The following is a 57671-nucleotide window of genomic DNA, read 5'->3' on the forward strand; positions in this document are numbered from 1 at the left end:
ATCGTGAAGAAGGCGCTGGAGGAGCCGCTGAAGCAGATCGCGGTCAACGCCGGTCTCGAAGGCGGCGTCGTGGTCGAGCGCGTGCGCAACCTCACCCCCGGTGAGGGCCTCAACGCGGCGACCGGCGAGTACGTCAACATGTTCGACGCGGGCATCCTCGACCCGGCCAAGGTCACCCGCTCGGCGCTGCAGAACGCCGCCTCCATCGCGGCGCTGTTCCTGACCACCGAGGCCGTCATCGCCGAGAAGCCGGAGAAGAACCCGGCCACTCCGAGCGGCGGGGAGATGGATTTCTGATGCGCGCCTACGGAATCACCTACGACACCGGCTTCACCTCCGCCGGATCCACCACCCACGAACCCTTCGACCCCGGCATCGTCCGCCGGGAGATGCGGATCATCCACGATGATCTGGGCTGCGACGCCGTACGCATCACCGGAGGCGTCCAGGACCGCCTGGAAACCGCCGCCCAGCTCGCTGCGGAAGCGGGCCTGGAGATCTGGTACTCGCCGTTCACCAACGGCCTGACCCAGGACGAACTGCTGGCGTTCCTCCTGGACGCGGCCGAGCGAGCCGAACGCCTGCGCCGGGCAGGATCGCGCGTCGTCCTGCTCACCGGTTCCGAGATCAGCCTGTTCACCAGCGGTTTCCTGCCCGGCGACACTCTGGAGGAGCGCCTGGGCCTGTTCACCGACCCCGAGCGCATGCGCGCCGCCCTGCCCGCCCTGCACAGCGCCGTCAACGCCTTCTTCAAGGAGGCCGTGGCCGGCGTGCGTGAACGTTTCGGCGGCCAGGTCGGCTACGCCTCGCTCCCCTTCGAAGGGGTCGACTGGGCACCGTTCGACGTCATCGCCACCGATGCCGGATACCGCGACGCGACCACGCCGCCCGGCTGGCTGGAGGGCCTGCGGGCGCAGGTCGCGCAGGGCAAGCCGTTCGCCGTCACCGAGTTCGGCTGCGCCACCCACCGGGGAGCGGCCGCGCTGGGCGGCCGCGGCGACTCCATCGTCGAGTACGACGCGCACGCCCGCCCCCGCCTGCGCACCCAGGTCACCAGAGACGAGGACGAGCAGACGCGGTACGTGCTGGAACTCCTCACCATTTACGAGGAAGCGGGGGTGGACGCGGCGTTCGTCAACACATTCGCCAACCGGCACCTGCCCCACTCCGACGACCCGGAGCGCGACTTCGACGCCGCCTCCTTCGGTGTCGTCAAGATCCTGGAGTCCGGCCATACGGGCACCGTCTACCCAGGACTCCCCTGGGACCCCAAATCCGCCTTCCGCGCCCTGGCCGACTACGGACGCGTACGACATAGACCTTGAGACGCGAGTGAGGGCCCGCCCCTCACAGGCGGACCCTCACGGGGGTGTTGTTAGTGCTCGACCGGGTTGTCCGACCGGGCGGGCAGGATCAGGGCGGCGATGACCACGGCCAAGGACAGCACCGCGCCGATGATGAAGGCCAGTCGCATGCCGTCGAGGAGGGCGACGTTCTCCGCGATCCCTCCGGCCTTCAGCGAATCGGCCCGCGCGCTCATCACGGTGATCACGAGCGCGGTACCGATGGCCGCGGAGACCTGCTGCAGCGTGCTCAGGATCGAGCTGCCGTGGGAGTACAGATGCGAGGGAACCGCGCCGAGCCCGAGGGTGAACACCGGAGTGAACAGAGCCGCGAGGCTCACCATGAGCAGAGCGTGCAGCCCAAGAATCTGCCAGAACGGCATGGTCATGGTGACCTGAGTGAACCCGGCCAACGCCAGCGTGATCCCGATGGAGCCGGGAATGACCAGCACCCGCCCACCGAACTTGTCGAACAGCCGCCCGACCGTCGGACCGAGCAACCCCATGGCGAGACCACCGGGCATCACCAGGAGGCCGGTCTCCAGGGGGCTGAGCCCGCGGATGGTCTGCAAGTACAGCGGCAGCAGGATCATCGAGCCGAGCATCGACATGAAGGCGACCGACATCAGAATCAGCGCGACGGTGTACGTGCGGTGGCGCAGCGTACGCAGGTCCATCAGCGGCGTCCCGCGCTTCTGCAGCGAGATCTGACGAAGAACGAAGGCCCCGATCAGGAGCAGCCCGACGCCCACGATCGCGGCGGCCATCCCCGGGGAGCCGCCCTCGAACCGGCTGAGCCCGTAGACGAACCCGCCGAAACCGGCGGCGGCGGTCACCACACTCAGCCAGTCGATCGTGCTGAACTTCGGCTCCCCGACGTTCTTGAGCTGCTTCAGGCCGCCCCACGTGATCAGCGCCGCGATGGGAAGCACGACGATGAACAGCATCCGCCAGTTCCCGAACTGAAGAATCAGACCCGACACCGCCGGCCCCATGGCAGGCGCGACCGAGATGGCGAGGGAAAGATTCCCCATCACCCGGCCCCGGTCAGAAGCGGGCACGACCTGCATCAGCGTGGTCATGAGCAGCGGCATCATCACCGCGGTGCCGGACGCCTGGATGATCCGGGCACCCAGCAGCACCTCGAACGTCGGCGAGGCGGCGGCCAACGCGGTGCCGAGGAGGAACAAACCCATCGCCGTGGTGTACGCGCTGCGCGTGGACACGCGCTGCAGGAACCAACCGGTGATCGGGATAACCGCGGCCATGGTCAACATAAAGGCGGTCGAGAGCCATTGGGCGGTCTGCTCAGTGATGTGCAGAGCTTCCATGAGCTGCGGGATCGCATTGATCATGATCGTCTCATTGAGGATGACCACGAACGTGGCGAGCACCAGCAGCCGGATCACGGCCGGGGTACGACCTGCGACGACGCCGGTCGTGGGCTTGGCGGGTGAGTCGAGCTGTGGACTGGACACGGAACCTCGATCTGGATTGTCGGTTATGACGTGGTCACGGCTGGCATCCCAGCCTTGGGTCTCACAAGAAGTTGTGGTCATGCAAAGACTGACCGGCACCACCGACAAAACTCATCGCCCCCGCTCAACATTCCGGGAAGAGACATGAAATGTCACCCGGTTTTCACCCGAAAGACGATCATCAAATCACGCAGGTGAGCCCCCAATAGCCTTCTGACCAGCACGAACACGCGCCCAAGGCCCTCGTGATGCCACGCGGGCCTGTTTCCCGACGCCTGCGACCCCTTCGGCGCCGAGCCCGCGATGTCGTGTCAGCGGCCGCGTCAGGACGGCGACCACTCGGTATCAGGGCACTTGGCGATGCTTTGAAGCACCGCAAGAACGCACAGATCCGAAGGAGCACACCATCATGACTGTCACCCTCACCGACCAGGACAAGGCCACCCTGCGCACCGCCGCCTACGGAGCCGTCTCGCTGATCTCCGCCGCCGACGTCGCCGGCTCGCCCCACAAGGCCGCCACCCAGGGCTCCATCGCCCTGGCCTCCGCGACCGGCCTGATCGGGCACGTCCTCGCCGCGAAGAGCAAGGACATCAACATGACCGGCAAGACGGTCGCCGAACTGGCCGACCGGGTCCTGCCCGCCTTGACGGCAGCCGTCGCCCTGCTCAAGCAGCAGGATCCGGCCGAGGCGGCCAACTACCGCCACACCGTGATCGTCGCCGTCGAGGCGGCCGCCCGTACCCACGAGGGACAGCCCAGCCCCACCGTCGCCGACATGACCCGCAAGATCACCGAAGCCCTCGACGCCGCCTGACCTGACGCAACAGATTCCGAAGGAGCACCACCATGACCACCACCCACGAGACCCGCCCCGAACTGCAGAAGGCCATCCAGGAGTTCGTCGACGCAGGCCTGGCCGCCGGAGTGCAGCTGCGAGTGAACGACGAACAGGGAGAATGGGTCGGCAGCGCCGGCGTGAGCGAGCTCGGCCAGACCGCCAAGCCGGCGACGGACGGACTGTTCCGGATCGGCAGCACCACCAAGACCTTCACCGCGACCCTGGTCCTGCAACTGGTGGCCGAAGGCCGGACCACCCTGGACACCCCGGTGAACGACCACCTGCCCGAATACGGCCTGGACCCGCGGATCACCGTCCGGATGCTGCTGCAGCACACCAGCGGCGTGTTCAACTTTACCGGCGAGTACTACGAGGACGGGACCTTCGGGCCGGGCATCCCCGGACTGGGCAAGGAATGGGTGGAAGACAACCAGTTCCACACCTACAAGCCGGAAGAGCTGGTACGGCTGGCGCTGTCCAAGCCGGCCCGGTTCGAGCCGGGAACCGCCTGGAGCTACTCCAACACCAACTACGTGCTGGCCAGACTCCTGGTCGAGAAGATCACCGGCGGCACGTTCGCGGACGAGATGGAGGCCCGCATCCTGCGCCCGCTCGCCCTGTCAGGAACAGTCGTGCCGGAGTCCTCCCCGGACATCCCCGAGCCGCACGCCCACGGCTACTACCGCTACCAGGACGGCGAGGAGTGGAAGACCGCCGACACCACCAGCTTCAACCCCTCCTGGATCTCCGCCGCCGGTGACATGATCTCGACCACGAAGGACCTCCACACGTTCATCTCCGCCCTGAACTCCGGCCGCCTCCTCCCCGCCGCGCTCCTGACCGAGATGCGCAAGCCCGACCCCACCATCGGCTACGGCCTGGGGATCTTCGTGGAGAACACCGAGGAAGCCGGCACCCTCCTCCACCACAACGGCGGATTCTGGGGCTGGGCCGCGATCATGTACAGCACCCCCGACGGCAGCAAGACCATGACCGCCTCGGTGACCACCGGCGAAGCCGAGCTCGACATGGTCGCCCTGTCCGGGGCCTTCGAGAAGGTGAAGCAGCAGCTCGTCAAGGCGGTATTCGGTGACAAGCAGACCGAGCCCACCAAGTAACAGGACCGTCCACCGAACGCCGGCACCAGCGCCGTCGGCCAGAGCAGCCCTCTGCTCTGGCCGCACTGCTGTTGAGGAACATCTGGAGCTACGAGAAGCCCCCCGGGGACGTTCGTCGACCGGGGTGTCGGTGCGTGTACACGATGAGCCGGGGCAAGTGGACGGGTAGCGCCGGGGTACGCAAGCCGGGCCAGAGCGCGAAGCCGCTGGCCGAGACGCGCCAGCCGTACAGGCAGCTCACCCAAGGCCTCAGCCCGGACTACGGCAGCACAGCGGCGTTCCCCGCACAGCTCACCCGACAGCGGGACACCCCTGACCACCTCGGTGAACCACATGGACGACACGGCGGCGAAGTTCCACGAGTGCTTGGCAGGCCGGCTCAACCCAGTAGGTGGTCGGGTCTGATCCGAGGTCACAATCCCGCGGGCCGAACGTTCTCCGCAAGCGTCCCGCCAGGAAAGCACAAAGCCCTGGCCGCAAGATCGCACGACCAGGACTTCAAAGCCAACAGTGTGTGTCCGAGGGGCGAAGGGCACCGGTACCCAGTCTGCTGACCTGCAAGGACTTCTGGCGCACATGTCTTGCCAGGACTCCGCGCGCATATCGCTTGGCTGAAGCGCATGGCCGACGCACGCACAGACGTTCTCGCTGCGATGCTCGCTGGGCCGGGGCTGAGGCACGAAGTCCCGGACCTTCGATCGCCCCCGGCCACTACCACCGCTCCACCCACATCGGGCGATCGTGGGGGCGGTATCCGTGCGAAGTCGCTTCGAAGCACTGATCTCCTGCTTGCAAATCGGGCTGGCCTTCGAGATCTCCGGGGTGGCAGGCAACTCGCTACATGTAGCCGTGTTGCCTTTGACCACCGACGTATGTACCGAAGCCATCACCAAGAGGAGCGATTGCGCTACGCAATGTTGATCTCGCCTACAGTAGACGGACGAGCGAAAATCGGACTATTTGTGTAAATCTACTTATAAATGGACAAACTATTCATTCCTTCGCATTTGCATGTCGATCGCTGCAGCGTGATTGTCCACGTGTGACAGGTAGAGTGCAGGCATTTATGCAAACCCTACAGTCTAACTCCTGGCGAACGGTATCAGATTCAGTTACACTCCTGGTTACAGGTCTCAAAGTGGGCCATCCATCGCCAAGAACAGGAAGAGTTGGAGATCGTGACCACAAGAGAGGTCTACCCAAGCGCGCCCCTACGGCTTGTAGCACTTGAGCTAACGTTTCCGCTGACAACGCGCCTGCTCAGCCGCACACTGTGGGATCAACTTGAGGCGGCGGTGGCCGACGACCTCCCTGATGTTTCGGTGTTCACGAACGAACCGGAAATCGCGATACCGTCCGGACACCACGACCCAATCTTGCGGCGAATATCCGAAGATCGCAAGAGGGCTGTCACGCTCTATGCCGGAGCAGTCACTATCGAACTGGCGGACTATAAATCGTACGGTGACTTGGAAGAGTTGACCGAACGAACTCTTCGCGCGTTGCGCGAATCGCTCCCAAGCTCGTTATCTTACACGCGAGTCGGCCTTAGATATATAAACGAGATTCGAGCGAGTGCTGTCGGCATCTCCGACGATCAGTGGCATCTTCCCAAGGCTTGGATGCCGTATCTTAATGAGCAGCTTCTAAGTCAGGTCGATACACCTCCTGAGGGTTTGTGTGTGTTCGGGAACAGAAAGAGTGCATTCTTTCACTCGAAAACTGGCTCCGAATATATATCGATGCAGTACGGCATCACCTCCGAAGGCGTAGTGGACCCGAGTGACGTCCTGGTCCTTGATGGAACTTCCGGTCCGTGCTTTGTGCTAGATTTCGACGCGTCTCAATTTGGTTCGGCCAAAGAGCCCGTTGCCACTGAAGGAGAGACGGTTATGGAGACTATTGCGAGACTGCATAACCTCGTCGAAAGCACTTTCGAATGGTCTGTTACGGATCAATCGAGAGAGGTTTTCCGTGCCTGATCCTAAAGTACCCACACTCGTGGATCATCATCTGGTCCCGCCAGTACCGAGCGTCGGCTTTCGCGGTGCTGACACCAGGACTCGGATTAGCAATGCGGAGCGAACCGAACGCGATGCCGGCATGGGCAGACTTAGGGCCCTTGAGCATCACAACGATCGGGCCGCATGGCACGAGACAACGCTGCGCAGCCTTCTGCACCAGAACACCGACCAGAAGGCTCGAATGGGGCTCTCCGAACTCCTCGGAGAGCTGACGGCGGACTGGGGCCTGGGATGGAGCGGGATCGCCCACCTGGTAAACGTTAGCGTTCCGGCCATCCGTAAATGGAGGCTCGGGGGTGATGTTTCTCCGGCCCGCTTGAAGGCGCTTGCTCAGCTCGTGGCTTTTCTCCAGATGCTTCGAGATGAACACATCAGTGATCCTGCCTCATGGTTGAGCCTCTCCATGGAGGATTCTGTCTCCCTTGAAGAGATTCGCAAAACGGACATTTATGCCAGTGGTGGTGCGATAGCCCTTCTCTTGTACGCAAAGGGGTACATATCGCAAGCCGAACTACTCTCCTGCTCTTCCGCGGCGCGGTACAGTAAGTCCCAACACACCCGAGTTGTCCGAGCGCCTGATGGGCAACTTTCGATCATCTCCACCGGTGTGGAAGATTCTTCTGGTCGCCAAGAAGAGTAGGACGTCAGATGGCGGACCCGCTGGAGGCTCCGAGAAGCGCCGACGATCTTTATCTTAGTCGTTCCGCAGATCGCGATGGAGTGCCGGTTCACCGACCTATAGTTACGGGGGATGTGTTCGCCGACGTAGAAATACCTGGCGTTGAACGTGTGCCTGGCGATGACCAGCAGTTGGCCATGATTGTGTCTCACCCATGCTCTATGAGGCAAGGGGCGCGTCTCAACGACCACGTGCAGGTTATTCGAGTGGTGAGGCGGGAGCCCATCAGACTTGAGGAGTGGCCTAAGAGATACTACGACTTAATGCCTCTCCCCGATCTCACCGTGATCGTTGATCCGGATGACATCATGTCGGTTGATCCAGAGGCCGAGCTTGCTGTTCGAAGTGCCGAAGGAGCGCACGCAGGTTTCTTCGAGCTCCGTGGCCGTGTGGAGTCGCCCCAGCTCAAGGTACAGTCACGCATTGCCTGCTTGAGCGAGCACGGCGTTGGCCTTCTTCATCAGCGAATGACGCACCATGACACGAGACACTCTCCTAGGGTTGAGCAACTCGTGCAAACTTGTGCCGCAGTTTTTGCAGAAATCGAACTGTGGGAGCTGTGGAATGAGAGACTTATTCCTGGCGACGTTCTTGGGTGCTCGGACAAGTTGGCTGACGAGCTTGATCGAGTAGCGGTCATGTTCGATGAAGCGCTTTCGGCTAAACGGCCTATTGTGAATAAGAAGAATGGCTTCTACACCCTTCGTGGCGACTTAGGAATCAAGAAGGAAGAAGCCAAGGCGCGACGCGCCATCCATCGTATTCTCGAAGAGATCTCGAAAGGCTCAAAAAAAGAGGTTACGGAGGCCGGCTGACCTTTGGGCCTACAGCGCTGGGCGGCGTAGCCCGGAGAGGTGGCAGTGGCCAGAAGATTTGCCTGTACGCCGTCTAGCGATAGGTGTAGGCAGCGGTCGAGCATGTCTGGTCGTCGATTCGCCAGGACCCCACGACGGCAGCGCTATCGAGCGCTGGTCGAGGTCGCTAGCATGGTTGCTCAGGTCAGGGCATATAGCCGCCGCTACCAACCGTCCAAGTGCGATTGGCCCCAGGTCAACGAAGGCGTTTCCGATGGCGACTACATGCCCGCCGGGCAGGACGGAAGCCGCTATCTCAACCCGGTGACCAGCGAATAGCTGAAGATGTCATCGCCTTCCACGGTGAGGCGGTGTCGAATGCCGGTGTCGAGTAGAAGCGGCCCGAGCGCGGGCGTGCGCGAGAACGGCCCCCAGGCCGCACGCGCAGCGTGCGGCCGCGTACAGGGCCGCGTGGCGGCGCAGAGCGCCGCCCTTGATTCCTATGAGGTCAATTCGGCAAGTTCGCGGAGTGTTCGCTTCCACGGGTAGGTGTCGAAGCGGTCGCCGCCGGAGCCGGGAGGGTGGGGCTCGAACTGGCCGGGGCCGAAGAGGACGCGGATGCCTTCGGTTCGCAGGGTCTCGACGGCTTGCTGGAAGGCGATTCGCCCGGCTAGCGCGCTGTTGACGAACGGCAGGATGACGACGGGGATGCCGAGTCCGGGGGCTTCGGAGAGGACGCCTAGGGCGTAGGTGTCGGCGATGCCTTGGGCGAACTTGTTGATGGTGTTGTACGTGGCCGGCGCGACGATGATGGCGTCGGCTCTGGGGGACTTGGGTTCGTGGGGTTTGCGGTATTCGCTGCGGACGGGGCGGCCGGTCTGCTTTTCCAGGGCGGCGGTGTCGATGAAGGCGAGAGCCTGCGGGGTGGCGATGAGCTGGACGGTCCAGTCGTCGTCCTGGGCGAGGGTGACGAGGCGGCCGACGTGGGCGGCTGGTCCGGCGGCGCAGACGATGATGTAGAGGACCTTGCCGGGCTGGCTCACGCGTGGACTCCCAGGGATGCGGCGTACTCACGAGCTTCGCGCCGGACGCTGATCGGCGCCGTTGCCAGGATGTCACGGATGAGGCGGTGGGCTGCGGCTCGCCCGGTTACCTCTTCGGGGGCGATCTGCTCGGCTGCGCGCAGGACGTGGAGGGCTTGCTCGTGTTTGCCGCACTGGAGGAACGCGGTGGAGGTGTCCAGCAAGAGAGTCGCCTTGCGTTCGTTGATCGGCAACTGGTCGATCTGGACCTGGCGGGCGTAGTCGATGGCGGTGCCGGCGTCGCCGAGCCGGAGGGCGATGTTCACGCGGTGGCATAGCACGTTGTTGGGGCCGAACGCGGTCCACATGTGGTTGCCGTCGTGTCCGAGCCGGTCGCCGGCGTCCGCGGCTTCGTCCAGGAGTTCGGCGATGTTGTGGCGTTCGCCGCTGTGCGCGGCGGCGATGGAGCCGCGCAGGAGCAGTGACCCGTAGATGGACAGCTCGTCGTCGGTGGGGTCGTGCATGTCGGCTTGCATGCGTACGGCTGCCGCCCTGGTCGCGTCGGTGGCTGCTCGGTGGTGCCCGCCGTCCATGAGGGCGTGGGTGATGATCCGCGAGCTTGATCCGATCATGAGGGGGCTGTGGCTGGCGTAGGCGGCTTGGACGCTGCGGTCGGCAGCGAGCCACGCGAGGCCCTTGTCCTCCTGTTTCAGCAGGATAGAGGCGGCGACGTGGTGGGCCTCGGCCGACAGGACGTAGGCGCGCAGTTGGTCATCGCCGGTGAGCCGGGTGCAGGCGGCGCGTGCCGTACGCAGGAGTCCGGGTAGGGCGGCCGTGACCTGTGCGTAGCGGCATGCCTGGTAGTTCTGCTTCGCGGCGACCACGGCGGCTGACAACGCGCCGAGGTCGATCGGGCCATCGGCAGGTGCGGCGTAGTCCACGAGCGCGCTGGCGAGGGGTTCGAGGTCGGTGCCGACCTTGGGCGGGTCCTCGACCGTGCCCACAACGGCGCTGAAGAGCGCGGCCCCGGTCAAGCCCACGAATTCACGTCGTCGCACGTCGCCCTCCTCCACGTGGGTGATCTTCGGCCCGCGCCGGTTGGGGACGAACCCGAGGTCTTCGGGGCTCTTGCCGGTGACGTCGGTGATGGCCAGTCGGTACGGCTCGCGCGGCCACCTGACCTCCCCGATCTCCCAGCGCCTGACCCGTTCCTCGTCGCAGGTCAGGTGGTGTCGGAGGCCGTTCTTGCTGAGGTTGATGCTCTGCGCGAAGTCGGCTCGGGAGAGTTTCTCCGCTTCACGCCATCTCCGGAGGAGGACATTGGGCGTCGCCTCAGCCATTCAGAGGACCTGCTTTCCGACGGGGATCGAAAAGGGGGCTAAGAGGGGGGTCTCTTAGGTGGTCTCGGATCGCGGAATTGCCGGTGGACTGGCCATCAAGCAACAACGTTACGTCAAGCGGCCTCCCGCCACAGGGTGCGCCGGACAAACAAGGAGTTGGCGACGGTGATCCGGCCAGACGAGACGAGCGAGACATCCCCCTGTCCCTCATGTCGGGGGCTCGGGGTCAAGCTGCGCACCTCGCGTCGTGCGCTGTTCGTGGCGCACGACGGTTCGGATCAACGGATGGACAGGGAGCGGGAGTGTCTCGACTGCCTCGGAGAAGGCCGGGTCGAAGGGAGCGGAAGATGAACATGAACGCGGCCGGCCTGGCGGCCGACGTCCTGAACTGGGATGTGGAGCAGAAGCTCTTGCGTCTGGGCTTGCAGCTCGACGCGATCGGCATCGATTCGAACTTGCGGGACAACAACTCCCTGCTGCTCGTGTGGCGGAGTGGGCCGGGGTTGCCGGTGGCGGTGACCGTGGCGGGGCAGGGCGCGTACTACTCGTGGCAGGAGTCGGTGATGCGGCATCCGGCCGACGATGCGACGGGCGCGGCTGCGGCTCTGGCCAAGTACATCGCGGGCGCCTGAAGGCCGGCGCGGCGAGGCGGATGAGCCCTACCAGGAGGGACGGGTCTCAGCTGGGTCACGTTGCCTGCCTCGTCGCGCCTTTCACTGCCCCGGTAGACAGGAAGATGGTGCTTCCCCCGTGGCCCAACCCGTAGCGAGGGGGCCTGTCTGCCGGGGTTCTTCTCGTTCCAAACGTGCCGCGACGTAGACAGGCGTGTCGCGGGAGAGTTACTCTCCAACTTGGTAAAACAACCTGTTGGGTGTAGGACGGTCATGATGCCTCTTGAGTCCGTGCCGCCGAAGTATGCGCAGCTTGTGCAGACTCTCAAGCGGCGTATTGAGTCCGGCGACTACCCGCCCGGGTCGCTTCTTCCCAGTGAGCACCAGCTCATTCAGGAGTTCGGTGTCTCGCGGCCTACTGTCGTTGCCGCGTTGCGGGTGTTGCGGGAGGACGGCTGGATTGAGTCTCAGCAGGGCAAGGGGCGTTTCGTGCGTGGCCGGCCCGCGATGGCCTTGGTTGAGCGGTCTCGTCCTGGTCAGGCTTACCTGGTGACGCCTGAGACCGAGTCCTCTGGCGAGGTGGTTGAGGTCGGGGCGGTAGCCGTACCCAATCGAGTGGCGGCGCTCCTGGAGTTGGAGCCCAAGAGCAAGGCGTTCCTGCGGCGGCGTGTGGTCGCGCGCGACGGTGAGCCTTCTGAGGTCGTCTCGGTGTGGATGGCGCCCGAGCTGTCGCAGGGCACCGACCTGACCAGCACGGAGCCTCTTCCCCAAGGGCTGCGGGAACACCTACAGGCGCGTAAGGGTGTGCGCTTCGATCACGTGATGGAGCAGATCACGGCCCGCATGCCCACGGTCAGTGAAATGAAGCAGCTCGGCATGCCGAAGAACGTGCCGTTGCTGGCCGTGTTCGGGGCCGTTCGGGATGCCTCGGGGCAATCGCTGCTCGTGGTGGAAGTGCTGCTTCCCGCTGATCGGCACGAGCTGGAAGACGCCTATCCGATCGGCTAGCAGCCTGGCACGCCCACCGCCTTGTCCGGCGGGGCTGTGCAGATGAGCGGTTCCGGCTGGCGGACGGGTTGGGGCCGCTCCTTGGGTATCAGCCAGAACGCGATCACGGCGAGCAGAGCACAGATCACGCCGTAGACCCATGCGCCGGCCTTGTGGCTGTGTGATGCGGCCACGATGAAACCCAATGCTGGGGCTCCGAACCCGAGAAGCAGCGTCGCCCAGAATAAGACGATCGCCAGGCTCCCGTTCGCTGGTTGGACGCCGGGTAGGGCGAACCCCGTTTGGAACGTCGCGATCGCCAAGAGGGGCGTGCCGGCGACCCAGGTGATGGTGATGGCCGTTAGGGCGCCTCCGCCTCGTTGCTGGTTCATGATCTTGTTGATGCTGTCAACGGCTACGGAGTTCGCGGGCTATCCAAACCGTTAGATCGTCGTCACCCTTCACTTAGGCACTTGACCTACCAAGTTGAACGACCTAATCTCAGATTAGAACTTGATAGGTTAAGTGACTGACTCTCAAGAGAGAGGGGCCGTCATGGCTCTGCAAGGTCCGATCCCCGTCACCTACGAGATGCTCTTCCCTCACGGCTGCTACCTGGTCGGGGACGTCGAGCCGGTCAAGGACTTCGACGCCTCGACCAACGGCCGGTTCGTTCAGGCTCGCGACAAGCAGTCCCAGGAGCCGGTCTGGCAGGTCGCGGTCATGGACGCCGACCCGACCGTGAAGGCCGCGCAGAAGACCGTCGCCGTGAAGATCCTCGCCTCGGTTCAGCCGGTCCCGCCGCCCGCGATGCCGGGGCTGCCATTCACCCCGGTCCGCTTCGACCACATCACCGTCACCCCGTACGTCAACGCCAGTGGACGGCTCGCCTACTCGATCCGGGTGCGCGAGATGACCGCCGTACGGCCGGCCGCACCCAAGCCGGTCCGGGAGAACTCCGTATGACCCGCCGCCGCACCCCGCGCCGCAGCGTCATCCGGCTGACCACCGGCCAGGAAGCACGCGCCACCTGCCACCCGTATCCGTACCGGTCGCCGGTCCTGGCCCTGGACTGCGGCGCCACGACCGTCCTGCTCACCAGCGATGGTGCGCCCACCGCCGCTGACCTGGCTTTCGCCCGGCAGCTCGCGGCGGCCGCCACCCGCTACGCCCTGGCCATCGAGTCCCGCATCCACTCCACGAAAGAGATCGCCGCATGAGCATCGACCTCGGTCCATACACCTACGTGACCCTCACCATGACCCCGGACAAGACGCCTCACCTCAACGTCACCTTCCACAGCAACGACCTGTGGATCCGCAACAACGTCCTCGACGACGCGCGCCCGCTGCTGACCATCAGAAGCCGCGAGGCCGACGTCTCCCTGTCCACCAGCGGAGCGGTCACCGACACCGATCTGAGCATCGCCCGCACACTCGCCGCTTCGGCCGCGCGCTACCTGGCCGACTGTGAACGCCTGCACGCCACCCAGAACACCGCCGACACCCCGGCCGCCGCACTCACCCCGGACGCGGCCGGCTGATGCGAGGTGGGGCCGCTGGAAGCGGCAACTTCCGGCGGCCCCCGATCTTCTCCCCTGACTGCATCATCACGAGAGGCCACCAGCTTATGTTCCGCAAGCTCCCCGGCGACGAGGCACACAACCTCGTCTCCACCACCCCCGACACCGCCGTCGTCTTCCAACCGGCCGTCGTCAAAACCCCCGCCATCCTCACCATCGGCATCTGGGCCTGGCGGATGATCTCCAGCCTGGTGCGCACCACCTGGCGTCACCCCATCGCGGTCTTCCTCGCCATCGCCCCGATCGCCTTAACCGTCCTGTACGGCTGGCGCGTCGCACTCCTTCTGCTCGCCCCACCCGTGACCGGGCTGATCGCCTGGGCGGTTCTCGACCGGCCCACCTTCGCCCGGCACGTGGGCTACCGGCTGCTGGCCTGGTGGCGACTCATCTGGGTGTACCGGCGGCACTGGCAACCCACAATGATCGTCTCCGGCCTCGGCCGCCACCTGCGCGGCCGCGACTACCTGCCCAAGCTCGGCAAGATCACCTGCACGAGCTGGGCCGACCAGGTCACCGCCCGCATGCTCAACGGCCAAGCCGTCAAGGACTGGTCCGACCGCACCGACCACCTCGCTCACGGCTTCGGCGCCATCACCTGCCGTGTGGCGGTGCTGAAGAGCGGTCATGTGCTGCTGACCTTCCCCCGTCATGACCCCCTCGCCACACCCCTGCCAGCACTGGCCGTCCCGGCCGCGCCGACGCTCGGCCCGGTGGAGATCGGCAAACGGGAGGACGGCACCCCGTGGTTACTGAAGATCCTCGGCACCCACGTGCTGATCTCCGGCGCCACCGGGGCCGGCAAGGGCTCGATCATCTGGTCGGTCATCCGCGCCCTCCTCCCGGCCCTCGCCGCCGGCCTGGTGCAGGTGTGGGCGCTGGATCCGAAGCTGATGGAGCTGTCGTACGGCAAGCCGCTGTTCGGCGGTCACTACGCCGCCACCCCCGAAGCGTGTGCTGACCTGCTCGACGCCGCCGTCACCCTCATGCAAGAGCGCGCCGCACGCCTGGCCGGCGTCCAGCGCACCCACACCCCCACCAAGGACGATCCGTTCGTCCTGGTCGTGGTGGACGAGGTGGCGTTCCTGACCGCCTACCAGCAAGACCGCGACCTCAAACGCCGCATCTCCGCCGCCCTGGCCACCCTCACCACCCAGGGCCGCGCGGTCGGCGTGGGTGTTATGGCCGCGTTGCAGGACCCGCGCAAGGAGGTCATGAACATCCGCAATCTGTTCCCCGACAAGATCGCCCTGCGCCTGGACGAGTCCGAACAGGTGGACATGGTCCTGGGCGATGGCGCCCGCGACCGGGGCGCCTTGGCCGATCAGATCTCCTCTACCCCGGAGCTGGGCGCTGGCGTCGGCTACGTCCGGCTCGAAACCAGTCCTGATCCGGTTCGAGTGCGGGCCGCGTTCGTCTCCGATGCCGACATCCGCGCCATGGTCGCCACCTTCGCGAAAAGTGGGGGTGCGGCGTGAAGGTCTCCTTCCTCGGCACTTCCGACGAGATCGAACAGGTCGCCGGACGACCGACGCTCATCCTGCTCGGCCTCAACCACCTGCCCCGCCTGGTCGCCTACACCCTCTTCCACCCGCGCATTCTGCGGCACCCCTACCAGGACCTGTACCGGCTGCAAGCCGACATGGGCCCGTTCGACGAACGGGGGCAGGCATGAGACCCACAGCGTTCCTCCTGCACGGCCTGACCTGCGCCTGCTGCCACACCGAGAACTCGCTCTGGCTCGACTTGGACGCAGGTGTCGTGGAGTGCCGCGAATGCGGCCAGACCGCCGTCACCAATCCCAGGAGCGGCCTATGACACCCCGTGCGGTACGGCTGGCCCAACCGCTCGCTCACCAAGTAGTGCAGGAAGTGGCCAAGCTCCACGGCGTCTGCATCCGCCCTGTCGCCCTCAAACGCCTCGACATCCTCAGCGGCAAGAACGAGATCATCGACGTCCCGTGCGGCGCCACCCTCGACAGCAAATGCGCCCCGTGCGCCCGGCGCAACCACCAGCTCCGCATGGCGCAATGCCGGGAAGGCTGGCACCTCGACCACGAACCCGCCACCACTCCCGACCCCGCGACCGAGGACCAGCGCTGGCTGATCGAGTTCCGCGCCGACCTACAAGTCCGCCGCGACAACGCCACCACCCCGGACGAGGCCGCCGACTGGGACCAGGCCATCGGCGAACTGGACGCCGAGATCAACCGGGCGGGCATGCGCGGCAACGTTCTCGGCCGCGCATCTTCCAAACGCAACCGCTCCACCCGCAGGCGCCAGGACGCCCCCGACCTGCCTAAACAGAAGATGGCCAACACCACCCTCGGGCGCACCTACCAAGCCGGGGACGGCAAGAGCTACCGCCCATCCCTGTTCGTCACCCTCACCCTCCCCAGCTACGGCAAGGTCCGTGATGGCGTCCCCATCGATCCCGACGCCTACGACTACCGGCGCGCGGCCCGTGACGCGCTGCACTTCTCCAAGCTGATCGACCGCTTCGTGCAGAATCTGCGCCGCGTGGCTGGCTACGACGTGCAGTACTTCGCCACCGTCGAACCCCAAAAACGCCTCGCCCCGCACCTGCACATGGCAATCCGCGGGACGCTCCCTCGCGCCGAAGTGAGGCAGATCATCGCCGCGACCTACCACCAGGTGTGGTGGCCACCGGCAGACGTGCCCCTCGACCAGATGCCCGTCTGGGACGAGGCAGCCGGATACATCGATTCGGCAACCGGCGAAGTCCTGCCCACATGGGACCAAGCCCTCGACCAACTCGACGAACCCCAGCACGTCATCCGCTTTGGCGACCAGCTCGACGTCAAAGGCGTCCTCTCCGGCACCCCGGACGCCGACCAGACCATCCGCTACCTGGCCAAGTACCTCACCAAGTCGCTCGGGCAGACTCCAGACACCCAAGCCCAGCGCGACCACGCCGCCCGCTTCGTCGAAGCCCTCCGCTACGACCCGTGCTCTCCGACCTGCCCCAACTGGCTCAGGTACGGCGTGCAACCCAAGAACGCGCGACGGGGGATGACTCCCGGCCGGTGCCGCTCCAAAGCCCACAAGCCCGACCACCTCGGCTACGCAGGCCGCCGCGTCCTGGTCTCCCGCAAGTGGTCCAACAAAACCCTCGCCGAACACAAGCAAGACCGCCGCACCTGGGTCCTGGAAGCCCTCGGCCACCCGGACGAACCCACCGACCCGCACCGCTACCTCTGGACCCCCGTCCCGGCCGGAGACGCCAACCTGCCCCCACTGGGTGTGCGCCTCCTGCGCTCGATCCACGAACGGCAGCGCTGGCGCGAACACCTCCGCCAACTAGAACAACAAGATCCTTCGGCAACTTCGCCGCCCGAAGTGGCAGCATGAAGAAGGACACCGATCTAGTGGTGATCCTTCCGGCCACAGAGCCCCATCTGACTCCCCGAGCGGCGGCGGAGCTTCTCTCCATCCTGTTGGAAGCCTCTCAAGAGGCGCGTCCCGCGTTGGACGCCGCCTGAGGAGAACCTATGGAAACCATCCGCTTCGGCTTCTACGGCCGCGTTTCGACCGAGGACAACCAGGACCCGGAGTCCTCCCGGGCCTGGCAGATCACCCGATCACGGGCACTCATCGAACCTCGGGGCGGCGTGATCGTCGCCGAGTTCTTCGACGTGGACAAGTCCCGCTCGATCCCGTGGCAGCGTCGTCCTCAAGCGATGGCGCTGCTTGGAGAGCTCCGAAACCCGGGCCGGGGCTTCGGAGCCGTGGTGATCGGGGAACCTCATCGGGCGTTCTACGGCAATCAGTATGGCCTGACGTTCCCGATCTTCGAGCACTTCGGAGTCTCGTTGTGGGTGCCCGAGGTCGGTGGCCCGATCGATCCGGCGAACGAGGCTCACGACCTGGTGATGAGCGTGTTCGGTGGGATGAGCAAGGGGGAGCGCAACCGGGTCAAGGTCCGCGTGCGCAGTGCGATGGGTGCCCAGGCCCAGATGGAAGGCCGTTTCCTGGGCGGGCGCCCGCCGTACGGCTATGTCCTCGTGGACGCCGGCCCGCATCCGAACCCCGCGAAAGCGGCGGACGGCAGGCGCCTGCATCGCCTGGACCTGGACCCGATCGCCTGGCACGTGGTCGCACGCATCTTCGCCGAATACGTAGCGGGGTTCGGCTTCTTCGCAATCGCCGAGCGCCTGACCCGAGATGGCATCGCGTCTCCTTCGGCGCATGACCCTGGACGCAACCGGCACCGGTGCGGCGTGGCCTGGTCGAAGAGCGCCGTGCGTGCCATCCTGACGAACCCTCGGTACACGGGCTATGAGGTCTGGAACAAGCAGCGCAAGGACGAGGTGCTCCTGGACGTCGATGACGTCGGATTGGGGCACACGACCAAGCAGCGGTGGAATCCCAAGGATGAGTGGATCTGGTCCGATCAGCCGGCGCATCCACCGATCGTCAGTCGAGAGGACTTCGAGGCTGTTCAAGCGACGATGGCGGGCCGGGGCGACAAGCACACGGACAAGACCATGAAGCGGGCGCGGAACATCTACCAGTTCCGAGGGCTCATCCGCTGCCGCCTGTGCACCCGCCGCATGCAAGGCGACTGGATCAACGAAATGCCGTACTACCGGTGCAGGTTCGCCAGGGAGTACGCGCTCGCCAACCACGTGGCCCATCCACGAAACGTGCTGCTGCGGGAGATCGACCTCGCGCCGAAGCTGGACGAGTACCTGGGAAAGCTGTTTACCCCCTGGAACATCGACCGCACACTCGACCTCCTCGCCCAAGGCCGGCAAACGCAGGTACCGGTCCTCGCGGAGAAGGACTCCTTGGATCGGCAGCTCGCCGAGTGTGACCGGAAACTCAAGCAGTACCGCGCGGCGCTGGACGCCGGTGCCGACGCCGTGACGGTCGCTGGATGGATGAACGAAGAGCAGAGCCGACGCTCGGAGCTACAACGCCGGATCGATCGCCTGCCAGTCGCCGATCAACGCCGCTTCGACCGCGACGCGCTGGCCACCGTCCTGCACGAGCTGGGCGATATGGTCAAAGTGCTGAGGAACGCCGACCCGGCGCGCAAGGCCAAGATCTACGCCAACCTGGGCCTTGAGCTGACGTTCGACCCCGGAAACAACGAAGTCCTGGTCGCTGCTGTGAGCAACCAGGACTCTCATTGGGTACCGGTACGTGTCCGAGGGGGGACTTGAACCCCCATGCCCCGCAAAGGGCACTAGCACCTCAAGCTAGCGCGTCTGCCTATTCCGCCACCCGGACTTGGTGCCTGCACGCGGGACCGTCATCCCGCGTCGGCGAGAGAAAGGTTAGCAAACTCTGGGGGGTGCGTCATACCTGGTTTCCGTGGCGGCCTCGCGAAGAGCCCAGGAGGACCCCGTGGAGAAGAGAAAAGCGTGCCCAATCAGCGAGTACAGGCTGGTTTGGGACGTGCGTTCTTGACCTCTTCCTGGATCTCTGCTGAAAAGCCCTTGCGACAACGTTGGGTGCTGCTACGGTTACGGACCGTTGAGGGGTGAGTCCATGGACCGGCCTCACCTGGTGGGGTCGGTTCTGGAGCTATGGGAGGTCACGTGGCAGGCACGCCGGTGCAGCAGCTGAGGGCGATGTCCCTCGTTGCGCCGCGTGTACGCGTGTCCGTTCCCACGGAGGGCGCGATCACTGATCGGCAGGACCGGATGGCGCGGTTCGCGGCCGGCGCCGGTCAGGTCATCGCCCGAGCAGTCGCGGTTGGGGCCCTGGTGGCCGCCGGCTGGCTGCTCGCTCTTCTCTTCGGGATGCTCACCGCCGCTCCCGCGGCGGCCGACACCTCTCCATCCATGGTCGCCGCCGGGCCCGTATCGGGCGATTTCCCCACGGCGGGCGACGCCGTCTCGGTCACGGACAATGCCGAGGCGATGGCAGGCCTGAAGGTCGACGGGCTGACCAGCCAGTCGACTCCGGGCATGCCGGCACCATCCACCGCGTCCAAAAACCTGGGCGCCAATGGGCTGGCCCCCAATGGCGGTGGCAGTGGCCCCTTCGGGCCGGGCATGGGGGACGTCGCGAGGCCGGTGTTCGACCCGCGGCTCCTGGCACAGCGCGCCCCCCTGGCGTGCGTGCTGCCCCCCGTCGTCCGCACAGCGGCGGACGACCCTTCTTTCTCACCTGACTGATCCGATGCGTCATCGGCCGGCCCTGGTCTAAGGCCCGGCGGCGGAGCGTGGGCGAATCTCTGAAGCCCCTCCGCGAGCGAGCCAGTCAGTCAGTCACAGGTTCGCATGCCCCGTGATCTTCGCTGAGCGGCGCCCCATCCAGAGGGCGCGCACGGTCTCGGGCTGCCCGCGAACTGTCAGGTAATCCCCCCAAGAACCACTAGGAGCATTCATTATGCGTACGTGGGCAAAGGCATCGGCCCCGGCGGCTCTGCTCGCCGTAGCGGTCATGTCCTTCGGCGGCGGTACGGCTGCCGCCGACACCTCGGGCAACTCATCGGTCGGCGGCGGGAACCAGGTCAACCTGCCCATCTCCCTGCCGATCGACATCAGCGGCAACGCCGTCGGCGCGGCCGGCGAGTCCAGCGCCACCTCGCAGGGCGGCGCCTCGGTCGAGAACACCGGCAAGGGCGGCATCCCCGGCAAGACGTCCGGCAACAGCAGCGTGCTGGGCGGCAACCAGGTCAACGCGCCGATCAGCGCGCCGGTCAACGCCTGTGGCAACGCGGTCTCGCTGTTCGGCAGTTCCGACGCGGGCTGCAAGGGCGGCGCGACCGTCAAGAACTCCGGCAAGGGCGGCGCGGGCGGCAACAGGACCTCCGGTGACAGCAGCCTTCTCGGCGGCAACCAGGTCACCGCGCCCATCAGCGCGCCGATCAACGCCTGCGGCAACGCTCTGGCGATCTTCGGCGACGCGACCGCGGGCTGCAAGGGCGGCTCGTCCGTCAAGAACACCGGCGTCGGCGCCGGCGGCAACACCACGTCGGGCCGGAGCTCCGCGCTCGGCGGCAACCAGGTGATCGCGCCCATCAGCGGCCCGATCAACATCTGCGGCAACGCGATCGCCGTCTTCGGCCAGGCGTTCGCCGGCTGCAAGGGCGGCTCGTCGGTCACCAACGGCGGCGGCAAGCCCGGTCACGGGTACCACTCCGCACACGGCAGGGGTTCCAGCGGCAACGACACCGACGGCCGCTTCGGCGCCGGCAGCGGCAACCAGGTCGTCGCGCCGGTCAGCCTGCCCATCACGGCCTGCGGCAACGCGGTCGGCAACGCCCCGGCCGGGTGCAAGGGCGGCAGCACCGTCGAGAACACCGCCGCAGGCAGCGGGGCGGGCGGCAACACCACCTCCGGGCGTTCCGGGGTGCTCTCCGGCAACCAGGTGATCGCGCCGATCACCGCTCCCGTCAACGTCTGCGGCAACGCCGTGGCCGCGTTCGGCGAGGCCTTTGCCGGGTGCCGCGGCGGCGTGTCGGTGAAGAACGGCGGCAAGGGCGCCGGCGGCAACACCACCTCTGGCAAGTCGGGTGTCGGCTCGGGCAACCAGGTCGTGGCACCGATCACCGCTCCGATCAACGCCTGTGGCAACGCGGTGGCTGCACTCGGCCTGGCCGAGGCTCACTGCAAGGGCGGCGCCAGCGTCAACCCGCACAACGGCATCGGCGGCGGTGGCAACACCACCTCCGGCCAGTCGGGCGTGCTCGCCGGCAACCAGGTGATCGCGCCGATCACCGCTCCTGTCAACGTCTGCGGCAACGCGGTGGCCGTCCTGGGTGACGCCGCCGCCGGGTGCCTCGGCGGCTCGCACGTGGGCAAGCCGGTCGAAGAGGGCCACGGCTACGACCACTACGCGCGCCCCCGTTCGGGAAGCGTCGCCAAGAACAGCGGCCTGCTGCCCGCACTGCCCCTCCCGGCTCTGGCGAGCCTGAAGGACGCGGGGAACGTCACCCAGCAGATGCGCTCCGGCGGTCTGCCCCCGCTGCCCGTCGTCGGCGACGTGACCCAGACCCTGGGCCTGCCCGCGCTTCCCGGCCTGCCCGGTCTGCCGGGCCAGCCGGCAACCCCTGCCACGCAGGGCAAGACCAACCTGCCGGTGAAGACCAAGAACCACACCGCCGCCCCTGACCCGCTGTCGGCCCTCGGCCCGGTGGGCGGGCTGGCCTCCGCGACTCCGGTCGGCGGCGCGGTGGCTTCCACCGCGGGCTCGCTGCCCGTCGGCGACCTGGGCCTGATGAGCGCCGCTCAGCCCGCCGGGGTCACGGGGATGAACTCCACCTCGTTGTTCGCGCTGGTGCTCGGTGCGATGTTCGCCGCGTCCACGACGCTGTTCGCGACCACCCGCCGGCTCCGGCTCGGCAGGAAGTAGTTCAGGTACGGCTCTCGCTCACAGCCTGTGAGTAAGTAGCGTGAGACGCTTTGCCCGTTCTGGGGGGCGCGGCCCCGGGACGGGCAAAGCCATGTCCAGAAGCGGTCAACAATTAGAGGGTGCGGCGAACTCGTATGATCTTGCGGCGCAGCCGTACCCGACGGCTTCCATCGGGATACACGCGCACGAGTGACAGTTCCCACTGGCCGTACTCGGCGTGTTCGGTGAGCAGTTGACGTGCGGCTTCGCGGGAGGTGTCGCGTGGAATGAAGATATCCATGTAGGAGTAGTCGGGCACAACGATTAGTCTCCAGGGTGAGTCAGGGCGCGAGGCTGCTCGGTGGGCCTTATTCTGCGTCCTTGTGGGTGGACCCGAAAGGTTGTGGGTAGCCCGGGGGAAGGAAAAAACCCGCAATCCGGGTTACCTTGCAGATCTGTGCCGGACTCCGGCAGGGGGAAGCGCGAACGAACAGCGAGGTAGGAAGCAGCGTGCCAGCCAACAACGGCGCCGGCGGAACACGCCTGGTGATCGTCGAGTCGCCCGCCAAGGCGAAGACGATTGAGAAGTACCTGGGGCGTGGCTACGTCGTCGAGTCCAGCATCGGCCACATCCGTGACCTGCCGGAGCGGGCCGACGACATCCCCGAGAAGTACAAGGGGGAGTCGTGGGCTCGGCTCGGCGTGAACGTGGAGCACGAGTTCGAGCCGCTGTACGTCGTCAACGCCGACAAACGAGCCCAGGTCACCAAACTCCGGCAGCTCCTGAAGGACGCCGACGAGCTCTACCTCGCCACTGACGAGGACCGCGAGGGCGAGGCCATCGCGTGGCACCTGCAGGAGGTGCTGAAGCCCAAGGTGCCGGTGCACCGCATGGTCTTCCACGAGATCACCAAGCAGGCGATCCAGGAAGCCGTCGCGAACCCGCGCACTCTCAACCTGCGCCTGGTCGACGCCCAGGAGACGCGCCGCATCCTCGACCGCCTCTACGGCTACGAGGTCAGCCCGGTCCTGTGGAAGAAGGTCAAGCCGCGTCTGTCCGCGGGCCGCGTGCAGTCGGTCGCGACCCGGCTGGTCGTGGAGCGCGAGCGGGACCGGATGGCGTTCACCGTCGCCAACTACTGGGACCTTTCTGCCCTTTTCGACACCGGCAAGGCCGAGGAGCGGCCGCGTGACTTCACCGCCACGCTGTCGACGGTCGACGGCAAGCGGGTCGCGCAGGGCCGTGACTTCGCCTCCACCGGCCAGCTGAAGACGGCCGGCGTGCTCCACCTGTCCGAGGCGGCCGCCGGTGAGCTGGCCGGGCGCCTGCGCGCCTCGTCGTTCCGGGTCAAGTCGGTCGAGCGCAAGCCGTACACGCGCAAGCCTTATGCACCCTTCAGGACGACCACGTTGCAGCAGGAGGCCAGCCGCAAGCTGGGCTTCACCTCGAAGCACACGATGCAGGTCGCGCAGCGTCTGTACGAAGAGGGCTACATCACCTATATGCGTACCGACAGCATCACGCTGTCGGAGACGGCCATCGCCGCCGCGCGCTCTCAGGCCATCAAGCTGTACGGCGCCGCCTACGTGCCCGACAAGCCGCGGGCCTATGCCAGCAAGGTGAAGAACGCGCAGGAGGCGCACGAGGCGATCCGCCCGTCGGGTGAGGAGTTCCGCACGCCTGGCGAGACCGGGCTGAGCGGCGACAAGTTCCGCCTTTACGAGCTGATCTGGCAGCGGACCATCTCCTCGCAGATGAAGGACGCGGTCGGCGAGTCCGTCACGGTGAAGGTGGCGGGCGCGTCGTCGGCGGGTGAAGAGGTCGAGTTCAGCGCCTCCGGCCGGACGATCACCTTCCACGGTTTCCTCAAGGCCTACGTCGAGGGCGCGGACGACCCGTCGACCGACCGAGACGACTCCGAGAAGCGCCTGCCCAACCTGGCGGAGGGCGATACGCTGGACCTGAGCAGGCTCGATGTGGCCGCGCACGCGACCAAGCCGCCCGCCCGTTACACGGAAGCGACGCTGATCAAGGAGCTGGAGGATCGGGAGATCGGGCGTCCTTCGACGTACTCCTCGATCATCGGAACGATCCTCGACCGCGGCTACGTGTTCAAGAAGGGCACGGCGCTGGTGCCGTCGTTCCTGGCGTTCGCCGTGGTCAACCTGCTGGAGCAGCATTTCGGCAACCTGGTCGACTACGACTTCACCGCCGAGATGGAGAAGGTCCTCGACGACATCGCCAACGACCGCGCCGAGCGGGTGCCCGAGCTGCAGCGCTTCTACTACGGCGCCGACGGCGACGAGGGACTGAAGGAGATGGTCACCGACCTCGGCGAGATCGACGCCAAGGAGATCAGCTCCTTCGCGATCCGGGACAGCGACATCGTCCTGCGCGTCGGCCGATATGGCCCGTACCTGGACAGGGAGGGCTCGCGGGTCAACGTCCCCGAGGACATGACGCCGGATGAGCTGACCGCGGACAAGGCCGAGGAACTGTTCTCGCGGCCGACCGGCGACCGTGAGCTCGGGCACGACCCGGCGACGGGGAACATGATCGTGGCCAAGGACGGGCGGTTCGGCCCGTATGTCACGGAGGTCCTGCCTGCTCCGGCCGAGGATGAGGCGCCCAAGAAGCGGACGAAGAAGGCGGATGCCGCGAAGCCGCGGACGAGTTCGTTGTTCAAGACGATGACGCTGGACACGATCACGTTCGAGGAGGCGCTCAAGCTCCTGGAGATCCCGCGGCTCGTGGGTGAGCTGGAGGGCGAGCCGGTCGTCGCGCACAACGGCAAGTTCGGGCCCTACCTGAAGAAGGGCACGGACTCGCGCTCGCTGACCGCCGAAGACGACCTGTTCACGGTCACGATCGAGCAGGCCAAGGAGCTGTTCGCGCAGCCCAAGCAGCGTGGCAGGGGACGCGCCGCGGCGGCGGCGCCGTTGCGTGAGCTCGGCGAGGACCCGCACTCCAAGAAGCAGATCGTGGTGAAGGAAGGGCGTTTCGGCCCGTACGTCACCGACGGCGAGACCAACGCCTCCCTGCGCAAGGACGACAGCGTGGAGGAGATCACCACGGAGCGGGCCGCCGAACTGCTGGCCGAGCGGCGTGAGCGGGCGCCCGCGCCGAAGAAGAAGACGACCACGACCAGGAAGGCTCCGGCCAAGAAGGCTCCGGCGAAGAAGCCGGCCGCCAAGTCCTGAGAAGGCTCTCAGGCGGCGCCGCGCACGTTGTCGGCGCCGCCTCGTAGCATGACCGCGTGGGATTCGCCGTCATGATGATCGTGGTCGTTCTGGCCGTGCACTACTACCTGTGGCGCAGGCTGGTCCGTTCGACCACCGTGCCCGGCCGCTCGCGCCGAGCCCTCACCTGGGCCATGGTCGGCCTGGTCCTGCTCGTGGTGGCGACCTTCATCGGCACCCGCGTGGAGGCGGGGTTGTGGTGGCTGGCCTGGCCGGGCTACATCTGGTTCGCCATGATGTTCTACCTCGTGGTCTTCCTGGTGGTGCTGGAGATCCCGCGGGCCGTGGTGAGCCGGTTGTGGCGGCGGCCTGCCGTACATGAGGTGAAAGAGCCGGTACTGGTCGCGGGCGGGGCGCCGCCCGCGACGGAGCCCGCCGAAGCGCCGCCGCCGTCGGGCGGCGAGGACGTGAGCAGACGCCTGTTCATTGGGCGCGGCACCGCGCTGGTCGCGGGCGTCGCGGCCATGGGCACGGTGGGGTACGGCATGCGTACCGCCCTGGGGCCGCCGGTGATCGAGCCGGTCAAGGTCACGCTGCCCAAGCTCGATCCCCGGCTGGGCGGGATGAGGTTCGCGGTGGTCAGCGACATCCATCTGGGGCCGCTGACCGGGATCGGGCACACCGAGCGCATCGTCCGGATGATCAACGAGCTCGAGCCCGACGTGGTAGCGATCGTGGGCGACCTGGTGGACGGTACGGTGGCGGAGCTGGGGGCGCTGGCGAAGCCGTTCCGGAACCTCGAATCCCGATATGGCGCCTATTTCGTGACCGGCAACCACGAGTACTACACGGCCAACGGGCCGAATGAGTGGATCAAGGAGCTCGACGGGCTCGGCGTGCGGTCGCTGCGCAACGAGCGGGTGGAGATCCGGCACCAGGGCGCGGTGCTCGACCTGGCCGGGGTCAACGACATCAACGGCGCGACCATGAACGACGGCCCCGACTTCGACAAGGCGCTCGGCGGGCGGGACGCGGCGCGGCCCACCGTGCTGCTGGCCCACCAGCCGGTGCAGGTGGACCGGGCCAAGGACTACGGCGTGGACCTGCAACTCTCCGGGCACACGCACGGCGGGCAGATCGTGCCGTTCAACCTGGTGGTGCCGTTCCAGCAGCCGGTGGTGTCGGGGCTGGCGACGGTCGACGGCGTGCAGGTGTACGTCACCAGGGGCGCGGGTTTCTGGGGGCCGCCGGTGCGCGTGGGGGCGCCGCCGGAGATCACCCTGCTGGAGCTGCGCTGACTTCCCGATTCGCCTGACGGGCCCGGCCCACCCGGCGTAGTATCCAACCGGATACCGAGGAGGTGGGCGGTTGCGTACGCCTGACGTCAGATTCTGGGCCGAGCGCGGCGGGTTGCTGCTCAAACGGGCCAGACAGGCCGCCAGCATGAACCAGACCGTGCTGGCCGACCTGAGCGGCACGTCGCGTACGACGCTGTCCGCCTACGAGCACGGCCGCAAGTCACCGACGCTGGAGACCGCCGGCCGTATCCTCGACGCGGCCGGCTTCCACCTGGCGCTGGAGCCGAAGATCGAGTTCACCGAGCACGAGGGCTCCTTCCACGTGCCCGATCGGCTGCCACGGCTGCCGGCCGAGCGCGCGCTGGCCACGGTCGACTATCCGGCGGGCCGGCGACGCGACCTGTCCGACAGAGCCGACCGCGGCGCGGTCTACTCCGCCGTGCTGAGTGCGGGAAACCCCGCTGACCTGCTGCGCTATGTCGACGGCGTGTTGCTGGTGGAGCTCTGGAGAGAGCTGGAGCTGCCCGAGGCGGTCAGAGCCGCCTGGACGCCCCTGGTGCGCGCGTGCCGGACGGCATAGCGATGGGGGCCCATTCGGGGTCTGTGCCCTGCACACGGGCCTCAGGACGTAATACCCTCAGGCGCGAGCAGCCGGGTATATCCGGCTCGTCTCGTGACCTCCCACGCCCGGCGAGCACCTGGATACGCTGACACTATGACCGCCCCTGGCCGACCCAGACCAGCGCATGTGCTGGCTAACGCCCCATTCCGCAAGCTGTGGACGGCCATGTCGGCGTGCAGCCTGGGTGACTGGCTGACCATCCTGGCGCTGACCGCCATCGCGGGAAACCTCTACCCGGGCGACCCGCGCGTGCAGACGCTGGCCATCGGCGGCGTCTTCGTCGCCAAGATCCTGCCGGCGATCCTGCTCGGACCGCTGGCGGGCACGCTCGCCGGCCGTTTCGACCGCCGGATGACCATGGCCGCGGCCGGCCTCGCGAGGTTCGCGCTGGTGCTGTCGGCCGTGTTCGTCGGCGGCTACCAGTGGCTGATCATCACGATGGTCCTCGTGGAGTGCGTCAGCCTGCTCTGGACGCCGGCCAAGGACGCGACGGTCTCCAGCCTGGTGCCCAGGGAGCGGCTGGAGGCGGCCAACCGGCTCGACCTGCTGGCGACCTACGGCGCCGCGCCGCCGGCCGCTCTGCTGTTCGCCGTGCTGTCGGTCGTCGCCGGCCTGGTGCGTACCGTGACCCCCTTCTCGCCCGCGATGGAGACGGCGGGGCCGGCGCTGATCATCGCGGCCGCCGCCTACCTCGTGTCCGCGGCGCTCGTCTTCACGCACCACGACATCCCCCGGCGCACCGGGGCGATCCCGATGCCGTCGGTGCTCAAGCAGATCGTCGAGGGGCGCCGGTCGGTCGGCGGCAACCGGCTGGTCCGCGGGCTGATCATCGGCATGCTCGGCGCCTTCGCCGCCGGCGGCGCCGTGGCGGTCCTGGCGAAGCTGTACGTCAGCAGCCAGCTCGAAGGCGGCGACGCCGCCTACGGCATGGTGTTCTTCGCGGTCTTCACCGGCGTCGCGCTCGGCATGTTCTTCGGGCCGAGGCTGCTGGCGGGGTTGTCGCGGCGGCGGCTGTTCGGGCTGTCGGTCGTGGTCGCGGGCGTGGCGCTCGTGGCGATCGCGCTCATCCACAACCTGGTGATCGTGGTCATGCTGACCGGGCTGCTGGGCGCGTGCGCGGGCATCTCGTGGATCATCGGCCACACGCTGATCGAGCTGGAGGCGGAAGACGCGCTGCGCGGGCGCATCCTGCCGTTCCTGCGGGCGGCGGCGCGGGTGACGCTGCTGCTGGTGGTCCTGGTGGGCGGCGCGCTGGCGGCGGTGTTCGGGGTGCACAGGCTCCCCTTCGCCGGGTACGACTACACCTTCGACGGCGTCAACCTGGTGCTGGTCGTCTGCGGCGTGCTCGTCACCGTGGTCGGAGTCCTGAGCTTCCGCCACCTGGACGACAGGAAGGGCGTCCGGCTGTCGGAGGACCTGGTCGCGGCGGTGCGCGGTGAGCGGTACGCGCCCGGGTCCGACGAGGAGACCCCCGGGCTGTTCCTCGCCTTCGAGGGCGGGGAGGGCTCCGGCAAGACCACGCAGTCCCGGCTCGTCGCGATCTGGCTGCGCGACCAGGGCTACGACGTCGTCCAGACCCGCGAGCCCGGATCCACCAAGGTCGGCATGCGGCTGCGGGCCATCCTGCTGGACGCGGCCGAGCGCGGGCTGTCGGCGCGCTCCGAGGCGCTGCTGTACGCCGCCGACCGGGCCGAGCACGTCGAGAAGGTGATCCGTCCGGCGTTGGAGCGGGGCGCCGTGGTGGTCACCGACCGCTATGTCGACTCGTCGCTGGCCTATCAGGGCGCGGGGCGGGAGCTCGACCCGGCCGACGTCTCCAGGGTCAACGCCTGGGCGACCGGCGGACTGGTGCCGCATCTGACCGTGCTGATCGACACGCCGCCGGAGATCGGGCTGACCCGGCTGGGCGGGGCGGCCGACCGGATCGAGTCGGAGCCGCTGGAGTTCCATGAGCGGGTGCGCAAGGAGTTCCGCGCGCTGGCCTCGGCCGCGCCCGAGCGCTACCTGGTCGTCGACGGCACGTTGAGGCCCGAGGAGATCACCCGTTCGATCCAGGACCGGGTGCGGGAGATCCTGCCCGATCCGGTGCCGCAGGAGTCCGAAGACAACACGGGCACGATGCCTGCCATCCGCGACTAACCTTGCTTCCGTGGGCGTCTTCGATGACCTTGTCGGCCAGGACCAGGCGGTAGCCGTACTTTCGCGTGCAGCCGCTGCCGCGCGCGAGGTCGTCGGCGGCGGGCGGGGCGCGGGCATGACGCACGCGTGGTTGTTCACCGGTCCGCCGGGATCCGGGCGTGAGGAGGCCGCGCGGGCCTTCGCCGCCGCGCTGCTCTGCCCGGACGGCGGATGCGGCCACTGCGACCAGTGTCACCAGGTGATGATCGGGTCGCACCCCGACCTCGAATCGGTCCGACCGCAAGGGCTGTCCTACGGCGTGAAGCAGACCCGGGAACTCATCCTGCGGGCCGCGGGCGCGCCGACGCAGGGACGGTGGCGGGTGATCCTCTTCGAGGACGCCGACCGGGCCACGGAATCGGCCCAGAACGCGGTGCTGAAGGCCATCGAGGAGCCGCCGCCGCGTACCGTGTGGCTGCTGTGCTCGCCCGCGCCGGACGACATGATGATCACGATCAGGTCGCGCTGCCGGGTGATCACGCTGACCACGCCGCGCACGGAGGCGGTCGCGCACGTGCTGGCGACGCGTGACAGTGTGCCGGCGCCGATGGCGCAGTTCGCGGCGCGGGCCGCGCAGGGGCACATCAGCCGGGCGCGGTCGCTGGCGCTGGATGAGGGGGCGCGGTCGCGGCGGGAGGCGGTGCTGGCGATTCCCCGGTCGCTGACGGGGGTCGGGGAGTGCATCACGGCCGCGGAACGTCTGGTCAAGGCAGCCGAGGAGGAGGCCGCAGCGGCCACGGCGGCGCTCAATGAGACGGAGACGTCCGAACTGCGCAAGTTGTATGGCGAGGGGTCGACGGGGAAAGGGCTCAATCGCGGGCTGGTGCGTGGGGGTGCGGGGGCGCTGAAGGAGCTGGAGGACCGGCAGAAGTCGCGGGCCACGCGGATCAAGCGGGACTCGCTGGACTCGGCGTTGCTGGAGCTGGTGTCGTTCTACCGGGACGTGCTGGCGATGCAGTTCGGGGCGGGGGTGGAGTTGGCGAACGACGATCTGCGGTTTGACCTGGATCAGGTGGCTCGAGGGGGTACACCGGAGGAGACGTTGCGGCGGATCGACGCGATCATGATGTGCCGGGAGCGGCTGGAGGCGAGCGTCAATCCACAGATCGCGGTGGAAGCGCTGATGCTGTCCCTGCGCGGCTGAGCGCGCCTGTTTTCGTCTTCTGTGCGGCCGTTTCCTTCTGAGGTCGGTTTCTTCCTACGGTCCGCATCTCGCTGCGGGCCTTTGCCACCGCTCTCGCTTTTTCGTTACGGCAAGCCGCCCCCACGCCACCCACCGACGCCGGCGAGCGTGTCGTGGGGGTCGCTTCTCACGCCGGACGTGGATCTCGCCGTCACGGCCTGCGTGCTCACTGGCCCAAGGAGGCTGTTGAGTCACTCAGATGGCCGGGAGGGGCCGGCGAAGCGGGAAGATATCGCGGTGACCGAAGCAGCAGACGGGCTTCACAGGCGTCTCTGTGATGTGGAAGTCGAACTGCTCACCCATGGAGAACCCCTGACGCGGCAGCATGTCGACGTCGCGGCCATCTTCGCCGAGCATCAACTGGGCCTGGTCCGGCTGGCGCTGCTCATGCTCGGTGATCGGGCCAGCGCCGAGGACGTGGTTCAGGAGGCGTTCGCGCGTACCCATGCCGGCCGGGGCAGGCTGCGAGATCCGGACAAGGCGCTGGCCTACGTGCGTTCGGCGGTGCTCAACGGGTGCCGGTCGGTGCTGCGGCGGCGGGCGACGGTGTTCCGGCGCGCCCTGCCGTACGATCCGCCGGTCTGGTCGGCGGAGAGCGCGGCGCTGGTCGGTGAGGAGCGCCGTGAGGTGCTGCTCGCGCTGCAGCGCCTGCCCCGCAGACAGCGCGAGGCGCTGACGCTGCGCTACTACTTCGACCTCTCCGATCCGGAGATCGCCGAGACCATGGGGATCAGCGGCGGCACCGCTCGGTCCACGATCGCCCGGGGGCTCGCCGCCCTCGCCAAGCAGTTGGGGGAGGGGTCATGAACAGCCCTGTGGAAGAACGTCTTCGCCAAGCCCTGTCCGAGGCGGGGGCCGCCATCGACCCGGAGACCCTGCGCCCGCTGCGTCCGGTCGCCCGACGGCGCTGGGCTGACCCGCGGTGGATCGGGGTGAGCTGGGCGCGTGTGCGGTTGCTGATCCCGCGGGCGAGCCGACGGTGGGTGACGGTGGCCTCGGTCGTGGTGGCGGCCGGTGTGATGACGGGGGTCATGGTCACCTCGCCCTCCGGGGGCACTCTGAGCACTGCCGCCGCGGTGCTGCCGCCGAACAGCGGCATGGCCGATCTGTCCGTCTTTCTCTGCCACGGCGAAAACCCCGCGCAGCCGTCCTGCGAGGGTGAGGCCATCACGAAGGAGCAGCGCCTGGCCGTCCGGCGGGCCCTGCTGAGCGCTCCATGGGTGGAGACCTTGGTTTTCGAGGACCAGAGAGAGGCGTTCAAGAACTTCCAGGCCGATGACCTCATCTCCGAGAGCGTCAAGAAGGTTGTCCGGGTGCAGGACATGCCGGAGTCGTTCCGGGTGAAGATCAGACCAGGTGCCGACTACAAGTCGCTGATCGCCGAGGTCAAGGCCATGCCCGGGGTCGTGCAGGTAGTGGACTCCAGCATGATTCGGCGGAGGATGGCCGCGGGGCTGCCGGAGGGCTGGCCGCAGGAGCGTACGATCTCGGTCTTCATGTGCAGACGCGGCGGATCCGGCGCGCTGTGTGAAGACGAGCCCTCGAAACGTGGCAACGGGGCGACACCGGAGCAGGTGAAGGCCGCGCACGACGCGCTCCGTTCGCTGCCCGAGGTGGCGGACATCCTGGTCGAGACTCGGGAGATGGCCTGGAAGGCGCAGCAGGGCATCGGCGCCACAGCCGGCCAGACGCCCGAGGACATGAACGAGTCCATCCGGCTTCTGCTCCACCCGGACGCTGATCACGCACGTGTCATCAAGGTGATCGAGTCCCTGGCAGGTGTGGAGCGGGTAGTGGAGTACCCGTGCCCCGCGTCGACCTCGTGCTGACCGCTCGGCCCGACCCCTGGGTTGATCACGCACCGGGTCGGGCCCACCGCAGCCCCGGTCGCGAGAGGATCTTGGGTGGGCGGGGAAAGTAGTGCTAGTGACTCTCACGTTTGGGCGGCCCGCGCACGTAGTGTGGCAAGGGTAGGCACCCCCGAGGCCGTCAGGAGGCGAGCTCTAGCCCATGGGAATGATCATGGCCGTGAGCTTTACACGCTACGGGAGGCTCTACTACCTCGATCCGGGCGGGCACAGTCCCAAGGTCGGTGACAAGGTTCTGGTGCCCACCGACTCGGGTCCCGAGGTGGCGGAGTGCGTGTGGGCGCCGCAGTACTCGAGTGAGGACATCGACGGGCTGCCCGTGTGCGCGGGCGTCGCCGGCGACGAGCACCTGGCCCGTGACGAGAGCAACAAGCGCCGCCGCGCGGAAGCCCGCAGCGTCTCCAAGCGGCTGATCAAACGCCACAGCCTGCCCATGAAGGTGGTCGGCGTCGACTACCTCGACCAGGACAACGTCTACACCGTCTACTTCTCCGCGCCGCACCGGGTCGACTTTCGGGCGCTGGTCCGCGACCTGGCCCGCAACCTCCGCGCCCGGGTCGAACTCCGCCAGATCGGCCCCCGCGACGAAGCCCGCCTCCAGGGCGGCATCGGCCCGTGCGGCCGTGACCTGTGCTGCGCGACCTTCCTCAAGGACTTCGAACCGGTGTCGGTCCGCATGGCCAAGGACCAGGACCTTCCGGTCAACCCGCTGCGTATCGCGGGGGCGTGCGGGCGCCTCATGTGCTGCCTCAAGTACGAGCATCCGCTGTACGTCGAGACGCGCTACCGGATGCCGAAAGCGGGCAGCCGGGTGGCCACGCCCCAGGGCGACGGCACGGTGATGGGCCACAACGTACCGTCGGACACCGTGCTGGTCCGGCTGGACGACGGGGGCCGCCGATGCGCCTGCCCGTCGGCGTCGGTGTGTTCGCCCCGCCAGCAACACGAAAAGCAGTACGGCCCCGAAGGCGCCAACCCCGACGGCACCCCGACCTCCTGAACCCGGATGGGCATTTGGGCTAAGTGCGCCGCTGTGGCGCCCGAATGAGCGGTCACCTGGTAGCCCGTGGACGGCTCGTGCCTTCCCCATGGGTCTCCTCCGTGGGCTGACCCTCGCAGCGCCGTCACAGGTGGCGCGGTCACGCGGCGGGCAACACTGAACGGTGTAGTTGACAGTGGATACTGAACGGTTTAGTTTCGAGAGGAGATCATATTCGGAGGTTTGTCATGGATTTCGGTTTCTCCCTTGTCCCGACACCCGACATAGCCGCTCATCGCGAACTGGTCACCGTTGCCGAGGAGACCGGCCTTGACCTGGTCGGCGTACAGGATCATCCTTATGCCCCCTCCCAAGTTGACGCCTTTGCCCTGATCGGCACCTTGCTGGAGCACACGGAGCGGATCCGGTTCTTCCCTGATGTCGCCAGCCTGCCGTTGCGTCCGCCGGCCGTACTCGCCAATACTGCGGCAACCCTGGATCTGGCCTCTGGTGGGCGGTTTGAGCTGGGTATCGGTGCGGGCGGCTACTGGCGGGCGATCGCCAGTATGGGCGTGCCCGAGCTCAAGCCCGCGGCGGCTCTCGACGCGCTCGGCGAGGCGATGGAGATCATGCGCGCGTTGTGGAGCCCGGACCAGCCCACGGTACGGCTGCGCGGTGAGCACTACACGGTCGACGGCGTGCATGCCGGGCCACCGCCGGCCCACCCGATCAACATCTGGGTCGGCGCGCAGGGGCCGCGGGCGCTGCGGTTCACCGGCCGGAGGGCCGACGGGTGGGCCGCGCCGATCCCGTCGTATCTGCCGTACGAGGCCTGGCCCGAGGCGAACTCCCTCATCGACCAGGCGGCACGCGCCGAAGGCCGCGATCCGGCCGCCGTCATGCGGATGGCGCAGATCGTCGGCACCATCACCACCACCCCGGGCGAACTACCCGAACACGGCGCCGATCCGGTACGCGGCACGCCTGACCAGTGGGCCGATTTCCTGGCGAAGCTCGCTATCGAGCAGCCCTTCACCACATTCGTCTTCTGGCCGGAGCAGCAGTCGACCGATCAGGTGGTGCGCTTCGCGACCGAGGTCGTCCCGCTGGTCAAGGAGAGGACACCAAACGGTGTAGTTTACGCGCATGAACGTTGACGAATTCGGCCTTCCGATCATCCCCGATGCGGTCAACGTTTCGCAGCGCAAGCGCGAAGCGATCATCGACGCGGCCAAGGTCGAGTTCCTCAAAGAGGGATATACAGCCGCATCGGTGGATGCCATCGCCTCCCGGGCCGGGGTGTCCAAACCCACGATCTACAAGCATTTCGGCAACAAGGAGCGGCTCTTCCTGGCGGTGATCGGGGGGATCCTGCCGCAGACGTACGCGCATCTGGAGCCCTGCAAGTCGAAGATCGCCCAGGCGGACGACCTGCGAACGGCCCTCATCAGCCTGATGACCGAATGGGCGGAGATCCTCCTACGTCCCGACATCATGGCCCTGCGGCGGCTGGTCATCGGCGAGATCGACCGCTTTCCGCAGCTCGGCAAGGCGTGGTACCGCATCAGCGACAAGATGAACAACGAGCCGCTCGTGGAGGCGTTCGAGATCCTGCATGAGCGCGGGCGAATCAGCGTGCCCGACCCGGTCCTCGCCGTGCGGCAGCTCGTAGCGGCCACGATCGGCGTGCCGCAGCTGGTCCGCACGTTCGACGCCGACGCGGAGGTCGACCTCAAGGAGATCATCACCTCAGGCGTCGACCTCTTCCTCGCCCGTTACCGCGCGGCTTAGGAGACGGCGCCCGCTACCGCGGGGCCCAGGGGACGGCGCCCGCTATCGCGCGACTTGGGAGGCCGGAGCCCTCTATCGCGCGGCTTAGGAGACGGCGCCCGGGGGACGGCGCCCGCTATCGCGCGGCTTAGGAGACGGCGCCCGCTGGTTCGCGCAGAGGACATGTCTGGACCCGGCCCGTGGCCGCCACCGACTCGGCGTAGCATGGCGACAGTGTGGTGCCGAGCCCTCCTAGCCGCCCTGATGCTGCTGACCTCCGGCTGCGCGAGCGCCCGACCCCCAACGCCCGCGACCCTGGCCTGGTCCGACTGCGGCGACGACTTCGAGTGCGCCCGCCTCCGGGTCCCCCTGGACCACGCCCAACCAGTGGGCGAACACATCGAAATCAGCGTCATCCGCCTCCCGGCCACCGGCGACCGCATCGGCTCCCTGCTGATCAACCCGGGCGGCCCCGGCGGATCCGGCATCGACTACGCCCGCGCCGCCCCCGCCATGCTCAGCCAGGACATCCGCGCCCGGTTCGACATCGTCGGCTTCGACCCCAGAGGCGTAGGCGCATCAACCCCTATCAAATGCCTGAGCGACGACCAGCTGTCCGCGTTCATCGCCCTGGATAGCACTCCCGACACCCAGCCCGAGCAGTCCGCCCTGGAACAGGCCTCGAAGGACTTCGCCAAGGCCTGCCAGGCAAGCTCCCCGAAGCTCCTCAGGCACGTCAGCACCACGAACGCCGCCCGAGACATGGACCTCCTCAGGGCCGCCCTGGGCGACGAAAAGCTCACCTACCTCGGCAAGTCATACGGAACCCTCCTGGGCGCGACATACGCCCACCTGTTCCCCGGCAAAGTACGCGCCCTGGTCCTCGACGGCGCCATGAACCCGGCGATCACCCGTCAACGCCTCAATCTCGACCAGGCCAAGGGCTTCGAAATCGCCTTCCGCGCCTACGCCAAGGACTGCCTGACCTCCCAGTCCTGCCCCTTCACCGCCAAGACCCCAGAAAACGCCCTGGCCGAGATGTCGGAGCTGCTCCGCCGTACCGACAAAGACCCCTTGACCAGCGAAACCGGCCGCCCAGTGACAGAAGCCCTGGCAACGCTGGGAGCCCTGACCCCGCTATACGACCGGAACACCTGGCCGGCCCTGTCCGAATCCTTGGCCGAAGCCCAGAAGGGCAACGGCACCCTGCTCCTGTCCTCTGCCGACCAGTTGGTAGGTCGCGCCGACGACGGCACCTACTCCAACCAGACCGAATCCGGAATGGCCGTAACCTGCGCCGACACCCCCACCCCACCCAGCACCTCAGCCCTGGCCCAAGCCGCCACAACCGCTGCAGAAGCCGCCCCCGTCTTCGGCTCCTACGTCATGTGGAGCATCCTCCCCTGCGCTTTCTGGCCCTCAGCCCCAGAGCCCCCCGCGACCCTGCGCGCCGCCGGCGCCGCCCCCATCCTGGTCCTCGGCACCCGCCGCGACCCCGCAACCCCGTACCACTGGTCACAATCCCTAGCCGACCAACTCGAATCCGGCACCCTCCTGACCTACGAAGGCGACGGCCACACCGCCTACGGCAGCGGTTCCACCTGCATCGACACCCACGTGGACCACTACCTCATCACCCGCACCACCCCGGCCGACGGCACCCGCTGCTGATCGACGGGAGCGAGAAGTGCCACGCCTCCTGTAGACTTCATCACGCTGTACGGCAGCGCCGCCTTAGCTCAGTCGGCCAGAGCACTTCACTCGTAATGAAGGGGTCTCGGGTTCGAATCCCGAAGGCGGCTCCGCAGCAAGAGGGCCCTTTCGGATGATGCGGAAGGGCCCTTTTCGATCTTGTGCAGCGGCTATGGGTCAGCCCTGGGGGTAGACGTTCATCGTGACCGCCATCTGGGAGTGGCGGAGGATGCGCATCGCCACTTTGGGCATTCCCGGCCCCGCCACGAGCGGCTTGAGGTCCCTTCTGTCCTGAGCAGTGCATGGTCAAGTCCGGCGCTGTGTACGGATGGGTGGTCAGCCCGACGAGTCCACCGCCGCGCAGGCATGGGCGGCGCGCTGCAGCTTCCGCTCGATCTCTCGCGGGTGTCGCCCGAGAGAGGAGCGGGCCTCCGCCAGCGCGATGATCGCGTTGCTCATCGCCTCGGTTCGCCAGGCGGCCGGCTGGCGCGCAACGGAGAACAGCCGCTCGCAGAGCCCGGCAATCCTCGCGTACGGGGCGAGGGCGGCGGCCGCCTGAGCCTCTACGGTCACGATCCCGGTTTCTGGTGGGAACTCGCTCGCCTCGACGAGGTCGTACAGGTCCGTGGACTCGTCCTCAAGGCGCTCCTGGAACGTCAGGATCCGGTCCAGCATCGCTTTCGCGAGGTCGTCGCTCTCGCTGCGTAACCTTTCGATGGTCGCGTCCACGACATCGCGCAGGTCCTGTCGCAGCACACGCTGGGACAGGCGGGCGATGGTGGCCTCCTCTTCGCCCTGCAGCTCGCTCTTCTGCTCCACGCACGAGCGTGCGGTCCGGATGAGGTCACGCGCATGGCCGCCGGACCATGCGTGGCAGAACAGGGCGAACACCCTGGAGAAGTCGCGCGCACGCCGAGAGATCAGCGTCTGCGACTCTCCCAGCGAGAGCGGACCGACCGAGATGACGGTGTCGAACGCCGAATCGAACACGTCCCGTACCGGCACTCCTCGCGCGGCGAAGCTGTGCATGGCGTCCGAAGACACGGAAAGGACGAAATGCGCCTTGGCTATGTGGAACAGATCCTTGAGGCCGTTGATCGCGTCAACGGCCTCGGCCGGGTTCGCCAGCTTGTCCAGCTCGTCCACGCAGATGATCACCGGTCTGTTGCTGAGCGCGAGCAACTGATCGACGAACTGCCGGAGCGCCTGCACCGACTCGGCGTGTGTGACCTCGCGTTCGGTACGGGAGAACTTGCTGAGGCCCTCGAATCCGGTCCCGCCGACCTTGGCCGCGGTGTTCGCGCTCCGCTCGACGGTTGTGGACCAGCGGAGAAATTCCAGCTGCTGTAGGCAGAGCTCGCGCGTCGTCTGCGGCGGGACCATCAATTTCGTCCGGCGCTGAAAGAGATCCCGCTGCCGGCTGAGGAAGAACCCGGCTATCAGGGCGCCCAACACGACGGTGGCGAAACCCATCCAGCCGAGGTTGAACGTGTTGGGTGAGGGACGGTTCTTGTCGTAGATCCACAAGATCACCATGAGGAGCACCGCCACCGACGCGACGAGCGTCCGCACCACTGCCCGAGCGGCCGGTACCGCCATGCGGTTGCGGATGAGACTTCCTTCGCCGGGTTTCAGGCCGACCTGTGCGAGTTCGCCGTGGATGAGGCGGGTGAACTCCACGGCGGAGTACTGCACGGGCGTGCTGATCATGGCGATGTGACAGTCGAGGCCCTCATCCAGGCGCAGTTGGCGCATCAGGGTGGTCTTGCCCGAGCCCCGCGCGCCGGCCAGCCCGGTCGCCGAGGACTCGTGTCCGCAGATGAAGGATCGGAGCCGCTCGTACGTGCGGGAAGGAATGGTGTCCTGGATGTTGAGCTCCACCAGCGCGGGAGCCTCGGATGTGCGCAGGGTGCCGGACCAGCGCGCCTCGTCGCTCTGCAGATCGCTGATCACGAGACGGATCAGGGCGCGTAGCGGCGACGTCAGAGCTCTTCGGAGCTCTCGGGACGCGGTCACGCTCCGCCGCCGGATCGCGTTCGATTGCGCCAGCGCAGTGAGCGTTCCCAACGTCACCAGGCCGAGCAGCAACGTGCCCCGGAAAGTGGTCCCGAGGACCAGGAGGGATGTGGCGAGAAGTGTCAGGGCGGCGATGGCCCATACCTGACGCCACGCACGGCCCGCTTCGTCGACCGCCGCGATCTCTCCGCTCAGCAGCTTGAAGAGCTCATCGGCCCGCCGCCGGATCTCATGGAGTATCTCGGGATGAAGCGCGGGATCATGCTTCAGCTCGGGATCGTATTTCAGCAGCTCAAGTGTGATCCGCTCCAGCTCGTCCGGGGAGAGTCGTTCGACCTTGCCGCGCATCGTCACCCCCGCCGGCACGAGCAATATCACCGATTTAGGTCGCCATAAATGGAGTTGTTGCTCATGATGAAAAAGCGGTTACGCGATTGATGGTTTCCGCCGCCAGGGACTTCTAACGCCAGATGCAGCATGATAGAAGATTTCTGGGTGATTGCGGTATTGCTCGTATCGGGTATCAAGCCAATCGCCATCATGGGAAGCCTCAGCCTGGGACAGCCATGTGTGCTGCAGGTTCTTGTCCGCAGCGATGGGGAATGGGAGAGCATGATGCTACGAGTCGGGCTGTCGGCAGGAGTCTCTGCGTGACCGCGCACGGTGCCAGCCCGTGGGTCGGGCTACGGCCGTTCCGCATGGACGACGAGCCCAGATTCTTCGGTCGTAGTATCGAAACCCGCGAGGTCGCCGACCTGTGGCAGAGAAATCGGGTGACGCTACTCATCGGAGACTCGGGCGTCGGAAAGACCTCCCTCCTCCACGCCGGATTGGTTCCGTTTCTGGCCAACGATGGAGCGCGAGTGGTGCCCATCGGGGAGCTGAGCTACCGCAAGACCCTGCCGGCTCCGCTGCTCACGGCCCGGGGCCGCACGCTCTTCGCGCTGCTCTCGTCGTGGCAGCCCACCCTTGACCCCGCCCGCAGCGTCGGCCTGACGGTCGCGGAGTTCTTCCGGCGGCAGACCGCCGCCGCGCCGCCGGGCGCATCGACGCTGGTCGCGATCGACGGCGCCGAAAGCGCGCTCCGCCGGTCAGGCGCGTCGAAGCCGGAACATCGTCGCTTTCGCGAGGAACTGGGAGTCGCGCTCCAGGCCTTCCCCGGTGTCCAGTTGCTCCTGTCGATCCGGCCCGACTGTGTCGATGACGCGCGTGCCTTCGCCGGGGTGCTGGGAGAGACCCCAGCGCAGTACGTCCTGCGTCCACTGGACCGGCAGTCCGCTATCGACGCGCTGTCACGGCCCCTGCTGGGCAGCCATCAGCAGTTCGACCTCGGCGTGCCCGCGCGGCTCGTCGACAAACTGGCGGTCGAGCACGGTACGTCCGGTGCCGCGCACGTGGAGCCCGTCCTTCTACAGGTACTGTGCACCGAGCTCTGGGAAGGCCTGCGCGACGGCAAGACGCTGTCCGCCACCGTCGAGAAGGCGCTCGACGACGTGGACGCGATGCTGGCCGAATTCTGTACCCGCACGCTGTTCACCATGACCAGCGACCACGGCCTGCCGAACTGCGAGATCGGCGGCTGGATGCGCCGAACCTTCACCACGTCGCCAGACGAGGGATCCACCTATGAGGCCAGGCCGGCGCCCCGGCACGACCGTCCGAAAGAGATCACCGATTCCGTTGTCCGTGCTGTGGAGGACCGCCACCTTCTCAAGTACTGCCGGTTGAGCGACGAGGACGGTTTCCAGCTTCAGCATCCGCGCATGGCGAGCGCGCTCCAGCGGCTCGGAGAGGCGCCGGCAGCACGACCGGATCCCACCCCGGGAGACCTTCTGCGGGAGGCGGAGAAAGCCATGTCCGCGGACAACCTGCGAATCGCCGAAAGGTACGCGCGAGCTGTACTGGCGATGACCGAGGGGGTGCACAGCGAGATCCATGTCTCCGCCTACGTCATCCTGGGCGACATCGCATACCTGCGGTCGGAGCACGACGTCGCACTCCAGAACTACGACAACGCGCTCGCGATGGCGGCGATGGCCGACGCCCGGTCGCCTGCCGTCGCCTATCTGTTCGCGGCGATCGCGCGTGTCCACTTGATGCGAGGGGATACCGACAACGCACTTGGCAGCGCACGTGCTGGTCGACTTGTCCCGGCAGGGGAGACGACCACCACGCTGGAACTCGCGCAGGCGCTCTGGCGCGCAAACCGGCACCAGGCAGCGGTCAAGGAGCTGAACTTCGTGCTAGACAGGGATCCAGCGCACTGTGAGGCACTGCGGATTCGCGGGGAGATCTACGCGGACTGGGGTAAGTCGCGGCAGGCCTTGAACGACCTGCGCAGCGTCGCCACCGCCGCTCCGCCGTCGGCGCGCGCGGCATACATCCTCGCGGTACATCTCGATGTCCCTGTCTCACGCGGGGCCATCGACGAGCTTCGCGACGAGGGACGGTCACACGGCATGGTTCTGCTCTACCTCGCCAGGTCGTTGTACAGGCGTGGAGACCGATACCTGGCTATGGACCTCGCCGACGAAGCTCTCCAGGCGACGAATCCGCGCCTCTCACGCCATCATCGAGCGCAGGCCGAAAAGATCGCACGAAGGTAGTGGCATCGGGGAAGCATCGCGGGGGGATTCATGCCCGATTGTGGAGTTATGTCTCATCACTATCGAAATGTCCGACCGAGTTGCTAAATCCGGAGATTGCCTCGGTATCCCGCCGGTCCGGCGACATCAGATTCCTCATCGCGGCAGCGAAGACTGAATCGTCAAGTTCGTCCAGGTCGCGGAGCGACAAACTAGAACAGTTGGGCAGTTGGCCTGCCAGTTCGTTCTCCTGCTGCTCCATAGCAAACTCCAAGCCTGACGCGTCACAGTCCGGTGTCCGGATCAGCATACAAGCTGACGTGTCGCCCCGGGTACGGGGACGGCGCCGCCAGGACAGTTGGAATGGTTATCATCGTGAGACATAATTATCTGATGAATGCGTTTAGTCTAGGTGGCCGGTTTTAGTTCCTATTCTGGCGTGCAGCGAAATTGACCGTATCGACGCGTCGTTCAATGTTCGGATTGAACGCCGTGATTGGGAGGCGGCCCGGTGACCGGTACACAGCCGAATGAAGCGCGAAGGTCAACGGCGCGCCCTGAGGTGTGGGGCAAGATTCCGCCCAGAAACAAGAACTTCACCGGCCGGGAACACCTTCTCGAAAAACTACGCTCAGGGATGACGACCGGAAGCGCCGGTCAGGTCACGGTGGTCCTTCCCAAGGTGCTTCCCCATGCCCTCCACGGGCTGGGCGGTGTCGGGAAGACGCAGATGGCCGTGGAGTACGCCTATAGGTATGGCAACGAGTACGACCTCGTCTGGTGGATCTCCGCAGACCAGCGCGTGCTCATCCGCTCGTCTCTGGCCGCGCTGGCCCCCTACCTCGACCTCCCGTCGGCGGCGGCGATCGGCGTGGAGGACGCCGCCAACGCCGCGCTTGACGCCCTGCGACGCGGTAAGCCGTACGACCGTTGGCTGCTCATCTTCGACAACGCGGACGAGCCGGAGGAGATCCGGGACGTGATCCCGGACGGGCCGGGCCACGTTCTGATCACCTCACGCAACCACCGGTGGGAGGACGTTGTCGAGGCAGTCCCGGTTGACGTCTTCAGCCGCGAGGAAAGCATCGCGTTCCTCTCCAAACGGATCCGCAGGGCGATCGCTCCGGAGGATGCCGACAGACTCGCTGATCAGCTGGGAGATCTCCCGCTGGCGCTGGAACAGGCCGGCGCCCTCCAGGCCGAGACCGGCATGCCCGTCGACGAGTACATCGAGTTGCTGAATGAGCACACCAGCCAACTTCTCAATGAGGGCAAGCCGACGGAATATCCGGTTTCGATGACGGCGGCATGGAATCTCTCGGTAGGCAGGCTCAGCGAGCGGCGACCGGAGGCCATCGAGCTGCTGCGTTGCTGTGCGTTCTTCGGTCCGGAGCCGATTCCTCGCGATGTGTTCAGTCAGCGCATCAGAGACCTCAGTCCTGGGCTGGCCGAGCTGCTCGCCAATCCGATCATGCTGAGCCGTTCGGTAGGAGAGCTGGGCCGCTTCGCCCTCGCGCGCATCGACCCGGGCAGCCGGACCATCCAGGTGCACCGGCTGATCCAGGCGCTCGTACGTGACGAGCTCGAGGGCGAGGAGAGGACCAAGCATCTCGGGGATGTTCACAGGTTGCTGACCGGCCTTCAACTGGGCAATCCCGAAGAATCGGCGAACTGGACCCGTTATGGCAGCATCCTGGGGCACGTCGTGCCCGCCCGGGTCCAGGAGAGCCGAGACATCAAGGTGCGCGACTTCGCGCTGAACCTGGCGCGATACCTGTACATGTCCGGCGACGGTTACGCCCAGGAGTTCGTCAACCTCTTCATCTCCCAGTGGGAGAAGGACTCCGGCCCCGCCGATCCCCACGTGCTCAGGGCCTATCGCGAGCAGGGCAACATCCTTCGCCAACTGGGCAAGTACAACGAGGTCTACGAGCTCAACCAGAGGACCCACGCCAAGATGCGGCAAGTGGGCACACCCGATGACGAGCTTCTGCTCCTGATCAGTGGTATCGGCGCCGACCTGCGTGCGCGAGGAGACTTCGCCGCGGCTCTGCAACATGACGAGGACTCGGTACGTCGGCACGAGGTGGCCTTCGGCCCGGACGATCCGCGTACCCTGCGCGCGAAGAACAATTTGGCCCTGGACTACAGTCTCACCAGCCAGTTCAAGCAAGCTCGCGAACTGCACGAGATCGCCTTCATCGGGCTGCAGGACGCGCAGGCGGGAGCGGCCACGGTCCTGGTCCACTGGAACGCGCTCGCGCGCGCGGTCCGCCTGAGCGGCGACTATGCCGAGGCCTGCGACCTGGGTGAGGAGGCTCTCGCCTTCGGCTTGGAATATCTCGGCGGCGAGCACCCGGCGTACCTCTGGACCGCCAAGGACCTGTCCATCGCGTGGCGGAGGCTTGGCGAACTCGGCAAGGCACTGGAGATGTGCACCGACGTGCACGCTCGCTATGTCCGAAGGTATGGCCTTGACCACCCCGACTCGCTGGCCGCCGCCATGTCCCTTGCCAACCTCCAGCGCAACAACGGTCAGGAGCGGGAGGGACTGGAACTGGCGGCCGACACCGTCAAGCGGTATCCGCGCGTCTACGGCACCGAGCATCCTTACTATCTCGCCTGCACAGGCAACCTGGCGCTGCTGTACCGCACGTGCCAGGACCCGGAGAGAGCCCGCCACCTGAACGAGGAAACGCTGGAGAACATCGAACGAAGCCTGGGGCGCGTCCACCACCATTACTACCTGACTGTGGCGACGAACCTGGCGAGCGACCTGGCGGCGCTGGGCCACTACGTCGAGGCCGTGGAGCGTGGCCGGGACACCAGCCGCCGGCTGACGGAACTCGTCGGCCAGAGCCATCCGATGGCCCTCGCCTGCACCGCCAACCTTTCGGCTGACCTCAAGCACCTCGGCACGTCAGAGGCCGTCGAAGAGGCGGAGAGTCTCCGGGAGGAGACTCGCGTCCGGTACGAGCAGAAGCTCAGGCTGGAACATCCCGACGCCATCGCCTTCCTCGAGGGGCGGCACCTGGACCTCGACTTCGACCCTCCACCGATCTAGCAGCACGTACCTGGAGACCGGCGATGGTCTCGTCTCGCCGCCGGTCCCGGTATCTCATCGAACGGGCTGTTCAGCTATGCGAGTGACGGCAGTTCGCCGGCCAATGGTTCGCCGTTGCGGTGGCGCCAACCAGCCAGGTGCCGGTCGGCCGAAACACGAGCTCGGCGGGTGGCCTCGGGTGGGACGTCCTCATCGCACATGGCGACCATGGTGTCCGCCATGGTCGCGGTGAACAGCTCGCCCTCGGCGGTGAGCCGACCGCTCGACCGCAGCGCGCGGATCGCCCCCCTCGTGCCGTCGCGCCAGCGAGCGAACTCGGTGTGAGCACGAAGCAGCAGATCCTCCTCGTGCCATTCCTGGCGTTCCACTCCCCAGAACGCCGCGATGCTCATGTGCGCGTACGCTCCCTGGAGCAGGCCACCCAGCGGGCGCGGATCATCACGCCAGGGCGCGTAGTAGCGGTTACCGTCGTCCGGCTCTATCAGGGGGATCAGGTCCAGCAAGCCACTCAGCTTCGTGTGCTGGGACTCGTGCGCCAGGGTAACCGCGAACGAGTGCGGGTCGGGTGGCGTGGAGAGCCCGATGTTGCCGAAGGCCAGTTTGGACGTGGCGCTGGAGGTGCCGTTTTCCGGCCCGAGCAGCGGTGTCAGCACCGTGACCAGGCTGATGATCTCCTCGGACACCTGACGGTGCCGGTCGAGGAGAATCTCCCAGGCGGGCTGGAGCGTCGACACCCATTGGTGAAGTTCCGCCTCGCTCAACCGGCCATCGGTACGGCTCGCGCCCAGCATCCGCCCAGGGTCGAGGTCGTCGATGACGAACTCGACCTCCACGCCACGGTGCGAAGCACGGATGCGACGCAGGCCTTCCCACAAGGGGTCCGCACCGACGCGTATGGTCACCCCACCGCAGTGGATCTCCGCCTCGCCGTCCTCCGTGTGGACGACGGCGAACCTGCTGCCCCCAGGGACGAGTGCTCGGCCGAGGGACGGGAGTACGACCGCGCCGTTCACCACGGGCACCTCGATCGTCTCCCCGCGCCCGGACCGGATCGCCGCGACCGCCCCGAGCGCCGCCATACCTGTCGCGCTCGCCCAGCGGACGGAGGGTGTGTGACCACTGAGCGCATGAAGCGTCCGCAGCCCCCAGGACGCGACGGTCGGATAGCGAAGTACCGCCCTGGCCACCTCAGGCGCGGTTTCCTGCACGTCGGCGAGCAGATCGTAGGCGTGCCGCACTCGAGAGACGTCGTCCTTGGCCAGATCGCGAATCCCGCGGAGGAGCAGCAGACGTTTGCTGTCCTGCGCGGTCCACAGGTGCTCGACGGCGTTGCGGCCGCCCCCACCCGCGGCGAGTTCGAGAAACATCTCTCTGGGCAGGAGATGCGGCGTCAACGTCATGGCGGGAGATTGCCTCTCTGCGGGTCGAGCGATATCTGAGAAGCGCGGACGGCGATCGCGGGAGGACATCGCGCGCTCCACATGTTTGATGAGCCGGAAGAGGTCGCGGCAGTAAACGCTGGGATTGGCGAATCCGGTGCCAGGACGATAACGGTGAGGATAGAGCCCCCCGCCGCAGACGCGCCGTATCTCGCACGAATGGCATTCATGCGAGAGCGCGCGTTCGCCGATCTGCCGAGCGGCGATCGAGGGCAGCATGAGGGCGGCGTCGAATGCGTGTGAGCCGACGTGCAGCGGCGTTCGGGTGGCTCCGTCGTAGGCTGACTTGAGACTGTCCACCTGCTCGATCGCGCCGTCGGTCTCGATGACGACGACGGCGACGGGGGAGAGCCCGACGACCTCGCTGCGCGAGGGGCGTCCCCGTACGAGACGGATGATCTCCTCGAACAACCGGACCCGAGTCTCGCGCTCCCGCGCGCCCTGCCAGCGGTCGAAGACGGCGATGAGCCAGTCGCCGTAAGGTGTGTCCTCGCTGTCCACGCGACGGCCCGGTGGGGGTGTCTCCCAAGTGCCGTGCGGCAGCAGAAAGTCCACGGTCGGCGGGCTGTGAGCCAGCAGGGCCTCATACGTGCCGACGGGGTCGTTCCGCAGGTCGACGGTGCAGAGCAGCCCAGTGAACAGGCGCCGGAAGGCGGCGGAGGTGAGCTTGCTCAGTCCGGCGTGGACCTGGTCGTAGCTGCTCTGCCCCGCCGGACCGCGGCGGTGGCGGTCGTTGGCCTCGCGGTCGCCGTCGAGGCTGACCGCGACGAAGACATCGAGCTCGTCGAACAGCTCAAGGAAGACGGAGTTCACGAGCACGCCGTTGGTCTGCACCTGGACGTTCACCGACACGTCCGGGTCGACGGCGGAACGTACGGCGTTCACCGCGTAACGGATGTGGTCGGCGCCGGCGAGCAGGGGCTCACCGCCATGCAGAATCACCTCCACCCGCGGCAAATGGTTCGTCCTGGCGTGTTCGGCGATTCGTGTCGCGACGGAGTCCATCGTCGACTGCGACATCCGCCGGGGCTGGCTGCGCCATCCCTGGTCGGCCATTTCATAGATGTAGCAGTAGTCGCAGGCAAGATTGCACCTGCTGTGAATTTTAAGGACAAACTGGCGGAAAGGTGTGGGGGACCACCCGCTCTCCAGCAGAGCGTTGACGTCCAGGTCCATGGGCCATTCGACGTGTGGGGCAGTCTTTCCGGATTCCGAACTCACGTCTACCAACCCTTAGGGAGATCCGAGCACCGCGACACGACAATCCATTCATCGACTTTCGGGAACGAATAAAGTGCATTCGTCGAATGAAGATTGATGTATCGCCTGCGGGCAGCGAAGATCGTCCGCTAATCCCAGCGTCACCCCCTGCGACACGCCGCGATCTTATCCCCGTTCATCAGTGTGCGAAGGCATATCGACGCGGCCACGGACGGGACATCGAGGCGGGCGGGGCGTGCTGGCGCCGGGTTCCGCGGACCACAGCGGCCTCCCGCCGCGATGTAGCCGTCGAGCGGGAGGCGGGGGTTGGGCGGCGTACTGGGTCCAGGAGGAGCCTCCGTCAGGACTGCTGGATTCGAACCATGTTGCCTGAGGGGTCGCGGAAGGCGGAGTCGCGGGGGCCCCAGGGGCGGTCGATGGGTTCCTGGAGCACTTCGGCGCCGTACGCCCTCACCTTCTCGAAGGTGGCGTCCAGGTCGTCGGTGCTGAAGACGATCATGGGCAGGATGCCCTTGACCAGAAGCTCCTGCAACGCGTCGCCGTCGGCTTGGGAACGGCCGGCGTGCGGTTGCGACAGTACGAACTCCAGGCCGGGCTGCGTCACGCCGCCGAGGGTGACCCAGCGGGACACGTCCGAGCCGACGTCGTTGCGCACTTCCAAGCCGAGGGCGTCGCGGTAGAAGGCGAGCGATTCGTCCAGGTCGTTGACGGTGATGTGGCAGTACTGAAGTGCGAGGTTCATGCCGTCGACGCTAGGTGGCGAAGGCTGCGGGGCGCTTCTTCATTCCTGCTCGGACCGCTGTACGGGGTCTGGGTTGAGGCGGGTGATCAGGGTCGGCGTACGGCGGGCCACCCGGGAGCGATACTTAAGGGAGAATTAAGCACACTTAAGGTCGAACTTCGGGTCTCGACTCGATCGCCGTAACGTGTCAATCTCGGGTCGAGATGAAAAGAGCATTCGCCCTGGGGCTTCTGTTACTGGCGGCCGCCTGCGCCGCGCCCGAGACCGAGGCGCCGGCCAACTCCGAGGACGTCATGTTCCTGCAGATGATGATCCCGCATCATCGGCAGGGCATCGAGATCGTCAAGCAGGCTCGGGCCAAGCCCGTCCCGGAGCAGCTCAAGGTGATGGCGATGGCGATCGAGTCCACGCAGGGGGACGAGGTCAAGAAGATGATGGAATGGTTACGCTCCTGGGACCAGCCGACCGTCGCGCCTTCGAGTGCCCACGATCATCATGGCGGGATGCCGGAGACGGACCGGGAGAAGATCGAACGGCTGGCGAGGTCGAAGAACTTCCAGCCTGACTTCCTCAACCTGCTGATCGCGCACCAGGATGACGCCATCCAGATGGCGAAGATCGAGACGATGAACGGGATCAACCCGGACGTGAAGCAGTGGGCCGACCAGATCAGCAAGTCACGCAAGGCCCAGATCGACCAGATGATGACCCTGCTCAAGGAGAAGCCGTAGAGCCCGCTTGGCGGGGAAGAAGCGGTGGGGTCACGTGGATGCCCCGGGCAGTTTCGTGGCGAAGTCGGTGACGGTCTTTTCGTAGGCTTCCGGGTCCACGTTCCATGATCCGACGTGTCCACCCCCCTGCGTACGCATCACGTTCACCAGATCCGGCCGCACCCGGGCGAACTCCAACGCCGGCCCAGGCGGTACCCCGGTGTCGGCGTCGTCCACGAACAGCAGGACCGGCATCCTGAACTCCTGGGCATGCGCCACATGATCCAGCTCCGCCAGCGAGATCCCGGTCCGCCGCTCGATCACGAACCGGCCCACCGAGGCCAGCCACAACGGCACACCCTGCTCGCGCGCTCCCGCCTCGATCGGCCCCTTCCAGTCCATGACCGGACTGTCCAGGATGATCCCCCTGATCGGCTCCTTGGTGAGCTTGCGTGCGGCCATCGCGACGATCCCGCCGCCCATCGAGTACCCGTACAGCACCACCCCGCTCGCCCCCTGCGAACGCGCGTAGGAGATGGCGGCCGCCACCTCCTTCCACTCCGAGGCGCCCAGGTGGAACTTCCCGTCGGGCCCGGCCGGCGCCCCGGTGTCGTTGCGGTAGCTGATCCCCAGCACCGGCATCCCCAGCCTGTGGAAGGCCGGGGTGATCCGCAGCGCCTCGCCGGCGTTCGCGTTGCGCCCGTGCACCGCGATCACCCACGTCTTCGACCTGCCCTCCGTCTGCCACGCCGGGAACTCGCCCAGTTCCGAGCGGATTTTCACGCTCTTGTACGGCAGGCCGAGCGCCGACTCGGGATCCTCGTTCCCCCACATCCACCGGTCGAGGTAGCCGCGGACCCCGGGCTTCAGCCGGCCCCGCCGTACCTTGAGGACCTCGCGTGTCACCGTCCCGGGACCGGTGGAGATCACCTTGCCCAGCGTGGCGTTGCCGTCCTTCCACGTCAGCCCGTAGGTGCCGGGCGCGGCCGTGTCGCCGCCGCCCTTGAGCGTGACCTGGTCGCCGGAGGCCTCGGTGACTTCGAGCGGGTAGGTGTTCTGGCCGCCCGACGGGTCGATGACCATGCCGGAGTAGTACCAGCCGGCCGCGCCCAGTCCGGCCGTGCCGAGCACCAGGAGAACGGGCACCGTCCACGCCAGAAACCTTTTCATGGCGTGCAAAATACTCCCAAAGCACTCGTAGACGCAGTGCACATAAGGTGATTAGATGACTTGATATGTCGGCCGAAGTCACCCGTCCCACGCTCTCCGACGCGCTGACCGAGCGCATGCTGGAGCTCATCCGTACCGGAGGTCATCGTCCGGGCGACCGGCTGCCCTCGACCAGGGAACTGTCCCAGCGCTTCGCTGTCACCACCCCGACGCTCCGCGAGGCGCTGCGCAGGCTCGAAGCCACCGGCGCGATCGAGATGCGCCACGGATCCGGCATCTACGTCGGCTCCGCGATCGAACGTCTCGTCATGCCCAACCCCAACATGCGCGAGATGCGCGGCGCCCAGCTCCTGGAGCTGCTCGGCGCCCGCATCGTCATCGAGCCGCCGCTGGCGGCCATGGCCGCGCAGCACGCCACCGCCGAGGGCATCGCCGCACTGCGCACGATGCTCGACGAGGCGGCGCTCCACCTGCGCGGCGAGGACGCCGAACTGCACGACGCCAACATGACCTTCCACCGGGCCACCGCCCGGCTGGCCGGAAACGGCGTCCTGCACGAGATCGTCGACTCGCTGCTGACCGTGCACGCCAACGAGCAGCGGGAGATCCTGCAGATCTTCGATGACCGGCGGCGTGACTACGACGAACACCTGGCGATCCTCGAAGCGATCGAGGCAGGTGACCCCCAGGCCGCTGAGCGGCTGATGAAGGCCCATCTCGCGGACGTGAAGAGCGTCGTCGAGCTGAGGCTGCACCATCCCCCCATGGAGTAAGGAGTCCGGCATGCGCACTCTGGCCGCGCTCGGATTGGCCGCCACCCTGACGCTGGCGGCCTGCGGTGGCAACGACGCCGCAGCACCGCAGAAGAAGAGCGAGCTGTCGCTCTACAACGACAAAGGCGCCTGGAGCAAGTATTTCGACGGCATGGGCGCCCTGTCCAAGCAGCAGATCAGCCTGTCGATGAAGCCGGTGGGTTACACCGACTCGGCGCAGTACCAGGCGTTCATCAAGGCCTCGTTCCGCACCGACGTGAAGCCCGACCTGTTCACCTGGCAGACCGGGGGGATGCTCGAAGAGATCGTCAAGCAGAAGCAGGTCGCCGACACCACCGCCGTCTGGCAGGAGGCGATCAAGGCGGGTGACCTCCCGCAGGATCTCGCGCCCTACTACACGGTCGGCGGCAAGCAGTACTGCGTCCCGCTCAACGTCGCCTACTGGGGCATGTTCTACAACATGCCGGTCTTCGAGAAGCACGGCGTCAAGCCGCCGACCACCTGGGAAGAGCTGATCAAGGCCGCGGACACGCTGAAGAAGGCCGGGGTCACGCCCTTCTACCACACCAGCGTGTTGTTCTCCTTCGTCTGGTTCGAGCAGCTCATGGCCGGAATGGACCCCGACCTGTACGACCGGTTGTCCACCGGCAAGGCCAAGTACACCGACCCGGGTGTGGTCGCGGTGATGGACAAGTGGAAGGAACTCATCGACGCCGGATACTTCGTGAACGCCGGTGACAAGACCGACCCGGCGGACCTGCTGAAGACCGGCAAGACCGCCATGGTCTCCTTCGGCACGTTCTTCAACACGAGCATGACCACCCGCAGTATGGCGCCCGGCAAGGACTACGGCTTCTTCGTCATCCCGAACGTCAACACGTCCCTGCCCAAGACCTCGGTCATCTTCGAGAGCGGTCCGCTCTGCGCGCTGGACAAGGCCGCCGACCCCGAGGCCTCGATGAAGTACCTCAAGTGGTGGACGAGCGCCGGGGCCCAGGAGAAGTGGGCGAGCAGCAGGGGCGACGTCAGCGCCAACCCCAAGGTCACGGTCAAGGACGAGGCGCTCAACGCGATCACGAAGGACGCGGGCAGCGGCAAGTACCGCCTGGTCAACCGCTACTTCGAGGCGACGCCGCCGCCGATCCTGTCGGCCGCGCTCGACGGCTTCGGCAAGTTCGTCTCCGACACCAGCACCACCAAGGAGGTGCTGGAGACGATTCAGAAGGCCGCCGACGAGTACTGGAGCACGCACCAGTGAGAAACGCCCCCATTCTCGGGCGGTTCAGGGGCGGGTACGTGGCCCCGGCGGTCCTCCTGGTCGCCGGGCTCCTGTACGCGCCGTTCCTGTGGACGGCCTACCTCAGCCTCACCGCCTACGACGGCCTGGCCGACCCCGAGTTCGTCGGGCTGCGCAACTTCACCCGGCTCTTCGACGACCCGGCGCTGCTCACCTCGACCAGGAACACGCTGATCTGGGTGGTCGGCACGATGGTGCTCCCGGTCGGGCTGGGCCTGCTGGTGGCGGTGCTGTCCTACGACATCAGGGGCGGGGCCTGGTTCCGGGTGCCGTTCATGCTGCCGTACGCGCTGAGCGGCGCCGGGCTCGGCATGGTCTGGAGCCCGATCCTGTCCCACGACGGCATCGCGAACCTGCTGCTCGGCACCGACACCGCGTACATGCAGGAGGCGCCGCACAACACGGTCGCGATGCTGCTGGTGTGGACATGGCAGCAACTCGGCGTGAACACGCTGTTGTTCGTGGTCGGCCTGCAGTCGATCCCGAAGGCGCCGATCGAGGCGGCCAGGCTCGACGGGGCGTCGGGCTGGTCGTTGTTCCGGCACGTCATCTGGCCGCTGATGCGCCCGCTGACCGCGGTCGTGGTGGGGCTGGCGCTGGTGGCGGGACTGAAGACGTTCGACATCGTCTGGGCGATGACGCAGGGCGGCCCCGGACGCAACTCCGAGACGCTGGCGGTGATGATGTACCGCGAGACGTTCGTCGCCACCAAGTACGGCTACGGCTCCGCGGTCGCGGTGCTGCTGACCGTGGTGGCCGGGCTGGCCTCCTGGCTCTACCTGAGGAGGCAGGTGCGATGATGCGTCGTCTCGTGCTGGTGGTGCTCGGGCTGATCTGGCTCGGCCCCACCTACTTGCTGCTGGTCAACGCCTCGCGCCCGGCCGACGCCTACGACCCGGCCAGCGCGTGGGTCCCGTCGGGCGACTTCGCGTTGTTCCAGAACTTCTCGGCCGCGCTGGAGCGGGCCGACCTCGCCCAGAGCCTGGCCAGCACCGCCCTGTACAGCGTGGTCTCGCCCCTGCTCGGCGTGCTCGTCGGCGCCATGGCCGGGTACACGATCGTGGTGCTCAGGCTGCGCTTCGGCTTCCTGTGGTTCATGCTCATCTTCGGCGGCACGATCTTCCCGTCACAGATGCTGCTGGTGCCGCTGTTCATCGGCTACAGCGACGCCGGCCTCTACGACGACCGCGTCGGCATGCTGCTCCTCTACACCGCGATCAACGTGCCGCTGGCCGCGTTCGTGCTGCGCAACTTCTACTCGGGCGTGGCCTTCTCCATCTTCGAGGCCGCCAGGATGGACGGCGCCTCGACGTTCCGCATCTTCTTCCGCATCTACCTGCCGCTGTCGATGAGCGCGCTGGCCGCGGTCTTCATCCTTGAGTTCACCTTCATCTGGAACGACCTGATCTTCGGCCTGGTCCTCACCCAGTCCGAGGGCGTGCGACCGGTCATGGTCGCGCTCAACGGCCTGATCACCGACGTCTACGCGGGCACGCCCGTCCCCGTCGGCCTGGCCGCGGGCCTGATGGTCTCGCTGCCGACGGTCGCGTTGTTCCTCGCCACCCAGCGCCTCTTCGCCAGGGGCCTTTCTCTAGGGAGTGTGTGATGACGAGCCGGTTGCTGCAGAGGAGCCTCGGTTCCCCGGACTACGACGGGATCAGGCAGGCGCTGCGGCACGACACCTCGACCCCGGTGATCAGTGTGCGCGGCCTTGAGGTACGGCTGGCCGTACTGCCGTTGTTCACCCATGACGGGCGCCAGGCGGTCAGGGTGTCGTGCACCGGACTGATCGGCTCCGATCTGGTCGTGTCCCTGAAGGACGTCGATCAAAAGACCGGCGCCGACGTCACCCTGCTGGTGCCCGAGGTGACCGAGCCCAGGACGTTCACGCTGGAGGTGCGCGACGCCGCGGGCGTGATCGGCTCGGCCGAGGTCACGGTGACGCCGCAGCGCAAGTGGAGCGTCTTCGTCGTGCACCACTCCCACCTGGACATCGGCTACACCGACCCGCAGGGCACCGTTCTGCGCCACCACCTGGAGTATCTCGACGCGGCGGTACGGCTGGCCGACGAGACCGCCTCGTGGCCGGACGACGCCAAGTTCCGCTGGACGGTCGAGTCGTCGATGCCCGCGGCGAAGTGGCTGGCCGCCCGCCCCGCCGAGCAGGTGGAACGCTTCAACAGGGCGGCCCGCGAGGGGATCATCGAGGTCACCGCGCTGCCGTTCCAGCTGCACACCGAGGCGTGCTCGACGGAGGAGCTCTACCGGCAGCTGCGCCAGGTCTTCGACTTCCCGGTCAAGTCGGCGATGCACACCGACGTGCCCGGCGCCGTGGTCGGGCTCGTGGACGCGCTCAACGCGGCCGGCGTGCGGTATCTGGCCGCGGCGCACAACTGGGCCGGGCGGTCGGTGCCGTATCTGCACGGCGGCGACAAGCTGACCAGGCCGTTCTGGTGGCAGGCGCCGTCGGGGCGGCGGGTGCTGGTGTGGTTCACGGACACGCCGCACGGCATGGCGTACATGGAGGGCAACACGGTCGGGCTGACCGACTCCTACGAGCTGGCCGACGACCTGCTGCCGCGTTACCTGTCGGCGCTGGCCACCCGGGGGTATCCGTATGGGCCGGGGACGTTCGGGTGGCAGGGGCCGGACGCGCCGCGGGAGCCGTACGAGCTGGATGTGCTGCATCTGCGGGTGCAGGGTGCGCACGCCGACAACGCGGGGCCCTCGATCGTTCCGGCGTCGATCGCGCGGCGCTGGAACGAGCAGTGGGCCTGGCCGAGGCTGCGCTCGGCGGTCAACAGCGACTTCTTCGAGCACGTCGAGGAGCGGTACGGCGACCGGCTGGCCGTGCACGAGGGCGACTGGACGGACTGGTGGGCCGACGGGCTCGGTTCCGGCGCCCGTCCGCTGGGTTACGTACGGCGGGCGCAGTCCTCGCTCAGGGCGGCCGAGACCCTGCACACGCTGGCCGGTGTCGACGCCACCGAGCAGATCTCGCTGGCCTACGACAAGGTGGCGCTGTTCAACGAGCACACCTGGGGCGCGGCCAACCCGTGGGAGGACGCTGAGGAGGCGGGCGACTCGGGCGGGCTGCAGTGGACCAGGAAGTCGGCCGGGGCCTACGACGCCCAGGACGACGCGGCCGATCTGCTGCACGCGGCCGTCCGCCGGTTCGGCGCGGCGCTGAGCGGGGAGGGCGCGGCTTCTTTCGCGGTGTTCAACCCGGGCACGCACGCCAGGACCGACGTGGTGAAGGCGTTCCTGCCGCGCGATCTCGTGCCCATCGAGGCGCCGATCGCGCTGAAGGACGCCAGGACGGGGCAGATCCTGCCCCACCACGAGGAGGTCGTGCTCCCGGAGGACTGGCCGACGCGGCCGATCGGGCGTCACCTGCACGCGGTGGTCCCCGACGTACCCGGATACGGCTACGCCCGCGTGGACGTCGTGGCCGCCGAGACCCAGGCGCCGGAGCCGGTCGAGATGGGCCAGGAGCCGGTGATCGAGAACGAGTTCTACCGGGTCACCTACGACCTGCGCGAGGGCTACGTCCGCTCGATCTTCGACAAGGTGGCCGGTCGCGAGCTGGTCAACGCCGACGCCGCCGCCGGTTTCGGCCAGTACGTCTACGACCGCTACGCCACCGCTCCGCATTTCAACCACATGTCGGGACACGTGGGCGCGCACGACCGCACGCTGCTCGGCGACCGGGCCATCGCCAGGAACGCCGCCGTGGTCAAGGCGCAGCGCACCGCGGTCAGCGAGAAGCTCGTCGTGGAGTTGCAGGGCAAGGGCGTCGACTGGCTGCGCACCACGATCGAGCTGCACAAGGGCGTGCCCAGGCTCGACCTGACCTACCAGCTGGCCAAGCAGGGAACTCCGGCGAAGGAGGCGGTCTTCCTGGCCTTCCCGTTCGCCGCTGGCGCCCCGGCGGCCTGGGAGCTGACCGGTGGCGTCGGCGGGCCCGGAGTGCCCCGGGTGCCGGGCTCGGCGGAGTACATGCTGCCGATCCGCCACTGGATCGCCTACGAGGACCCCGAGCTGACCATCGCCTGGGCCACGATGGAGGCGCCGCTGGTGCAGCTCGGCACCATCCACATGCCGTACGCGCCGTTCCCGCCCACGCTGGAGGAGGAGGCGGGCACCGTCTACTCCTGGGCGCTCAACAACATCTGGGACACCAACTTCCCCGCCCAGCAACAGGGTGAGACCACGTTCCGCTACGCCGTCACCTCGGAGGCCGGAGCCGAGGCCAGGCGCCTGGGCGCGCGAGCCGCGGCGGGGCTGACCGAGCCGTTCATCGGGGTCCTGACGACCGGCGCGGACATGGCAGCGCACGAGTACGTCCGCGTCGACCACCCCGATGTGCTGGTCACCTCACTGGGCCGGTCGGCGGACGGCGTGGTGGTGCGCCTGCAGTCGCTGGCGCAGCAGCCGGTGGAGGCGCGCGTGACGCTGCCGGGCCTGCGCGCGGCCCAGGTCAGCTCGGGGCTGCTCACCGACCTGGCGCCCGCGGCGGTCGACGGCGAATCGGTCAAGGTCGTGCTGCCCGCCTGCGGGGTGGCCGCCGTTTGGGGGACTTGTGAAGATCGTTGACATCCGGGCGACCACCGTCGCCGTCCCGCTCGAAGCGCCGCTGCGGCACAGCAACGGCGCCCACTGGGGCCGATTCGTCCGCACGATCGTCGAGGTCGAGGCGGACAACGGGCTCGTCGGGCTGGGCGAGATGGGCGGCGGCGGCGAGAGCGCGGAGGCCGCGTTCAGGGCGTTGCTGCCCTACCTGACCGGCCACGACCCGTTCCAGCTCGAAGCGCTCCGCTTCAAGATCGCCAATCCCACCGCCTCGCTCTACAACAATCGCACGCAGTTGCTCGCGGCCGTCGAGTTCGCCTGCCTCGACCTGGTCGGGCAGCACCTCGGGGTGCCCGTGCACGACCTGCTCGGCGGGCGCGTACGCGACGAGGTGGCCTTCGCCTCCTACCTGTTCTTCCGGTACGCGGCCGAGGGCCACGAGGAGATCAGGACCCCCGACCAGCTGGTGGAGCAGGCGCGCGAGCTCAAGCGGGACCATGGCTTCACGGTGCACAAGCTCAAGGGCGGCGTCTTCCCGCCCGGCTACGAGCTGGAGTGCTACCGGGCGCTGGCCGCGGCCTTCCCGGAGGACCGGTTGCGCTACGACCCGAACGCCGTGCTCTCGATGGCCGAGGGCCTGCGGTTCGGCCGGGCCATCGAGGACCTCAACAACGACTACCTGGAGGACCCGGTCTTCGGCCTGGAGGGCCTGCGGCAGGTCCGCGAGCAGGTACGCGTGCCGCTGGCCACCAACACCGTGGTGGTCAACTTCGAGCAACTGGCCTCGAACGTCCTGCGGCGCAGCGCGGACGTGATCCTGCTGGACACGACCTTCTGGGGCGGCATCCGGCCGTGCGTGAAGGCGGCCGGCGTGTGTGAGACGTTCCAACTGGGCGTGGCGGTGCACTCCTCGGGCGAGCTGGGCATCCAGCTGGCGACCATGCTCCACCTGGGCGCGGTGCTGCCCAACCTCGGGTACGCCGCCGACGCCCACTACCACCAGCTGCGCGACGACGTGATCGAGGGCGGCAAGCTGCCCTACGTGAACGGCGCGATCGCTGTGCCCTCGGGCCCCGGGCTGGGGGTCCGGCTGGACCGGGACAAGGTGGCGCGGTACGCCGAGCTCTACCGGGAGAGGGGCGGCTATCCGTACGACCGCGATCCGGGCCGTCCGGGGTGGTACGCGC

48 protein-coding genes and 2 tRNA genes (1 of these 50 running past the window's edge) are annotated in these 57671 nt (G+C 67.1%); 39 read left to right on the forward strand and 11 right to left on the reverse strand.

From position 1 onward, the window contains the following. Positions 1 to 297 (forward strand): TCP-1/cpn60 chaperonin family protein (locus tag ACIBHY_RS33280; RefSeq protein ID WP_397308768.1); only part of this gene is annotated, 297 nt, incomplete at its 5' end. After that, entirely contained in the window at positions 297 to 1325 is a 1029-nt protein-coding gene (locus tag ACIBHY_RS33285) for a hypothetical protein (protein WP_397308769.1), read from the forward strand. The genes ACIBHY_RS33280 and ACIBHY_RS33285, both read left to right, overlap by 1 nt. A 50-nt stretch (positions 1326 to 1375) precedes the next feature. On the opposite strand, the gene ACIBHY_RS33290 is transcribed toward ACIBHY_RS33285, so the two are convergent. Then, positions 1376 to 2752 carry an MDR family MFS transporter gene (locus tag ACIBHY_RS33290; RefSeq protein WP_397308770.1) on the reverse strand — a complete coding sequence of 459 codons (1377 nt, stop codon included), beginning with the start codon at positions 2750 to 2752 and terminating at the stop codon, positions 1376 to 1378. Positions 2753 to 3230: 478 nt separating this feature from the next. On the opposite strand from ACIBHY_RS33290, the gene ACIBHY_RS33295 reads away from it, so the two are divergent. The 5 genes from ACIBHY_RS33295 (at position 3231) to ACIBHY_RS33315 (ending at position 8298) form a co-directional block, all read left to right on the forward strand. Next, positions 3231 to 3638: a hypothetical protein gene (locus ACIBHY_RS33295; RefSeq protein WP_397252825.1), complete on the forward strand. Its 408-nt coding sequence runs from the start codon at positions 3231 to 3233 to the stop codon at positions 3636 to 3638. Between the two features lie 32 nt (positions 3639 to 3670). Beyond that, positions 3671 to 4780 (forward strand): serine hydrolase domain-containing protein, encoded by a 1110-nt coding sequence (locus ACIBHY_RS33300; protein WP_397308771.1) that lies wholly within the window; start codon positions 3671 to 3673, stop codon positions 4778 to 4780. 1178 nt (positions 4781 to 5958) lie between these two features. Then, the gene (locus ACIBHY_RS33305; RefSeq protein ID WP_397308905.1) at positions 5959 to 6762 is read left to right on the forward strand and encodes a TIGR04255 family protein; all 804 of its coding nucleotides are present in this window, start codon (positions 5959 to 5961) and stop codon (positions 6760 to 6762) included. A 19-nt stretch (positions 6763 to 6781) separates the two neighbouring features. Continuing rightward, positions 6782 to 7444 carry a hypothetical protein gene (locus ACIBHY_RS33310; protein WP_397308772.1) on the forward strand — a complete coding sequence of 221 codons (663 nt, stop codon included), beginning with the start codon at positions 6782 to 6784 and terminating at the stop codon, positions 7442 to 7444. An 8-nt stretch (positions 7445 to 7452) separates the two neighbouring features. Continuing rightward, positions 7453 to 8298, forward strand: a complete 846-nt coding sequence (locus tag ACIBHY_RS33315) for a hypothetical protein (protein ID WP_397308773.1) — start codon at positions 7453 to 7455, stop codon at positions 8296 to 8298. Between the two features lie 479 nt (positions 8299 to 8777). Here ACIBHY_RS33315 and ACIBHY_RS33320 read toward each other — a convergent pair whose 3' ends face one another. Continuing rightward, positions 8778 to 9320: a flavoprotein gene (locus ACIBHY_RS33320; RefSeq protein WP_397308774.1), complete on the reverse strand. Its 543-nt coding sequence runs from the start codon at positions 9318 to 9320 to the stop codon at positions 8778 to 8780. Next, on the reverse strand, positions 9317 to 10639 hold the full coding sequence (locus tag ACIBHY_RS33325; protein ID WP_397308775.1) for an XRE family transcriptional regulator: 1323 nt from the start codon (positions 10637 to 10639) through the stop codon (positions 9317 to 9319). The genes ACIBHY_RS33320 and ACIBHY_RS33325 overlap by 4 nt, the downstream gene beginning before the upstream one ends. A 347-nt stretch (positions 10640 to 10986) precedes the next feature. Between ACIBHY_RS33325 and ACIBHY_RS33330 the strand changes: the two genes are divergently transcribed. After that, positions 10987 to 11271 (forward strand): hypothetical protein, encoded by a 285-nt coding sequence (locus tag ACIBHY_RS33330; protein WP_397308776.1) that lies wholly within the window; start codon positions 10987 to 10989, stop codon positions 11269 to 11271. A 252-nt stretch (positions 11272 to 11523) separates the two neighbouring features. Next, the gene (locus tag ACIBHY_RS33335) at positions 11524 to 12258 is read left to right on the forward strand and encodes a GntR family transcriptional regulator (RefSeq protein ID WP_397308777.1); all 735 of its coding nucleotides are present in this window, start codon (positions 11524 to 11526) and stop codon (positions 12256 to 12258) included. Here the strand turns inward: ACIBHY_RS33335 and ACIBHY_RS33340 are convergent. Beyond that, positions 12255 to 12629 carry a hypothetical protein gene (locus tag ACIBHY_RS33340; protein ID WP_397308778.1) on the reverse strand — a complete coding sequence of 125 codons (375 nt, stop codon included), beginning with the start codon at positions 12627 to 12629 and terminating at the stop codon, positions 12255 to 12257. The genes ACIBHY_RS33335 and ACIBHY_RS33340 overlap by 4 nt on opposite strands. A gap of 163 nt (positions 12630 to 12792) precedes the next feature. Between ACIBHY_RS33340 and ACIBHY_RS33345 the strand changes: the two genes are divergently transcribed. The 7 genes from ACIBHY_RS33345 to ACIBHY_RS33375 all read left to right on the forward strand — a co-directional run bounded on the left by ACIBHY_RS33345 (position 12793) and on the right by ACIBHY_RS33375 (position 19004). Further along, a complete protein-coding gene (locus ACIBHY_RS33345; RefSeq protein ID WP_397308779.1) occupies positions 12793 to 13203 on the forward strand; it encodes a plasmid replication, integration and excision activator in 411 nt (136 codons plus the stop codon). After that, a complete protein-coding gene (locus ACIBHY_RS33350) occupies positions 13200 to 13457 on the forward strand; it encodes a hypothetical protein (RefSeq protein ID WP_397308780.1) in 258 nt (85 codons plus the stop codon). Before ACIBHY_RS33345 ends, ACIBHY_RS33350 begins: the two co-directional genes overlap by 4 nt. After that, complete coding sequence (locus ACIBHY_RS33355) at positions 13454 to 13780, forward strand: hypothetical protein (RefSeq protein ID WP_397308781.1); 327 nt, start codon at positions 13454 to 13456, stop codon at positions 13778 to 13780. The genes ACIBHY_RS33350 and ACIBHY_RS33355 overlap by 4 nt, the downstream gene beginning before the upstream one ends. Positions 13781 to 13866: 86 nt before the next feature. After that, positions 13867 to 15294, forward strand: coding sequence for an FtsK/SpoIIIE domain-containing protein (locus ACIBHY_RS33360; RefSeq protein ID WP_397308782.1), 1428 nt, complete (start codon positions 13867 to 13869; stop codon positions 15292 to 15294). Then, a complete protein-coding gene (locus tag ACIBHY_RS33365) occupies positions 15291 to 15491 on the forward strand; it encodes a hypothetical protein (RefSeq protein ID WP_397308783.1) in 201 nt (66 codons plus the stop codon). Before ACIBHY_RS33360 ends, ACIBHY_RS33365 begins: the two co-directional genes overlap by 4 nt. Before the next feature lie 139 nt (positions 15492 to 15630). Continuing rightward, complete coding sequence (locus ACIBHY_RS33370; protein ID WP_397308784.1) at positions 15631 to 17187, forward strand: replication initiator; 1557 nt, start codon at positions 15631 to 15633, stop codon at positions 17185 to 17187. A gap of 140 nt (positions 17188 to 17327) precedes the next feature. Next, entirely contained in the window at positions 17328 to 19004 is a 1677-nt protein-coding gene (locus ACIBHY_RS33375; RefSeq protein ID WP_397308785.1) for a recombinase family protein, read from the forward strand. Here the strand turns inward: ACIBHY_RS33375 and ACIBHY_RS33380 are convergent. Continuing rightward, positions 18986 to 19071 (reverse strand) — tRNA-Leu (locus ACIBHY_RS33380). The genes ACIBHY_RS33375 and ACIBHY_RS33380 overlap by 19 nt on opposite strands. Positions 19072 to 19382: 311 nt before the next feature. Here ACIBHY_RS33380 and ACIBHY_RS33385 point away from each other — a divergent pair. Together ACIBHY_RS33385 and ACIBHY_RS33390 are read left to right on the forward strand one after the other, a co-directional pair. Next, positions 19383 to 19964 carry a hypothetical protein gene (locus tag ACIBHY_RS33385; protein WP_397252819.1) on the forward strand — a complete coding sequence of 194 codons (582 nt, stop codon included), beginning with the start codon at positions 19383 to 19385 and terminating at the stop codon, positions 19962 to 19964. Positions 19965 to 20178: 214 nt separating this feature from the next. Continuing rightward, the gene (locus tag ACIBHY_RS33390) at positions 20179 to 22146 is read left to right on the forward strand and encodes a chaplin family protein (RefSeq protein ID WP_397252818.1); all 1968 of its coding nucleotides are present in this window, start codon (positions 20179 to 20181) and stop codon (positions 22144 to 22146) included. A gap of 112 nt (positions 22147 to 22258) precedes the next feature. Here the strand turns inward: ACIBHY_RS33390 and ACIBHY_RS33395 are convergent, their stop codons facing one another. Beyond that, positions 22259 to 22444, reverse strand: coding sequence for a DUF5703 family protein (locus ACIBHY_RS33395; protein WP_184971456.1), 186 nt, complete (start codon positions 22442 to 22444; stop codon positions 22259 to 22261). A 191-nt stretch (positions 22445 to 22635) separates the two neighbouring features. Here ACIBHY_RS33395 and topA point away from each other — a divergent pair, with 191 nt between their 5' ends. From topA to ACIBHY_RS33455, 12 genes are all read left to right on the forward strand, one after another. Then, positions 22636 to 25326 (forward strand): type I DNA topoisomerase, encoded by a 2691-nt coding sequence (gene topA / locus ACIBHY_RS33400; protein WP_397252817.1) that lies wholly within the window; start codon positions 22636 to 22638, stop codon positions 25324 to 25326. 56 nt (positions 25327 to 25382) lie between these two features. Beyond that, positions 25383 to 26603 (forward strand): metallophosphoesterase, encoded by a 1221-nt coding sequence (locus ACIBHY_RS33405; RefSeq protein ID WP_397252816.1) that lies wholly within the window; start codon positions 25383 to 25385, stop codon positions 26601 to 26603. A gap of 70 nt (positions 26604 to 26673) precedes the next feature. Then, positions 26674 to 27183 carry a helix-turn-helix transcriptional regulator gene (locus tag ACIBHY_RS33410; RefSeq protein ID WP_397308786.1) on the forward strand — a complete coding sequence of 170 codons (510 nt, stop codon included), beginning with the start codon at positions 26674 to 26676 and terminating at the stop codon, positions 27181 to 27183. Positions 27184 to 27318: 135 nt separating this feature from the next. Further along, complete coding sequence (gene tmk / locus ACIBHY_RS33415) at positions 27319 to 29364, forward strand: dTMP kinase (RefSeq protein WP_397308787.1); 2046 nt, start codon at positions 27319 to 27321, stop codon at positions 29362 to 29364. Positions 29365 to 29374: 10 nt separating this feature from the next. Next, the gene (locus ACIBHY_RS33420; protein WP_397252813.1) at positions 29375 to 30547 is read left to right on the forward strand and encodes a DNA polymerase III subunit delta'; all 1173 of its coding nucleotides are present in this window, start codon (positions 29375 to 29377) and stop codon (positions 30545 to 30547) included. Between the two features lie 318 nt (positions 30548 to 30865). Beyond that, entirely contained in the window at positions 30866 to 31393 is a 528-nt protein-coding gene (locus ACIBHY_RS33425) for a SigE family RNA polymerase sigma factor (protein WP_397252812.1), read from the forward strand. 182 nt (positions 31394 to 31575) lie between these two features. Then, positions 31576 to 32415, forward strand: a complete 840-nt coding sequence (locus ACIBHY_RS33430; protein WP_397308788.1) for a permease-like cell division protein FtsX — start codon at positions 31576 to 31578, stop codon at positions 32413 to 32415. Positions 32416 to 32608: 193 nt separating this feature from the next. Beyond that, entirely contained in the window at positions 32609 to 33454 is an 846-nt protein-coding gene (locus tag ACIBHY_RS33435) for a stage 0 sporulation family protein (RefSeq protein ID WP_397252810.1), read from the forward strand. A 227-nt stretch (positions 33455 to 33681) separates the two neighbouring features. Next, positions 33682 to 34590, forward strand: coding sequence for an LLM class flavin-dependent oxidoreductase (locus ACIBHY_RS33440; RefSeq protein ID WP_397308789.1), 909 nt, complete (start codon positions 33682 to 33684; stop codon positions 34588 to 34590). Next, on the forward strand, positions 34580 to 35224 hold the full coding sequence (locus ACIBHY_RS33445; protein WP_397308790.1) for a TetR/AcrR family transcriptional regulator: 645 nt from the start codon (positions 34580 to 34582) through the stop codon (positions 35222 to 35224). Before ACIBHY_RS33440 ends, ACIBHY_RS33445 begins: the two co-directional genes overlap by 11 nt. A gap of 204 nt (positions 35225 to 35428) precedes the next feature. After that, complete coding sequence (locus tag ACIBHY_RS33450; protein WP_397308791.1) at positions 35429 to 36874, forward strand: alpha/beta hydrolase; 1446 nt, start codon at positions 35429 to 35431, stop codon at positions 36872 to 36874. A gap of 57 nt (positions 36875 to 36931) precedes the next feature. Further along, positions 36932 to 37005 (forward strand) — tRNA-Thr (locus ACIBHY_RS33455). Between the two features lie 226 nt (positions 37006 to 37231). Here ACIBHY_RS33455 and ACIBHY_RS33460 read toward each other — a convergent pair. Then, complete coding sequence (locus ACIBHY_RS33460) at positions 37232 to 39289, reverse strand: P-loop NTPase fold protein (protein ID WP_397308792.1); 2058 nt, start codon at positions 39287 to 39289, stop codon at positions 37232 to 37234. A gap of 272 nt (positions 39290 to 39561) precedes the next feature. Here ACIBHY_RS33460 and ACIBHY_RS33465 point away from each other — a divergent pair, with 272 nt between their 5' ends. Further along, a complete protein-coding gene (locus ACIBHY_RS33465) occupies positions 39562 to 41517 on the forward strand; it encodes a tetratricopeptide repeat protein (protein ID WP_397308793.1) in 1956 nt (651 codons plus the stop codon). Positions 41518 to 41563: 46 nt separating this feature from the next. On the opposite strand, the gene ACIBHY_RS33470 is transcribed toward ACIBHY_RS33465, so the two are convergent. Continuing rightward, a complete protein-coding gene (locus tag ACIBHY_RS33470; RefSeq protein WP_397308794.1) occupies positions 41564 to 41758 on the reverse strand; it encodes a hypothetical protein in 195 nt (64 codons plus the stop codon). 249 nt (positions 41759 to 42007) lie between these two features. On the opposite strand from ACIBHY_RS33470, the gene fxsT reads away from it, so the two are divergent. Continuing rightward, a complete protein-coding gene (fxsT, locus tag ACIBHY_RS33475; RefSeq protein WP_397252800.1) occupies positions 42008 to 44560 on the forward strand; it encodes an FxSxx-COOH system tetratricopeptide repeat protein in 2553 nt (850 codons plus the stop codon). Between the two features lie 74 nt (positions 44561 to 44634). On the opposite strand, the gene ACIBHY_RS33480 is transcribed toward fxsT, so the two are convergent. Both ACIBHY_RS33480 and ACIBHY_RS33485 read right to left on the reverse strand, forming a co-directional pair. Then, a complete protein-coding gene (locus ACIBHY_RS33480) occupies positions 44635 to 47175 on the reverse strand; it encodes an FxsB family cyclophane-forming radical SAM/SPASM peptide maturase (protein ID WP_397308795.1) in 2541 nt (846 codons plus the stop codon). Positions 47176 to 47560: 385 nt separating this feature from the next. Next, positions 47561 to 47962 carry a VOC family protein gene (locus ACIBHY_RS33485; RefSeq protein ID WP_397308796.1) on the reverse strand — a complete coding sequence of 134 codons (402 nt, stop codon included), beginning with the start codon at positions 47960 to 47962 and terminating at the stop codon, positions 47561 to 47563. A gap of 203 nt (positions 47963 to 48165) precedes the next feature. Here ACIBHY_RS33485 and ACIBHY_RS33490 point away from each other — a divergent pair, with 203 nt between their 5' ends. Then, positions 48166 to 48693 carry a DUF305 domain-containing protein gene (locus ACIBHY_RS33490; RefSeq protein ID WP_397252797.1) on the forward strand — a complete coding sequence of 176 codons (528 nt, stop codon included), beginning with the start codon at positions 48166 to 48168 and terminating at the stop codon, positions 48691 to 48693. 30 nt (positions 48694 to 48723) lie between these two features. Here the strand turns inward: ACIBHY_RS33490 and ACIBHY_RS33495 are convergent, their stop codons facing one another. Beyond that, complete coding sequence (locus ACIBHY_RS33495) at positions 48724 to 49842, reverse strand: alpha/beta hydrolase (RefSeq protein WP_397308797.1); 1119 nt, start codon at positions 49840 to 49842, stop codon at positions 48724 to 48726. Positions 49843 to 49907: 65 nt separating this feature from the next. Here ACIBHY_RS33495 and ACIBHY_RS33500 point away from each other — a divergent pair, with 65 nt between their 5' ends. The 6 genes in view from ACIBHY_RS33500 to ACIBHY_RS33525 are tightly spaced (at most 10 nt apart) and all read left to right on the forward strand, a layout consistent with a single transcriptional unit that may run on beyond the window. Then, the gene (locus ACIBHY_RS33500) at positions 49908 to 50615 is read left to right on the forward strand and encodes a FadR/GntR family transcriptional regulator (protein ID WP_184971428.1); all 708 of its coding nucleotides are present in this window, start codon (positions 49908 to 49910) and stop codon (positions 50613 to 50615) included. 10 nt (positions 50616 to 50625) lie between these two features. After that, the gene (locus tag ACIBHY_RS33505; protein WP_379611986.1) at positions 50626 to 51873 is read left to right on the forward strand and encodes an ABC transporter substrate-binding protein; all 1248 of its coding nucleotides are present in this window, start codon (positions 50626 to 50628) and stop codon (positions 51871 to 51873) included. Then, complete coding sequence (locus tag ACIBHY_RS33510; RefSeq protein WP_397252795.1) at positions 51870 to 52712, forward strand: carbohydrate ABC transporter permease; 843 nt, start codon at positions 51870 to 51872, stop codon at positions 52710 to 52712. Before ACIBHY_RS33505 ends, ACIBHY_RS33510 begins: the two co-directional genes overlap by 4 nt. Continuing rightward, a complete protein-coding gene (locus tag ACIBHY_RS33515) occupies positions 52709 to 53518 on the forward strand; it encodes a carbohydrate ABC transporter permease (protein ID WP_397252794.1) in 810 nt (269 codons plus the stop codon). Before ACIBHY_RS33510 ends, ACIBHY_RS33515 begins: the two co-directional genes overlap by 4 nt. Further along, positions 53518 to 56508, forward strand: a complete 2991-nt coding sequence (locus tag ACIBHY_RS33520) for a glycoside hydrolase family 38 C-terminal domain-containing protein (protein WP_397308798.1) — start codon at positions 53518 to 53520, stop codon at positions 56506 to 56508. Before ACIBHY_RS33515 ends, ACIBHY_RS33520 begins: the two co-directional genes overlap by 1 nt. After that, positions 56495 to 57671, forward strand: partial view of an enolase C-terminal domain-like protein gene (locus tag ACIBHY_RS33525; RefSeq protein ID WP_397308799.1) — the 5' portion only. The gene runs 56 nt beyond the window's last position; 1177 of the gene's 1233 nt are visible here — the first part of the coding sequence; it begins with the start codon at positions 56495 to 56497; its stop codon lies off the right edge, out of view. The genes ACIBHY_RS33520 and ACIBHY_RS33525 overlap by 14 nt, the downstream gene beginning before the upstream one ends.

Origin of the sequence: Nonomuraea sp. NPDC050547 (assembly GCF_044457345.1) — a bacterium.
Lineage (GTDB): Bacteria > Actinomycetota > Actinomycetes > Streptosporangiales > Streptosporangiaceae > Nonomuraea.

Bases quoted from the DNA above. Each gene is read 5' to 3' on its own strand.
- ACIBHY_RS33495 (WP_397308797.1), bottom strand. From the start codon at position 49,842: ATGAAAAGGTTTCTGGCGTGGACGGTGCCCGTTCTCCTGGTGCTCGGC.
- ACIBHY_RS33480 (WP_397308795.1), bottom strand. From the start codon at position 47,175: ATGGACCTGGACGTCAACGCTCTGCTGGAGAGCGGGTGGTCCCCCACA.
- ACIBHY_RS33515 (WP_397252794.1), top strand. From the start codon at position 52,709: ATGATGCGTCGTCTCGTGCTGGTGGTGCTCGGGCTGATCTGGCTCGGC.
- ACIBHY_RS33470 (WP_397308794.1), bottom strand. From the start codon at position 41,758: ATGGAGCAGCAGGAGAACGAACTGGCAGGCCAACTGCCCAACTGTTCT.
- ACIBHY_RS33355 (WP_397308781.1), top strand. From the start codon at position 13,454: ATGAGCATCGACCTCGGTCCATACACCTACGTGACCCTCACCATGACC.
- ACIBHY_RS33435 (WP_397252810.1), top strand. From the start codon at position 32,609: ATGGCCGTGAGCTTTACACGCTACGGGAGGCTCTACTACCTCGATCCG.
- ACIBHY_RS33500 (WP_184971428.1), top strand. From the start codon at position 49,908: ATGTCGGCCGAAGTCACCCGTCCCACGCTCTCCGACGCGCTGACCGAG.
- ACIBHY_RS33370 (WP_397308784.1), top strand. From the start codon at position 15,631: ATGACACCCCGTGCGGTACGGCTGGCCCAACCGCTCGCTCACCAAGTA.
- ACIBHY_RS33445 (WP_397308790.1), top strand. From the start codon at position 34,580: ATGAACGTTGACGAATTCGGCCTTCCGATCATCCCCGATGCGGTCAAC.
- ACIBHY_RS33490 (WP_397252797.1), top strand. From the start codon at position 48,166: ATGAAAAGAGCATTCGCCCTGGGGCTTCTGTTACTGGCGGCCGCCTGC.
- ACIBHY_RS33345 (WP_397308779.1), top strand. From the start codon at position 12,793: ATGGCTCTGCAAGGTCCGATCCCCGTCACCTACGAGATGCTCTTCCCT.
- ACIBHY_RS33335 (WP_397308777.1), top strand. From the start codon at position 11,524: ATGATGCCTCTTGAGTCCGTGCCGCCGAAGTATGCGCAGCTTGTGCAG.
- ACIBHY_RS33450 (WP_397308791.1), top strand. From the start codon at position 35,429: ATGGCGACAGTGTGGTGCCGAGCCCTCCTAGCCGCCCTGATGCTGCTG.
- ACIBHY_RS33360 (WP_397308782.1), top strand. From the start codon at position 13,867: ATGTTCCGCAAGCTCCCCGGCGACGAGGCACACAACCTCGTCTCCACC.
- ACIBHY_RS33340 (WP_397308778.1), bottom strand. From the start codon at position 12,629: ATGAACCAGCAACGAGGCGGAGGCGCCCTAACGGCCATCACCATCACC.
- ACIBHY_RS33505 (WP_379611986.1), top strand. From the start codon at position 50,626: ATGCGCACTCTGGCCGCGCTCGGATTGGCCGCCACCCTGACGCTGGCG.
- ACIBHY_RS33520 (WP_397308798.1), top strand. From the start codon at position 53,518: ATGACGAGCCGGTTGCTGCAGAGGAGCCTCGGTTCCCCGGACTACGAC.
- ACIBHY_RS33295 (WP_397252825.1), top strand. From the start codon at position 3,231: ATGACTGTCACCCTCACCGACCAGGACAAGGCCACCCTGCGCACCGCC.
- ACIBHY_RS33315 (WP_397308773.1), top strand. From the start codon at position 7,453: ATGGCGGACCCGCTGGAGGCTCCGAGAAGCGCCGACGATCTTTATCTT.
- ACIBHY_RS33485 (WP_397308796.1), bottom strand. From the start codon at position 47,962: ATGAACCTCGCACTTCAGTACTGCCACATCACCGTCAACGACCTGGAC.
- tmk (WP_397308787.1), top strand. From the start codon at position 27,319: ATGACCGCCCCTGGCCGACCCAGACCAGCGCATGTGCTGGCTAACGCC.
- ACIBHY_RS33285 (WP_397308769.1), top strand. From the start codon at position 297: ATGCGCGCCTACGGAATCACCTACGACACCGGCTTCACCTCCGCCGGA.
- ACIBHY_RS33440 (WP_397308789.1), top strand. From the start codon at position 33,682: ATGGATTTCGGTTTCTCCCTTGTCCCGACACCCGACATAGCCGCTCAT.
- ACIBHY_RS33390 (WP_397252818.1), top strand. From the start codon at position 20,179: ATGCGTACGTGGGCAAAGGCATCGGCCCCGGCGGCTCTGCTCGCCGTA.
- ACIBHY_RS33330 (WP_397308776.1), top strand. From the start codon at position 10,987: ATGAACATGAACGCGGCCGGCCTGGCGGCCGACGTCCTGAACTGGGAT.
- ACIBHY_RS33300 (WP_397308771.1), top strand. From the start codon at position 3,671: ATGACCACCACCCACGAGACCCGCCCCGAACTGCAGAAGGCCATCCAG.
- ACIBHY_RS33325 (WP_397308775.1), bottom strand. From the start codon at position 10,639: ATGGCTGAGGCGACGCCCAATGTCCTCCTCCGGAGATGGCGTGAAGCG.
- ACIBHY_RS33375 (WP_397308785.1), top strand. From the start codon at position 17,328: ATGGAAACCATCCGCTTCGGCTTCTACGGCCGCGTTTCGACCGAGGAC.
- ACIBHY_RS33350 (WP_397308780.1), top strand. From the start codon at position 13,200: ATGACCCGCCGCCGCACCCCGCGCCGCAGCGTCATCCGGCTGACCACC.